Source organism: Natrinema sp. DC36 (assembly GCF_020405225.1).
Taxonomy (GTDB): Archaea; Halobacteriota; Halobacteria; order Halobacteriales; family Natrialbaceae; genus Natrinema.
This window is the reverse complement of the sequence record NZ_CP084472.1, coordinates 2,634,819-2,691,949: the sequence shown is the minus strand read 5'-3', so window position 1 is coordinate 2,691,949 and position 57,131 is coordinate 2,634,819. Positions and strand designations below refer to the sequence as shown.

Below are 57,131 nucleotides of genomic sequence, written 5' to 3'. Positions count from 1 at the left end.
GACTGGAGAAAAGGTGCCCCGCTGCGGGAGTCAGAGCCAGGGCGGCGTGATGTACTCCGAGGTCGCGTGCTTCTCCGGGTAGATGATCTCCTGTACACCCTCGCCCTCGTCGTTTTCCTGCCACTGGAAGTAGACGGTCTCGTCTCGCATGTACTTGAGGTCGTGAGCGAACTCGTGATCCTTGTCGTAGAACTCGACCGTGCCAGTGGTTCCGGTAAACGACGCGGCCTCCAGCTCCGGGATCAGCGTGTCCGAATCGAGCGAGCCGGTGTTCTCGACGGCGTTGGCGAACAGAGCGATCGCGTCGTGCGTGTGGTAGCCCGTGTAGACGGGTTTGTTCCCGTTGAACTGGTTCTGATACGCTTGCACGAACGGCTGCGTCTTGTCGGTGAGCGTGCTGGTTGCCGTCGCGCTGGACTGCCCCACGCCGAAGCGGCAGGCACCGCCGACCATGTCGTAGTAGCCCGGCAACTGCATCGGGACGTGGATCCCGCCGAACGCGAACGGACGTGGTTGGGGCGTCACCCAGTCGAGCAGCGCGGCAGTCCCGGTGTGGGCCGTCGTAATAAAAGCCACGTCCGCCCCTGCCGCCTGGACCTCGTCGTAAATTCCCGAGAAGTCGTCGGTCGCCGGCGGATACCGCTCTTGCATCACGACATCGGCGCCCGTGTCCGCGAGTTGGTTCTGGTAGACCGTCCACGGCTCGGAGGTCCACTGGTAGTCCTCGACGAGCACGGCGAGGGAGTTCCAGCCGATGTCGGATCCCATCGCGTCGATAAAGTCGACCTGCGTCCTGCCGAGGTCGTAGTTGTTCGTCGGCCCCGCGCGGAAGTGATACTTGTACTTGTCGTACTGCTCGCTGACCAGCCGACTCGCCTCCGCCGTCGCCGCGCCGGACGTGAGATGAATCGTCTGCTGCTCCGCGATGTCGTCCATGAGAGCCATCAGCGATTCACTGGCGAAGACGCCGACCGTAACGTCCGCATCTTCTTCGAGGATGAGCCGCTGATACTGGCGACGCGCCTCGAGCGGGCTCGAGTTCGTGTCGCCGACGACCATCTCGACGTCTCGACCACCGATTCCGTCCGCCTCCTGCAGTTCGTTGACGGCAACCTGTGCACCGCGCACTATCGATCGGCCGATGAAGTCGCTGTCCGGATTCGGTGCGAGAACACCGATCGTGATCGGGTCCTCGCTTCCGGATCCCCCGGTGATCGACCCGAGCGTCCCTACACACCCAGCGGTCGAAAGGCTGACCGCACTGCCGGCCGTCGCGAGGACGTGTCGCCGCTGGAGACCGCTTCGTCGAGTACGTTGATCGGTCGCGAGGCTTGGTTCGTTATCAGCCCCACCACATTCATGCATCTCGACCAGTCATTTTGACCTCAGTCTCTTAACAATTGTGGCAACTTATCAAAGAGTGGGTGGTAGCAATCGGCACACCAGAGATACCTGCCCACCAGTTGGAAACCGATCGGAAACGGTGACGCCGCCGCTCAAGCGACCGTGCGTAACGAAAGTCAACGCAGTTCTCGGCGAGAGCCATCGCGGAACCGACGGTCCCCACGAGTGCTCCGGGGACGCCGATTCCCCTAGAACCAGGTCGGATCGACGTACTCGGCGGACGCATGCTCATCGGGCCAGATGACTTCCTGGACGCCCTCACCGTCGTCGGTTTCCTGCCACTGGAAGTAGATGGGTTGGACGTTCTCCTCCCCGTAGATAACGTCGTGGGCGAACTGGTGGTCCGGCCCGTGGAACTCGAGCGTGCCGGTCGTCCCGGTGAAGCTGGTATCCTCGAGCGTGCCGACCAGCGTCTCGGAGTCGACCGTCCCGGCCCGTCCGGCGGCGTCCGCGAATAGCTTGACCGCGTCGTAGGAGATGAAGCCCGTATAGACGGGACTCTGCCCACCGTACCTGTTCTGGTACATCTTGACGAACGGCTGCGTCTTGTCGGTGAGTTCGCTCGTCGCCGTGGCGCTGGCGTAGCCCACGGCAAACCGGCACGCGCCGTCGGTCAGCCGGTAGTACGACGGGAGCTGCATCGGAACGTGAATGCCGCCGAAGGCGAACTCCCGCTGCGCCGGTCCCCAGTCGCGTATGGCCTTGGTACCGGTGTGAGCCGTCGAGATGAACGCCGCATCAGCATCCGACGCCTCGACATCGTCGTAAATCGACGAGAAATCGTCGGTTGCCGGCGGATACCGGTTCCACATCGTCACATCGATGTCGAGATCACTGAAGCGGCTCTGATAGAACGACCACAGCCCCTCGGTCCAGTCGTAGTCTTCGGCGAGCACGGCGATGGAGTTCCAGCCGATATCGCCCCCCTTCTCGGTCAGAAACTCGATCTGGGCCTGCGCGAGGTTCGAACCGTTGACCGGGCCGACGCGAAAGTGGTGCTTGTACTTCTCGTACTCCTCGTTGACCTTCTGGCTGGCCGTTGTCGTCGCCGAACCGGCCGTGAGGTGGAGCGTCTCCTGCTCGGCGATGTCGTCCATCAGCGGGACGAGCGCCTCGCTCGTGGAGATGCCAACCGTGACGTCGGCACCCTCCTCGAGGACGAGCCGCTGGTACTGACGACGAGCCTCCTGCGGGCTCGAGTTCGTGTCGCCGACGGCCATCTCCACGTCGCGGCCGTTGATCCCGCCGGCTTTCTTCAGTTCGTCGACGGCGGTCCGTGCGCCCTGAACGATCGAGCGCCCGGTGGAGTCGCTGTCCGGATTCGGTGCGAGAACCCCGATCGTCACCGGTTCAACGTCGTCGCTCCCGAGGATCGATCCGGCGGTCTCGAGACACCCTGCAAGGGAGAGTCCGGCAGCGCTACCCGCGGTCGTTTTGAGGACGTGCCGGCGATCGAAGCCGCGCCGTCGGCTCGAGCCGACGGTGTTGTCTGCGGCCTCACGATGGGCGTGAGAGTCGGTCATATTGGCCAGTCGTTTCGACCTATCTTTCTTAACGTTTGCGAAGAATATCATCGGAGAGTTACGAATGTGTGTGAAGTACCATCAGTAGCTGATTTTTCATCTTTTAGCGGGAGAGATCCATTCCAGCGTTAAATTATGTATATTACCCTCGTAACGTGGGTGGGTGGCGGAATAGAGTGGTCGTTTAGACACTACGAACTCTCCTCTCCCGATTATCAGCACCGATAACTTCGGAACATCATTTATGTAGTGACAACATCACGCGTGTTCTATCGATGGATATCGTTAGACGATTGGTACCGACAGCTATCCGACGCAGGTACGCGGTCAAGTTCGGGATCGCGCTGCTTATTCTCGGGCTGTCGGTCGGCCTGATCGGATACGGGGCAACTGCAGGGATCACTAACCAAGTCGAGGATCGCGTACAGACCGATCACGCGTCTTCGGCCAGTCAGGAAGCACAGAGTCTGCAGATGTGGAACGAGCAGAACGAACATACGGTCGGGACGATCGTCAGATCGGACGTCGTCGCCAGTGACGATCCGCAGGCGATCCAACAGCGATTCCTCGACTGGCAGGAGCACCTCGATACCGACACGTTCGATATCTCCTATGTCGACCTCACCAACGAGACGGTGACGGCAAGCACCAACGGAGCCTACCGTGGTGTACCCACCAGCGAACTGAACAACGTCCCGAGCGAGGCCTACTCGGAGGCGACGACGAATGTCCCCTGGGTCTCCGACGCTTACACCGCGCAGGGCGAGTTCGGACAGAACACCACCGTCATCACCTACGTCCAGCTCTCCGCCGAAAGCGAGAATCGCGCGGTCGTCTACACGGCCAACATCGAGGCGTACGCGAACCAGTTGCAACAGGACGAGGGCGTCACGACGATGGTCGTCGACGGTGACGACGAGGTCATGCTCGACAATCAGGGGTACGGCGAGAACCACGAAACGTTCGGGCTCGCGTACGGCGGCGACAGCGCCGTTCTGAGCGACGCGCGAACCGAAGGCGCGTCCACGCGACAGGTTTCGGGCGCCGACTTCGACTTCGGCTCGCTCGAGACTACCGCCTACGACTTCGACGAGAGCAAGTACGTCACCAGTTCAGCGCGCGTGTTCGGGACGGACTGGGTCGTCGTGACCCATGAACCGGCCAGTCAGGCGCTCGGGTACGTCACCTCGATTAACCAGTACGGTGTCTACGCGACGATCCTCGGCGTCCTCATGATCGGCATGGTCGGTGCCGTCCTCGGTCGGAACACCGCCGTCTCGATCGACCGGCTCACCGACAAGGCCGGTCAGATGGAGGAGGGCAATCTCGACGTCGACCTCGAGACCAAGCGGATCGACAACATCGGCCGGCTCTACGACGGCTTCGACTCGATGCGCGTCGCCTTGCGCGAGCAGATCGAGGAAGCCGAAGCCGCCCGGGAGGAGGCCGAACGCGAACGCGAGCGCGTCCAAGAGATCAACGGCCACCTCGAGGAGAAGGCCGCCGAATACAGCGACGTGATGGAAGCGGCCGCAGACGGCGACCTGACCGCGCGGATGGAAGCCGACGGCGAGAACGAGGCGATGGCCGAGATCGCCGCGGACTTCAACGAGATGCTCGAGGAGATCGAGCGAACGGTCGCCGAACTCAATCGGTTCGCGACCGACGTCGCGACCGCCTCCGAGCAGGTGACCGCCTCGAGCGAGGAAGTTCGCTCCGCGTCCCAGCAGGTTACCGGGTCGATTCAGGAGATTTCGGACGGCGCGGACCGTCAGAACGAGTCGCTCCAGTCGGTCAATCAGGAGATGAGCGGGCTCTCGACGACGACCGAGGAGATCGCCGCCTCCTCGAACGAAGTGGCCGATATCGCCGAACGGACCGTTGACACCGGGCGAGACGGACAGGAAGCCGCGCAGGCGGCGATCACCGCGATGGACGAGATCGAGGGCGAAGCCGGCAGCGCCGTCAGCGAGATCCGCCGACTCGAGGAGGAAGTCCAGCAGATCGACGAACTCATCAATACGATTTCGGAGATCGCCCGCCAGACCAACATGCTGGCGCTGAACGCCAACATCGAGGCCTCCCGATCCGCGGGCGGCAGCGACGACGAAGGGTTCTCCGTCGTCGCGAAGGAGGTCAAGGCGCTCTCCGAGGACGTCGCCGAGGCGGCCGACGAGGCAGAAGACCGGCTCGAGGCGATTCGAGAACGCACCGAGCAGTCCGCCGTCGAGGTCGAGGGCACGAGCGACGACATCGAGGACGCCAGTGAGCAGGTCGAGGAGGCCGTTCACGCACTCGAGCAGATCGCCGACCTCGCCCAGCAGACCAACGTGGGGGTCCAGGAAATCTCCGCGGCGACCGAAGAGCAGGCCGCCTCGACCCAGGAGGTCGTCGCGATGGTCGACGACGCCGCGACGATCTCGGAGGAGACCACCTCCGAAGCCGAAAACGTCGCCGCCGCAGCCGAAGAGCAGACCACGGCACTGACCGAGGTCACGCAGTCCGCCTCGAACCTCTCCCAGCAGGCCGCACAGCTCTCCGAAGCGCTCGACCGGTTCGATACCGAGGTCGACCGCGACGACGTGGAACTCGAGTCGATGATCGACACCGACGCGGAGCCGGCGGCGGCCGAGTCGACGTTCGAGGTCGACACAGAGGCGACCGACGAACCGGACGACGAGAATCGAGGGATCACGTTCGATACGGCCGACGATCCGAGCGACCCCGGCCCCGACTCGGACGACCTCCTCACGTTCGACGACGGAGCGGATGACACGCTCGAGGCCGAGCCGACCGATTCGGCCGCCGAGACAACCGATGGTGACCAGTTGGCCGCGGATGTACTCGAGAGCGATCCGGGCGACGAGCCCGTCGAGCCAGCGGGTAACGAGCCTGAGCAGGCGGCCGCCGACGAGTCAGCCGCGGACGGGCAACGCGACGGCGGTGCCGGCGAGATCGGCGCGGAAGAGATCCTCGGGATCGAAGAGCGTGACGACGGTGCGACTGACATCGGCGCGTCGGACACGACCGATGGATCGCCCGGCTCGACCGATCCGCTCGCGGAGGAGACGATGGATCCACTTGCAGATGCCACGGAAACGGCCGATCCGCTCGCGGAGGAGACGGAGGCCGCAGAGCCACTTGCGGACGATAGTGACGCGAGTGCGCCGCTCGAGGACGAGCGCGACACGACGGCAGCGTCCGGAGATGACGATGTCGACACGAGCGCCGGATTCGAACCGGCGGGCGACTCGGCTCCCGACCTCGAGCAGGGATCGACTGCCGGAGACGACGGTGACACCGAACCAGACGAATCGACGACCGCCGACGGATCGCCGGCCGACGACGACGCGGCCGAGAGCGCGGATGACGATGACGAGCCGACCGAAAGCGACGACGTGTTCACGTTCGGCACGGCGAGTGACGAAGACGACGAGTAATCGGCGTCGGTCTCGTTCGCTACCTTTTTGACTGCCGTCTCGGAAGGAATCGGCATGCTCACCGTGCGGGCACCGGCGACGAGTGCGAACCTCGGGAGTGGCTTCGACGTCTTCGGCCTCGCTCTCGGAACGCCCGCCGACATCGTTCGGGTCGAGCGCGCCCCGGAGACGACGATTACGGTTACCGGAGCCGGTAGCGAGTACATCCCCGAAGACCCGGCCAAGAACACCGTCGGTGCGGTCGCCGAGGCCCTGAACGCTCCGGCCCGCATTCGAATCGACAAGGGCGTCCGCCCCTCCTCGGGGTTGGGCTCGTCGGCCGCGAGCGCGGCCGCCGCCGCCGTCGCGCTCAACGCCCTCTACGACCGCGGCCGCACCCGCGAGGACCTCGTCAGCGTCGCCGCCAAGGGCGAGGAGGTCGTCTCCGGCGAGGCCCACGCGGACAACGTCGCTCCCTCCCTGCTCGGCGGCTTCACCGTCGTCACCGACGACGGCGTCACGCAGGTCGACGCGTCCGTCCCGGTCGTCGCCTGTCTCCCCGAGATATCCGTCTCGACGCGAGACGCACGCGGCGTCGTCCCCGAGTCGGCTACCATGGACGAGGTCGTCACCACGGTCGGCAACGCGGCGACGCTGACCGTCGGCATGACTCGAGACGACCCCGAGCTCGTCGGCCGAGGGATGAACGACGATATCGTTACGCCCGAACGGACCAAGCTCATCACGGGCTACGAGGACGTTCGCGAGGCCGCCCTCGAGGCGGGCGCGACCGGCGTGACGGTCAGCGGTGCCGGCCCCGGGATTCTGGCGGTCTGTCACCGCGGGGATCGACGCGCGATCGCGTCGGCCATGGTCGACGCCTTCGACGCGGCCGGCGTCGAGAGTCGGGCCTATCAGACCGCGATCAGCGAGGGGGCGACGCTGTACCGGGACGACTCGTAGTCACGGATGGGGACGAGAACCGACGGCGCGCTCGCGCTGGTCGCACTCGCCGCGTTCGCGGGCCTCGTCGTCCTCGTCGACGCATCGCTCTCAATAGGCTTCCTGCTCGTCGGCGGTACCGCGACGATTTGTTTCGAACTGCTCGCCGCTCGGGACCCCGCGCCCGTCCGCGACTACTGGGAACGCCGCCCCGTCCAGTTCGCGTCGCTCGCGGTGGCGATCGGCGGGGCCGCCATCGGTGCCCGAATCGCACCGGAAATAGCGCTGTCGCTGTGCTGTGGCGCGACGGTGACCTATCTCGTCTTTCTCGCGCTCCTCTGGATGGGGGTTCTCCCGCCGTTGGAGACGTGGTGGGGGTCGGACTCGTGACGGTGGCCTCACCTCGGGCGAGCGGCCGTCTTCCAGCGGCGACCGTAGATACGGGGCAAGGCATCGACGGGTGCCTGTCGGACGTTCGTCGGCACGGTCGAGACTCTCGTGGAAACGCTCGCCGGGAGCGGGCCGTACGGCACCGACGAGACCGCAGTCGGGTTGTTCGAGATCGGTTTCCGGCCGGCGTAGCCGGGACCGCGCTGCGTCGACTCGTATAGTTTCTCGAATTTCGAATGGCCGTCGATGACGCCGTTGCGAGCCGCCTTCGCGGCCTTTTTCGCTTCTTGCTGCAGGGCCGCGTTCGTCGCGTCGGGTTTCACGTCGTCGACGAACTCTCTGACTTTGGCCGCCGCCTCGGAGTCGCCCGAGGACTCGAACGCGTCGGAGCCGACCACGTCCTCGAGTTCGCTCCGCAATTGTTGCAGCTCCGTCCGGAAATCAACGAGATCGACGGTATTCCAGAGTTCGCGCAGTTCGATGGCGTCCCGAATCGAGCTGAGATCCAGTATCTGGTCCAGATCCGTCTCGCGGATTGCGTTCGGGAGCTGATCCGGCTCGACGAGATCCGGCAGCGCCGACATGTCGACGGTGTCCGGCAAATTCTCGAAATCGATCGTCTCGAGGAGGTCGTCGACTTCCGCGACGACGTCCCAGAGTTCGGCCGCCGTCGCCGCCAGCGCGTCGTCCGAACCGTCGGTTGCGGTTTCCCGGAGCAATCGCTCGGTTCCCGCCGTGATCCGGTCGGCGAGTTGCTCGACGCCGGTCGGGGACGTTGTCTGGCTCATGCGGTCGGGACGCGGGAGACGGATAAAACGAGCGTGCTTGCTGATCGATTCCAGTTCCGATTCCGGAGCGTCAGTACGCGAACACGGATCAGTCGTCAGTCAGCTAAACGCCGCGGCCCTGCAGCTTCTCTTCCTCGGGGAGGTCGACGTTCGCGTCGCCTTTCATCCCCTTGCCGAGGTGCTTCGAGATCTCGGCGAGCGTCTCGGGTTCGTCCCAGTTGTTCGTCGCCTGAACGATCGCGTCGGCCATTTCGGGCGGGTTCTCCGCGCCGAAGATTCCGCTGCCCACGAAGATGCCGTCGCACTCGTGATGCATCATGAGCGCGGCGTCGGCGGGCGTCGCGATCCCGCCCGCCGCGAAGTTGACGACCGGCAGCCGCCCCATCTCGGCGGTCTCGTGGACCAGTTCCGCCGGCGCTTCGATATCGCGGGCGAAGGCCTCCCGTTCCTCGTGGCTCATGCCCTCGAGTTTCCGGATGGCACCCTTGATCGTCCGCTGGTGGTGGACGGCCTGATTGACGTCGCCGGTGCCGGCCTCGCCCTTGGTCCGGATCATCGCTGCGCCCTCGTCGATCCGGCGCAGCGCCTCGCCGAGGTCGCGCGCGCCGCAGACGAACGGCGCGGTAAAGTCGCGCTTGTCGATGTGGTAGGCGTCGTCCGCCGGCGTGAGCACTTCGCTCTCGTCGATCATGTCCACGCCGACGGCCTCGAGGATCTGGGCCTCCTTCGTGTGGCCGATGCGGGCCTTCCCCATGACGGGGATCGAGACCGAGTTGACGATCTCCTCGACGTCACCGGGATCCGCCATCCGCGCGACGCCGCCGCGCTTGCGGATGTCCGCGGGGACGGCTTCCAGCGCCATCACCGCGACGGCGCCGGCCTCCTCGGCGATGCGGGCCTGTTCGGGGTCGACGACGTCCATGATGACGCCGCCCTTCTGCATCCGGGCGAAGCCGCGCTTGACGAGATCGGTGCCGCGCCTGAGGTCCTCGAGATCGGTTTCCTCGGTCATACTACCCGGTTTGGAGCCGCTGCACTTACGCGTGTTCTTTGTGATCGATTCGGCCGACACCCCCTGTATCCGTCACTCGAGGACCCGTTCGCCCTCGAACAGACGCGCTCGAACGTCCGACCCGTACAGCCGGGTGAGCGGCCGTCGCCACAGTCCGAGCTCCCGTGCCAGCTCCCCCGTGACCTCGAGACGCGTCCCGACCGACGGTCCGATCCCGATCGCCACCTCACCCCGAATCTGGGCGTTCGTCCGCAGGAGAGCGCCGTCTTTGCGCGTGAAACTGGCCATCGTCCAGTCGCGCGCCTGCGGACTGAGTCGGGGCCGGGAGACCTCGAGTCGGACGGTCTCGCGCCCGCCGTAGCGGCCGCCGTCGACGACGGCTCGAACCCCGTTCGGGCCGTCGGTCACCGTGATGTCGGCCCGTTCCTTGGGATAGCCCCAGCACTCGCGGCCGAGCGCGACCGAGGGATCGGTCGTGACCGGGAGCCAGTGCACGTAGCCGCCGATCTCGCCGTCCGCGAGCTGTGCGAGGGGGAGGGTCGTTCGACTCCCGCGGACCGCCGGGATGATGACGGCGAACTCGTCGTAGGGCTCGAGGCCCGTCTCGCCTCGATCCCCGCCACCGACCTGGTGGTACTGAATCCCGATGAGTGCGACGCAGCCGACGCCGGGGGCGATCGCGAGCGACGAAAGCCCCTCCGGGAGGACTGCCTCGAGCCGACTGCGACGCGCGGGGACCGTCACGCCACCCATCGCGAACGATAGCTCGAGCGGGAGGTCAACCACGTGGCCGGTCGAAAGCCGTCGTCGCGTCCGTTCGTCGCCGGTAGTCATGGCCGACGGTACGACGGGACCGGTCGTAGTAGTACGGATCTCGGCCGTCGGCGACGAGGACCGCTACTGTTTTGCGGACTCCGTCCGTCGCGCCGGACAATGACTGCGTCGACCTCGAGCGGCCGGTTGTCGGATCGCGAGCGCGACGACGATACGTCCCTTCCGGCGTATCTCGCGCCCGTTCCGCGCACGCTCGAGGACCTCGGATTGCGATTCGCGTGGCTCGTCGTGGCGATCAACCTCGCGGGGACGGCATTCGGCTTCTGGTATTACTCGGGACAGTTCACCGAGACCGCGGCCGTGCTCTGGCCCTGGGTTCCGGACAGCCCGCTCGCGACGCTGTTCATCGCGCTGGCGATCGCCTGCTGGAAGCTGGGTCGCGAGCAGCCGTGGCTCACCGCGCTGGCCTTCTTCGGTAATATCGTCCTCGGACTGTGGACGCCCTACACGCTGCTCGCGTTCGCCGACTCCTACGCGTACCTCTCCCCGGTGATGTACCAGTTCCTATTCTGGAGTCACCTCGCGATGGTCGTGCAGGCCTTCGTCCTCTACCGGATCAGCGACTTTCCGGTGTGGGCCGTCGCCGTCGCCGCCCTCTGGTACTGGAGCAACCTGGTCGTCGACTACTTCGTCCCCATCGTCGGCGAGCCCCACCACACGATCATCCCCGTCGAGCGCGACGCGGCCGTGTTTCTCGAGGCCGACGCGCTGGGCGTGATCGCCGCCGGCGAAGTCACGTTCGTCCTCCTGGCGCTGTTTCTCGCGCTCGCCATCCGGGTCAAAAAGTGCGAAGCCGCCCGGAATCAGCCGTAGCCGACGGCGAGACGGTCGCGAACGGACGACGGCGAATTCCTACTCGAGGATGAGAACCGCCGACTCGGTCTCGATCATCTCGCCCTCGCCCGAGTAGGTCCGCTCGAGTTCGACCTCGAAGAGGTCGTCTTCGAGTTCTTCGCCGGCGACCCGAAGCACGCCCTCGTCGTCGTCGATCTCGTACTCGCCGCTCTCGATTCCGGCGTCGATCTCGCCGACCTTCGACCCGAACTTCGGGCCGACCGACGAGTAGTCGAGATCGATCGACGCGACTTCGGTCGTGATCTCCGGCGGTTCCTCGAGCACCGCGAGATCCTGTACGTGCATCACGTGCTGGATCGCGTCTTCGAAGCCGTCGATCGGGCCGTAGACGGAAACGGACTCGAGGTCTTCGTTCAGCGGCAACTGGTGCTCGCTCTTGTAGCGTCGCAGCGCGGAGATGACCTCCATGGCGGTCTCGCCGGCCGCGAGGTCCGCCTCGTACCCCTGCGGACTGGGCCACTCGCGGGTGTGGATGCTGCTCCTGTCGAGATTCTCGCCACCGTCGCTGTAGACGGCCTGCCAGATCTCCTCCGTCGCGTGGGGCAAGAACGGGGCCCACAGCTCGAGGAACGTCCGATGCGCGGTCCGCAGCGCGTACTGCGTCGACGGATTGTCTTCGCGCGTCTTGGCGATCTCGAGGTAGTCGTCGCAGAAGGTGTTCCAGAAGAACGTCCGCAGGCGGTCGCGGGCCTTCGCGAACTCGTACTCTTCGAGGTGTGCGGTCAGATCCGCGACGGCGTCGTCGAGTTCCGCGAGGAGCCAGCGATCGATCGCCTCGAGCTCGGCGGGCTCGTCGGGATCGGCGGGTGCGAGCGTGTCGACGAGCTTCGAGGCGTTCCAGAGCTTTCGCAGAAGCTTCTCGCCCGCGGTGAGGTCCTTCTCCTGGTACGGGAAGTCGTCGCCGACGGCGGCGCTGGCGGCCCAGAACCGGACGGCGTCGACTGGGTACTCCGAGAGCACTTCGTCGGGTTCGACGACGTTCCCCCGCGATTTGGACATCTTCTCGCGGTTCTCGTCGAGGACGTGGCCGTTGATCATCGTCGCGTCGAAGGGCACCTCGCCGGTGTGCTCGTAGCACTTGACGACGGTGTGGAACAGCCAGAAGGAGATGATGTCGTGGCCCTGCGGGCGCAGATCGAACGGGTAGAGCTCGGGGTTGTCCATCGTGAACTCCTCGCTGTCGGCGTTCCAGTCCCAGCCGGCGTTGATCAGCGGCGTCAGCGAGGAGGTCGCCCACGTGTCGAAGACGTCCTCCTCGGCCTCGAACTCGTCGCCCCCGCACTCGGGACAGGCCGAGACCGGTGGTTCGTCGCTCAGCGGGTCGACTGGCAGGTCCGCCCGCTCGGCCATGATCTCGTGATCGCAGTCCGCGCAGTACCAGACCGGGAACGGAATGCCCGAGTCGCGCTGGCGCGAGATGAGCCAGTCCCACTCGAGGCCCTCGATCCAGTGCTCGTAGCGGGTGAACATCTTCTCGGGGTACCAGTCCATCTCCCGACCGGCCTCGAGGTACTCCTCCTTGTGGTCCAGGATCTCGACGTACCACTGCTTGGAGACGCGGTACTCGACGGCGGTGTCACAGCGTTCGTGGACCTGGACCGCGTGGGAAATCTCCCAGCGATCGCGAAGGGAGCCCTCGTCCTCGAGGTCTTCGACGATGGCCTCGCGGGCTTCCTCGGTGGACATGCCCTCGTAGGGACCGGCGAGGTCGGTCATCGTCGCGGACTCGTCGATGGCCACCCGGAGCGGGAGGTCGTGGGCCTGGTACCACTCGATATCGTTCTGGTCGCCGAAGGTACAGCACATCACGACGCCGCTGCCTTTCTCCATGTCGACGCGCTCGTCCTCGATGATCGGCACTTCGTGGTCGAACAGGGGAATCCGGGCGGTCTCTCCGATGAGGTCTCGATTCTCCTCGTCGTCGGGGTGGACGAAGACGGAGACGCAGGCCGGGATGAGCTCCGGACGCGTCGTCGAGATGACGAACTCCTCTCGCGGTGCGTCGTCGCCAACTAGTTCGAACGCGATGTCGTTGAAGTGCGAGGCGCGCTCCTCGTCTTCCATCTCGACCTGCGAGATGGCCGTTTCGCACTCCGGACACCAGATCGCGGGCGCCTTCTTGCGGTACTCGCGCCCCTTCTCGTAGAGGTCGAGGAAGGACAGCTGCGAGATGCGTTGAACGCGCGGTTCGATCGTCTTGTAGGTGTTGTTCCAGTCGATCGAGGTCCCGAGATCCTGCATCTTCTCCGTAAACTCGGCCTCGTACTCCGCACAGACCTCGCGGCAAAGTTCCTGAAACTCGCGGCGCTCGTAGTCCTGATGGCGGATGTCCAGTTCCGATTCGGTCAGGCGCTCGCTCGCGATCCCGTTATCGTCGTAGCCGAAGGGAAAGAGCACGTCGCCGTCGTGCATCCGCTGGAAGCGCGCCGCGAAATCCTGCAGGGTCGAGCCGTAGAGGTGGCCCATGTGCAGGCTGCCCGAAACCGTCGGCGGCGGCGTGTCGATCGCGTAGACCGTGTTCGGGTCCCGCTCCTCGTCGGCCTCGTAGGCGTAGACGTCCTCGTCGATCCAGCGCCGTTGCCAGCGGGATTCGACTGCGTCGGGATCGTAGCCGCCCTCGAGGGTGGGTTCATCGTCCTGTTCCGGCGCGTCCATGCTCATGCTCTCACCGCCCGTTGCGGGCGTCGTCGGTGCGTCGTCCGGCTGTGAAGTTGGCTATCGTCCATAAAGCGGCCGTTGTGCTGTGAATGCTGGTCGGCGACAATACATCCGTCGAAACGGGGTGGAAATGTGGGGCTACGGAGCCCCTACGAAACCGACACTGCGCGGGCCGTCGAACGGATCGGATGCAACTGCGGCGGGCGCAGCCATACGTGCGAGTTCGAGCGGCGATCGTGTTAGCTGTTTCGCGTCTCGGAAATCGTGATCGGGCTGCAGACGGATTCTCATACGCGGAACGAGCGCGATCAGAGCAGTTCGACCAGCGGGACGATACCGAACCAGACGATATAGGACAGCGAGGCGGCCATCGCTCCGTCGATCCGGTCCGGCATCGCCGACGCCTCGAGCCGATCCCGTACCAGCCAGCCGATCACGAGCGCGTGAGGAACGCTGAGGGCGACGAGCGGACCGTACGCGCGGGGGAACGCCTCGAGCACGAGCAGTACCACTCCCGCCGTCGCAGCGAACAGTGCCGTCGCGGCCGCGACCGTCGTCGCCCCGTCGATACCGAGTCGGACGGCGAGCGTCTCCTTGCCGGCGGCGCGGTCGGCCTCGTAATCCGGCACTCCCGCGAGGGTGATCGACGGCAGAATCGATAGGAAAAACGGCAAGCCGAGCAGCCACGGGAGCGGATCGCGCCAGGAGCCGCCGAACGCGACGAACCCCAGGAGCAGGACGCCGACGCTGTGGGTCGCGGCGACGTCGAGTTCGCCGAGCGTGCGATACGACAGCTGTAACGGCGGCACCGTGTAGCCGAGCGCTAGCACTGCCAGGATCCCCATTACGGCGGCCATCGTGAGGGACGAGCCGACGCCGAACGCGAGGGCGGCGAGTGCGGCAATCGCGGTGAGGACGATGGCGTTCCGAATCCCGGCCCGAAGCGACGATCGATCGAGTTCACCGTCGACCAGGACTCGAGAGCCGCCCGTAAACGGTCCCGCGAACGTATTCTGCCGATCCGTCTCGTAGTCGAAGTACTCGTTGCTCAGCACGGTCGATGCCTCGAGGAAGAAGAGGAAACAAAATCCCGCCCAGTAGATCGCCGACGTGAAGATTCCGTCCGAACCGGTCGCGGCCAGCGCACCGACGGTGTAGGCGATCCACGCCATCGGGTAGAACTGGAGTCGCAGCGCTTTGAGCCACGTCGTGACGCGACGTTTCGTTCGCGTCGTCGGTGACTCCGGGCCGTCGGCCGACTGTCGGCCCAGCCGCGTCGCCTGCTCGAGCCACTCGTCGCGCTCCGCCGGACTCGAGTCCTCGACGGGGCCGATGTTCGTGACGCGCGTGGTTCGAACGCCGGCGTATCCCAGCGTGGCGCGCTTGACGGCGTTGGTGCCCGGTTGTCGGAGGATCCAGCGGTACACCCACTTCGGCGTGTCCATCGTCACGAGCAGTTCCGCGGTTTTGTCGTTCAGCAACTTCCGGTGGCCCGCACCCTCACCCTCGTCGTAGTGCGAGAACGCGAAGCCCGGCGTGAAGACGCGGTCGAAAAACCCCTTCAACAGCGCTGGCATCGTCCCCCACCAGTTCGGATAGACGAACGCGAGGTGGTCCGCCCACTCGATCTGGCGCTGGGCCATCTCGAGGTCGTCCTCGAGTGGTTGGTCCTCGGGACTTTCGGTTCGGACGTCGGGATCGAACTCGAGTGCGGCGAGGTCGAGCCGACGGACGTCGACGCCGGCCTCGCGTGCGCCGTCGACGTAGGAGTCGGCTAACGCGGCACAGAAGCTATCGGTCCGGGGATGGCCGAGAACGACCAGCACATTCATCGCTCGCGTGTCGGTACACGGCGGTCGGTTGTAAGGATGAGACCGGCAGTGTCCGCGACCGGCCGCTCGGGCAGCGTCTCGAGTCGTCGGCGTCGGGCGCTCACTCCTCGGTGCCGTCGGAGTGAGCCCGCACCCACAGTTCGCCGATCCGCGACAGTCGGGTCCGGTACGATTTGCCGTGTTCCTCGCGCTCGATGTAGCCCTTCCCGCCGGGGCCCAGCCGATCGACGTTGTAGATGACCTTCGATCGGAAGCTGTCGGTGTACTCCTCGTTCAACTCGCGGGCCAGCGATTCGGCGAGTTCGGAAACGGAGTCGAACTCGCCGTCCTCGCCGAGTTTGTAGAGAATGAGTTCCTCGAAGGGTTTGACGTTCGAGAAGGAGGCGACCGGTAACTCGACGATGTGCTTGCCGTCGATCTCCTTCGCGCCGATGGTCGTCCCGCGTTCGTCGAACTCGGCTAGCAGGTTGCGAGCGCTCTCGAGGCGCTCCGCGAGGCGGTCGTCGTCGGTCCGGTCGTCCTCGTCGCGGAGATCCTCGAGCAGCGAGATCTGTTCGCGAAGCTCCTCGGCGAGTTCGGTCTCGAGATACTTCTCGGGGGCGGTGTAGTAGGTGTGGATCCCCTCGCGGTCCTCCTGGCGTTCGACCATGAGGGAGTGGGCCGCGTTGGCGAACGCGAAGCTCACGGTCCGGGGCATCGCGGCGACGTTGACCCAGACCTCGTTGCCCGAATCGAGCTCCGCCGTGATGAGCTCGTAAGCCTGCTCGAAGGCGTCGTCGTAGTTGTAGACGTCCTCGAGGACGAACCGCTCCGTTCGGGCACCCAGCAGGTTCTCGAAGTCCGTCTCGAGTTTCTTCGAGAGGTGTCGGGAGTACTCGACGTTAGCCTCGCTGCCGACGGCTCCCTCGAGGAGGATGACGCTGTCGACGTCGATCTGATCGCGCACCAGCGGCGCGATCAGCCGGTCGTAGTCGAAGCCGACCGGGACGATGTGGGTTTGCATAATCGACAGTTAGGCGGAGCCGTTACAAAAGCTCCGAGTCGACGTCCGCGTTACTAATTTCGATGGCGGGACGATCAGTCGTCTCCCGCGTCCTCGAGTTCGAGCCCCCGAAACAGATCTACGATCGCCTCCCGATCTCGAGCCGGGTCCACGTCGAGGGCGGCCCCGAGCAGGTCCGCGCCGTCGGGGGCCTCGAGCGGGAGGATCCCGCCGGCCATCACGTACGCGTCGGCGGCGGGCCAGACGGCGACGTGGGCCTCGGCGTTGAGCGATGTCGTTTCGGGGTTTCCTTCTCCGCCGTCAGTCGCCGCGCCCGAATCAGTCGGATACGCGACCTCGAGCACGGTGAGATGGCCGACGGCCCCGTCGGGCCGGTCGATGTACTCGCTCGCGCGTTCCGCGCCGACCGCGATGCCGTCGTCTTCGATCGTATCGACGAACTGATCGCGGGCTTTCGGAGCCGCCATCTCGAGGGCGGCAGCCGGCTCGAGGCCGATAGCCGACAGCGAGGGGCTGATCTGCAGATCGACGGTGAACAGCGATCGAGCCGGGATGTCGCCGCCGGAACGGAGCCGCTCGAGGGCGTCGGCGGTCGGCCGGTGTTCGAAAACGGTCGTCTCGGCGGTGACCGTCGCGAGCGAGAGGCTGCGTTCGTCGGTTCGGTCGCCGAGGCGACGCCAGTCGTCGGCGACGGCGGACGGCAGGTCGATAGCCATTGACGGCGCGTACGTCGGTCGGGCCTTTCGGCGTGGCGGTTCCGCGCTCGATCGGTTCCGCGTGACGGCCTCCTATCCGATCAGTCCGCGCTCAACCCGTCGAAGTAAATCGCGCGCCGTTCGTCGGCCGCCGGCGACGTGAGCAGCGAGACGACGACGGTGACGACCAGCCCGAGCCCCATCCCGACGATGCCGGCCGTCCAGCCCGCGTAGGTACCCGGCACGAACGCGAGGAAGAGACTCGAGATGTAGAAGAGCTGACTGACGACGACGCCGGCGGTGATGCCGGCTCGCGTGATCTTCCGCCAGTAGAGCGCGAGCAGGACCGGGAGTGCGAGCTGGGCGAAGCCGCTGAAGGCCGCCTCACCGAGTTCGAACAGCCCCGCCGGCTCGAGTAGACTACCGACGAACGCCGCGGTCGCGAAGATCACGACGCCGCCGCGGGCCAGCAGGTCCTCCCGGCGGTCGGAGAGATCACGCTCGACGAACGGGCGATAGAGGTCCCGCGTGAAGTACGACGACCCCGAGAGCAGCATCGAGTCCGAGGAGGACATCATCGCGGCCATCGCGCCGGCGATGACCAGCGCGGCGAACCACGTCGGCGTGTACTCCGCGAGGACCAGCGGCAGGACGTTCGCGCCCTCCGGGACCGCGACCTCGAGGCCGGCGGCCCACGCGCCGAGCATGAACGAGGGGACGAAGAGGAGGACGCAGAGAATCGGCCAGAGGGCGAAGGTGCGTTTGAGAACCGTTTTCGAGCCCGCGGCGAAGAAACGCTGGTTGACCTGCGGGAACATCGCGACGCCGAAGCCGATCGTGATCGCCGTCGAGAGGATCCACGGAACCGTGTAATAATCGCCGCCCAGCGAGAGGAATCCGCCGGTGTCCGGGTTCGACGCGAGGGCCTCGGTCGCAGCGCCGGGGCCGCCGACGGCCGCGAGGACCCACAGCAACGCGACCCAGGTCGTGATCAGCATGAACGCACCCTGCAGCGTGTCGGTCCAGGCGATCCCGCGCATCCCGGCGGCGACGACGTAGAGGATCATGAACGCGGTGATCAGCCCGGCACCCGCGGCGTAGGAGACCGCGCCATCGGTCAGCGCCTCGAGCGCGGTGCCGGCCCCGACCTGCTGGAGCATGACGTAGGGGAAGAGCCACAGGAGACTGACGCCGGCGACGAGGCCGCGGAGTCGCCGCGAGCCGAAGCGGTCGCCCAGCATCTCCCCGAGGGTGACGTAGCCGTAGCGCCGGCCGAGCAGCCACTGCTTGTAGCCGATCACGTACCAGAGGACGGCGAAGATGATGCCGTCCATCAGCCCCATGACCAGGATCCACTCGGGCCCCTGCGCGTAGGCGATGTTCGGCCCGGCGAAGAAGGTAAAGGCCGACAGTAGCGTCGCGAACGTCGTAAACAGCAGAACGACCGTCCCGAGCGTTCTGCTCGCGAGATAGAAGTCCTCGGCGGTGCGGTCGGTCAGCCGGTAGGCGACCAATCCGACCGCGAGCGCGATCAGGAGGTAGCCCACGATGATCGTCAGTTGGATTGTGATCGCCCTCACGGCGGATCGCCCCCGGCGTTCGTTCGCCGTCCGGGATCGGCCCGTTCCGGTTGGGACTCGCTCGAGTCCCCCGCCGTTTCGATGCCGATCCCCCACGCCCGTTGGGCGAATATCCAGAAGACGACCGACGTGAGCCCCATCCAGCCGACGTGCCACCAGAGCCACACCGGCAGGCCGGCGACGACGGTCGCCGATCCCCACAGGAACCACGGTACCGCCAGTCCGGCGAGGACGACCGCGACCGCGATCCAGCTCCCCAGTTCGGTTCGGCGCATACGCGAGGGTTCGTCCCGACGTGGGTAGTTCTTACTGTTCGATCGACGATATCGAAGAGAATTGTTCATCAGTTCCGGATCGCGGTCACGTCCATCGGTTTCCACTAGCTAAAATCGATCTTTCACCGAGGAAAAAGGGTATATGAGTTTGACAGAGAGTAGAGATCGAACTCGATATGGCCCGGTTGTTCCCCTTTCGCTCCGAGACGGCCGCCGAAGAGGGCCAGCCTCGCGTCGTCGACCTCGAGGGCGAGGACGCCGACGCGGTCTTCAGCGCCCTTTCCTCCACGACGGCCCGGCGGATCTACGCGCGTCTCGACGAGGAACCCGGGACGCCCAGCGACGTCGCCGACGCGGTCGACTCGTCGATCCAGAACGTTCGCTACCACCTCGAAAACCTCGAGGGCGCGGGTCTCGTCGAGGTGGTCGACACCTGGTACTCCTCGCGCGGCAACGAGATGAGCGTCTACGCGACGACGGACGGACCGCTGATCGTGACGAGCGACGAGTCGACGGCGACGAAGCTCAAGGAGGCGCTCTCGCGGCTAATCGGCGGCGTTGCCGTGCTCGCGGGCGGGAGTCTGCTGGTGCAGCACGCTCTCACGCGCTGGCTCGGGCCGACCGGAACGGGCAACAGCGGATCGCAACCGGCGAGTAACGGCGGATCGCAGCCGACGGGGAACGGGGAGACGACTACCGGGGCGGAAAACGGCTCGAGCGGTGGGGACATCGGAACCTCCTCCGTTAACGGAACTGAGGGGTCCGATAGCGGCGATGCGGGCACGTCCGGTTCGGCGGTCGACAGCGGCAACGAGACGGCCCAGAACGCATCCGACGGCGGTGTGGAGGCGGCGGAGGCGGTGTTCCAAACCGTGCCGCCCGGATTGCTCTTCTTCCTCGGCGGGCTCGTCGTCCTGCTCGCGGTGGTACTCTACTGGTACTGGTACCGCCCGACGTACTGAGTCTCCAGTAGTTCGATCTGTACGTCTGCCCAGAGCAGGGGAGCGACGTATCGCTCCAGACCGACTATCCGGCATGCTGTGGCGCGCGCTGGGCCGCGGCGAATCGCGAGGCCTGAACGAAGTGAAGGCCTCGATGGTGTGAGCGGTGACCGGAGGGAGCCGCGAACCACCGGTGAGCCGCGGCTCGAAGCCGTGCGAGGTCTTCGTGAGAAGCGAACGAATGGCTCGGAAGGCGCGTCGCGCCTTCCGGTGGATGAGTGAGCGCCGCGAGGCGCGAACGTTAGCGCGGGACCTGCGGTCCCGCGGACCATCCGAACGGGTGCATTGCACCCGTGAGGAGAAATCGGTTGGGGAGGGCGTGGCGATTCCCCGTTGCCACGAGAGCAGCGTCCTCGAGTTATCAAGAAACGCCCTCGGGCCACCAAGAAACGCCCTCGAGATACCGATAATCGCTGCAAAAACGAGGGTGGGACAGCCGCTCGTGAGAGAACGAGCGGAACCTCGGTCGAACTACAATCCATCCCGCTCGAGGAACTCGAGCACGGCCGCCGTAAACCGCTCGTCGGGGACGGTCGTCAGGTGGTCGGCGTCGTCGACGACGACCGCCTCGCCGTTGGGAAATCCCTCCGCGAGCGGTTCGGGGTCGCCCGTAATATCGTCGTGCTCGCCAGCCACGATCACCACCGGGTGCTCGACCTGCGCGATCTCGTCCCAGTCCGCGGGTGCCGTTCGCGTCCGGGCGCAGGCCGCCAGCGCCTCGAGATCGTTGTCGGTCGTCTCGGCGAAGACCCGAAACCGCTTGCCGAGCGGGTCCGTGATGTCGTCCGGGTCGTCGGCCAGCAACCCATTGGCGATCCGGTCACCGGCGTCGCTCGGCTCGATCGTCGCCGCCCCGATGCCGGCCAAGACGCCGGCGTTGAACCGCTCCGGATGGCGGTACAGCGCTTCGGTGCCTATCCGACCGCCCATCGAATAGCCGAGGAAATCAGCCCGGTCGATCTCGAGGTGATCGAGCAGCCGGACCAGGTCCGCCGCCATGATGTCCGTCTCGTAGGCCGCCGGGTCGTGGGGTTTCTCGCTTTCGCCGTGACCCCGACAGTCCAGTGCGATCACGCGACGCCCCGCCTCGAGCAACGTGTCGTACCACTCGCGGTCGCGCCAGTTCTCGTGCCGGCTCGAGGCGAAGCCGTGGACGAGAACGATCGGTTCGGCGGCCCCGCGGTCTCCCTCGGGGATCAGGTCGTCGTATGCGAGACGAACGCCGTCAGAATCGAACGTCGCTCCAGTTGGCATGGGATGCCAATACACGCATCGGATACGTAACAGTTTGGACCGGTTCGCGGGAACGCCGATCGCGTCGATCGAGCGGCGGCGGCCCGCTCGGCGACGGTGACGCGTTCACTCGTCCGCGGTCGATAGCTGCCGTTCGTAGACGTGCTCCTCGAGCCCCGCCGCCAGATCGGACGGGCGGGTCGCGACACGGTCGAAGCCGCGGGATTCGTAGAAGGAGATGCCGACCTCGTTGGCGGTGAGGACGGCCAACCGAATCCGATCGAACGCCGGCGAGAGAGCGGCCTCGAGGCGCTCGATCAACGCGGTTCCGATCCCTTCGTTCCAGTGTTCGGGTCGGACGTACAGGCGCGCGAGAAACGCCACAGCTGTATCTTCCGGCCACGGGACGGCGTGGGCGAAGCCGCGAGGCTCGGATCGGCGCTCGGTTCCGGCAGGGGACGACTGCCCCGGCGCTCGTTCGGCGACGAGAAACGCGGCGTCCTCGCGGCCGCTGATGTCCGTAATCGCGGACTCGAGATCGCCGATCGCGTACCAGTCGTCGACGACCTCGTCGACCGTCTCGGGGCCGAGAACGTCGTCGTAGGCGGCGTGCCAGCTCTCCCGCGCGATCTCGTGAACGGCCCAGACGTCGTCGATCGTCGCCCGTCGAACGACTCGAGTCACGGAAACGGCTATCACGGCAGCCGGTAAAAAGCGGTACCCGACCGCCATCGATCCGTTACCGTCGCCGGACGCGACGAATCCGAGGGGACGACCCGAACGAGTTGCCGCTTCCCCTCGAGGGAGTACGACGAGCTTAGGGAATCATATTCGCCGAATCGGTCTCGGCGACGCAATCCTCGCGATCCGCCAATTCGGCACACGCCGCTCGGAAGAGGCCGTCGAGGATTTCGGGCGTCGTCGGGTGGTAGGCCCGCTTGGGTACCTCGCGGACGTCCAGTCCCATCTCGACGACGACCTGCATCGTCTTGGCCATCACGTCCGCGTGACGGTGCAGCCCCTGATACCCCAACACGGTGCCGTCGTCGGCGCTGACGATCAGCGTCGCCCGGCCCTCGGGATGGCCTTTCGTCGCGAAGACGCCGTCCGACGAGGCCTCGCGGGTGACGACGATTTCGTCCATGTGCGTCGCCGCGGCGGTCGCCGGCGTGTGCCCGATGCGGGCGAACGGATAGACGCCCAGCCCCGAGAAAATCACGTGATGCGGGACGTTCGCGTAGGGCTCGCACGCCTCACCTCGCCGGTGGTGGACGATATTTTCGCCGGCCGCGAACCCCTGTTCCTTGGCGACGTGCAGGATCGGCTCGCGGCCGTTGGCGTCACCGACGACGAACACGCGCTCGTCGTCGCGGGCCTGCATCGTCGACGTGACCCAGCCGTCGCCGGGTTCAAGTTGGGTGTTCTCCAGTCCCAGCCCGTCGAGATTCGGCCGACGGCCGGTAAAGCAGTAGAGTTCGTCGGCTTCGACGGTTATCTCCTCGACATCGCCCGCACGCTCGCCATCGCCTTCGCCGTCGCCGCCGCCCTCCCGTTCGACACTGTCCGTCTGTTCGGCGATCAGCCGGACGCCGCCGTCGGCGGTCGATTCGAGTCGTTTTTCGTCCGTGTTCGTCAGGACCTCGATACCGAACTGATCGCGGTAGATGTCGAGAACCGTCTCGCCGTACGCGTCTTCCATCTCCTCGAGCGGGCGCTCGTCGTGCTCGATCACGGTGAGGTCGACGTCGCCGATCTCGCTGAGGTACGGGCCGAGTTCGAGGCTGATGTAGCCGTTGCCCAGCACGATCCCCGAGTCCGGAAACGCGGTCGCGTCGAGGACGTCCGTACTGGTCCGAGTGGGGACCTCGTCGATCCCCGGCAGATCGGGAATGTTTGGCACGGAGCCGGTCGCGACGACGACGTAATCGGGCTCGAGCCGCCGTCCCCCCACGTCGAGCACGCGGTCGTCGACGAAGCGGGCGGTATCGCGGAGGAGTTCGACGCCGTCTCGATCGGCGAGGTCGTGGACGTGGCTCCGGCGGTGTTCGGCGAAGTTCGAGACGTGCTCGTCCTTGCGGGCGACGATTCGCTCGGGATCGGCCTCGGGGACGCCCTCGAGCCGGTCGTCGTGACGCGCCAGATACCGATGCTCGCCGGCCGAGAGGACGTCCTTCGACGGCATGCAGCCGCGGAGAATGCAGAGTCCGCCGCCGGGATCGCCGTCGTCGATCAGCGTCAGCTCGAGATCGTCGGTGAATTCGTCGCGTCGCTCGCGGAGTTCGTCGGCGACGGCGACGCCAGCACTGCCGTATGTACCGACGATCGCAACGTGTACCATAGCGGTCGTTCGGGGCCGACGCAAAAAGACGTTTGTTCGGATTGTCCGTTCTGGCGGATCGAAAACGCGGAAGACCGGAGCGGCTCGTTACCGTCGAATCCGGGCGGCGGTCCCGGTCAGCAGGGCGATCAGCGCGGCTCCGGCACCGAATCCGGGGACGCTGTCGTCGCCGTCGTCGCTGCCGCCGTCGTCACCGTCCGAATCGTTACCGTCGGAACCGTCACCGTCCGAATTGTCACCGTCGGCGCTCTGGATCGCGACGTCTCGCTCCGAGAAGTGGTTGACCGCCACGAGCACGTCGGCCGTCGCCGAGGCGTCGCTGGACTGGGTCACCGTGTAGCGGGACTCGTCGCTCCCGATGCCGCCCGCGAGTTCGCTGTACGACGACGCCTCTGCGGCGGCCTCGCCGTCGACGGTCACCGCGAGGTCGTCGGCGCTCTCGGCCCCCGCGACGGCGGCCTCGGAGACGCTCGTGATGACGACCGTCCCGTCGCTCTGCGCGCGTTCGACGGTCATCTCGAGGCGGTCCTGGCTCTCGGCGGCGGTCTCGACGGTGATGTCCTGGCCGTAGGTCGCGACGTCCGCAACGCGCTCGCCGTCGCGTTCCTCGGCGTAGACCTCGGCCGTCGCCGTGCCGTCGGCGATCAGCGATTCCTGTTCCTTCGCGGCCTCGTCGCGCTCGCCCTCGGCGTACGAGCGGAAGACGAGCGTCGAGTCGCTCTCGAGGTCGGCGACGACGTCGCCGTCCTCGTTGACGGTCACGTCGCCGTCGCCGACGACGACGAACGCGCCGGTGCGTTCGCCGCTATCGACGACGACGCGGTCGTCGCTCTCGGTCTCGGCCGTCGCGTCGGCCGCGAGGTCCGCTTTGACGTACTGGGCCTCGTCGCCGGCATCGACGGTCAGGATCCCGCGATTGCTGTCGTGGGCCGACAGTGACGCGGAGCCGTCGGTCGCGATATCGGCGCGCGTCTCGGACTGGGCGGCGATCTCGAGGCCGATCCCGGAGAGGTTCACCACGGCGTCGAGCTCGGCGTTCGAGCCGAACCCGGTTCGACTCTGGTGGTCGCTCTGGGACGCGACGCTCACGTTCTCGAACACCCGCTCGCCGTCGACGCGGTAGTCGAGGATGGCGTTGCTCGAGGTGTCGAACGCGACGTGCGTGCCGGCGTAGGCGCTCGCGTCGGTCGCGTCGTTCTGTTGGGAGGACGATGCTGCGCTCGCACCCACGCCAGCGACGGCAAGCGGGAGGGCCGCCGTCGTGACGAGAATGGCGAGTACGACAGCTGTGATTCGATTCATGCACTCGACGGATCGGAGCGGTGTATAAAGGCGCTTCTGGCAGAACCGTCCAACTATCCGTGATCATCGCTCGGCTCGAGCCCCGAACCGCGTTCGGTTCCTCGAGCGATTCGAACCGGACGATCGGACCCGAACTCGCGAGCGTCGAACGGCAAAAAGCGACGGAAGATCGCCCGTCACTGCCGCTGTTGCGCTACCGCGAGATATCTTCGCCCCGCTGGTTGACGACGGCCTCGACTTCCTCGGCCGTGACGAGCGCGACGTCGCCGGGGATCGTCCGCTTGAGCGCCGCCGTCGCCGCGGCGTACTCGAGGGCGTCCGAAACGTCGTCACCCTCGAGCCGGCGGGCGATGAACGCCCCCGTGAAGGCGTCGCCGGTGCCGATCGGGTCGACGGTGTCGGTCTCGTAGGCGTCGTGGTCGTGGACGACGCTGTCGTGCCAGCCGACCGCGCCCTCAGCGCCGCGAGTGACGACGACGGTCGTAAACTCGTACTGCGAGCCGAGCTTGTGCGCGAGCTGGCGCGGATCGCCCTCGAACCCGAGGACGGTCCGCGCGTCGCGGGCGGCGATCACGAGGACGTCGATCCCCGGAAACAGCCGCGTCAGCGTCTCCCTGGCCTCGTCGGGCGACCAGAGCTTGCGCCGGTAGTTGAAGTCGAAGGCGGTCGTCGTCCCGCCTTTGCGGGCCGCTTTGAGCAGCTTCAACGTCGTGTCCCGGAGCGTCGAGGAGAGTGCGGGGGTGATCCCGGTGGTGAAGAAGACCCGGGCGTCCTGAATCCGGTCGATGTCGAGTTCGCGAGCCTCAGCGGTCGCAACCGCGGTGTTCTCCCGGTCGTAGACCACGTTCGTCCCGCGCGGTTTGCCCGCCTGCTCGAGGTAGTAGGTCCCCTGGCGACCGCGGTGGCTCCAGACGACGTTCGTTTGGATCCCGTGGCCCCGGAGTTCGTTGACGACGCGCCGGCCGAGCGCCGTCTCGGGGACCTTGGAGAGCCAGGTCGCGTCGGCTCCCAGCCGGTTGGCCGCGATGGCCACGTTGCTCTCGGCGCCGGCGGCGCGAACCTCGAACTCGTCGGCGTTCTCGAGGCGTTCGTTCCCCGGCGGCGACAGCCGAAGCATCGTCTCTCCGAAGGTGACGATGTCGCTCACCGATCGGCCCCCCAGATCGTTCGGGTGCGAACTGCGGTGTGTCCCTCGGTCATACCCCAGTCAAGGGACGGCGTTGCTATAAGTTATGGCGGTCTGCTAACGCAAAATTGCGCTCGAGTGGGCACGTTCGGTTCACATCGGCCAGCCGGTAGCGGTGGCGTGCGCTGGGCGACGGTTCGCCGACGGCGAACCGTCTGCTTGACTACGCGCGAGGGATGAGTGAGCGCCGCGAGGCGCGAACGAATCGGTTGGGGAGGGCGTGGCGATTCCCCGTTGCCACGGTAGCAAGACGTGTGCTACTGTGACCTCGAGTAAGGGGAAGAGACAATCGAGGCCGCCGTTTCCGAGCCGACCGGCTGACTGCCGGGGCTCGAGCCCGAACCCCAACCTACTCAGATCGCAGATCCGCGAACAGGTCCGGCGGCACGGAACAGCCGCAGGGACCGACCGAGCCGGTATGCGGGCCGAGCGCGACCGAGATCAACACCGGCTTCCCACAGCGCGGGCAGTCGGGAAACGACGACTCCTCGCCGTCCCGCTCCCGATCGCCGCTTTTCGCATCGTCATTCGCCTCGCGATCGTGACTCATCCCCCGCGACCTCCGATCCGTCTCGAGGCTGAAGTCAAACTCGAGGCTACTCGTGTCGGGCGATTCCGCGGTCGTGCGGGACGTTTATATCCCGGTAGAATCAACGCAAACATGGCTTGTAACCCTCCATGGGTTGGAAGCCACGTCTCGGGTGCTGGTCTCACCCGGGGCATTTCGATACAGCCCCCTCCGCTCGCGCGTTTGGAGAGTCGGCTTCCGATTGGATTGTTGACTCGTTGTTATTTATATCTACTGCAAGGTTTGCGTTATTTAGGTTCGCTCGAGCCGGCGGCTCGCGCAGACGGGTGCCGAGCCGACCGAACAGCTATATCGTCGCTGTACTAACACGTTCCCAGATGGTGTCATCGGACGGACTCAAAACGTGGTTCGACTACCAACTCCTCTTCGGGGGGATCGTTATCGCGTTCGTCGTCGTCATCGGCGCGTGGAGCCGCCTCGTGACGTATCTGGGGTCGCTTCCGCTCGCGGACCTGGGCGTCGACCCCGCAGATCCGACGTTCGCGCTCGCGGTCACGGGAGGCGGTCTCCTCGTGCTTTTGCTGCTGGTCGTGCTGGCGGGACTGTTGAACCGAGAACGGCAATAATCCCAGAAGCGACGACCTACTGACCCACGTCCAGCGACGACGCGACCGACACCACCGCCGTCTCAGCCGCCCGCTCGAGCCCCACGTCGACTCCGAACGCCTCGAGCAGTTCACACCCCGCCTCGAGGTGATCGGTCACGGCCGGCACCCGAACTCGCCCGCCGGTAACCGCGAGCAAGACGAGCAACTGATCGGCCATGTGTCGATCGACCGGTGCGGAGCCCTCGAAAAACCGGTTCGCGGCGTCGGCGGCGTCTTCGCCGACCCGTTCGGCTGGCTTGCCGCGCTCGCCGAGCGCTGTAAAACCGGCGACGCCGGTCCCGTGATCGACCCGGAGAACCAGTGCAGAGCCGGGCGAGGGACTCGCTGCGGTGGTCTCACAGCGCTCGAGCACCTCGAGGCCGGCCCCCAGATCCAGTCGATCGAGTGCTCCTTCGGCCTGCCGAAACGCCACGTCGCGATCCGCCAGCGACGCCGACTCGGTCGAGTAAAGACGGAGTCCCCGAAGCGACCCCCGCTCGAGGAGTGCGATCCGCTCGAGGCTCGACGGTGCGAGCCGGAGCGTTACCGCGCCGCCGCCGTCGGGATAGAACCCCCGGCGGTCGACTTCGAAGGCGGACTCGAGGCCGAATTGGCGATACAGCGGCAGTTTCACGTATCGAAGGTAGTCCAGCGGCGGCGACCACGCCACGTCCGTCCCGCCGGTGACCGTCACCGACAGCGGCGACTCGAGGTCCGTCGCCAGCGGCAACAGGGCGTCGAACAGCAGCGTCACGCTGCCGGCGGTCCCGATGTCGACGGCGTAGCTGCCGCCCTCGAGTCCCGTCCCGGCCGCCGTATTCGCGTCGCCGCCCTCGATCCCCGGCTCGAACTCGATCGTCTCCGATCCCAGTTCCGCACCCGAGACGTCGGCGTCGCACAGTTCGGCCATCGTCTCGAGCACCGCCAGATGCTGGTGGCCCAATCCGGGCGTGGGTCGATCGCCGCGAACGCCCTCGAGGCGGACCGGCTCGTTTTCGAGGACCGACAGCGCGAGCGCCGTTCGGAGAAACTGGCCGCCGGCGCTCGAGCCGTCGAGTGTTAGAGGCGCGCTCATGATCGGCGGGACGACCTCGAGTTACCTACCAGTGCCGACACGGGTTCGTCCCGCTCAACTCGATTTCGGCCGAGATGTGACGAGCGTCCCGTTCGATAGACGAGTGAATGGAACAGTGGGTTCCGATGGGATCGTGGGAGACGAAGCGTCCTGCTACCGTGGCAACGGGGAATCGCCACGCCCTCCCCAACCGATTCGTTCGTTCCCGTTGGTCACTCACTCATCCACCGGAAGGCGCGACGCGCCTTCCGAGCCATTCGTTCGCTTCTCACGAAGACCTCGCACGACTTTGGATCACGGTTCCCTCCACGGTCACCGTGATCCAGCGCGCGCCACTGCACGTCGTTCGATCGATCGGCAGGAAAATAGGCCGACTAACGGCCGCTATAGCGTCTTTTCCGCTTCCTCTTCATCCACGATCTCGATCCCGCGGTTGTTGACCGCCGTCGGATCGAGGCCGACCTCCTGGAGGAAGGTCTTGTACTCGCGCTCGCACTGCTCGGCGTCTTTTTGCTTGTCGCTGGCGCGGTCGCAGAGTTCCACGAGGTTCACCGGGACGTCGTTCTGGTAGACGATCCAGTGGTTGATCAGGTCGCTGAGTCGCCGAATGGGGCTCGTGAAGTGGCCGTAGATCTCGAAGTTCAGCGCGTGGTGGCCGCCGAAGGGGTCGTTCATGTACCGCGCTCGAGGCATCACCTTCATCACCGCCCACTGGATCTTGTCCAGCTGGCGGTCGGGGGCGTCCTCGAGCGTCGCGTTAACGGCCTTTCGCGGGTCGTCCCAGGTGCTTCCGGGGATCGAAACGCCGTCGAGATCCTGAATCTCCCGGAGGGCCTCGGACCACTCGTCGGGGCTGGGCTGTGGATGAACTCGGTACATGGCCGACACGCCGCGATCCCACATGAGCACGTGCGTGACGGCCTTGTTGGCCTTCAGCATGCACTCCTCGATGATGGTGTGGGCGCGGTCGCGGCTCGGGTTCAAGACGAGCGAGCCGTCCTCCTTGCGCTGTTCGTGCATCTGCTCGGCGAGGTCGTAGACTAGCGCGTTTTCGTCGTGCAGCGGCGCGTCGGGGTCCTCGAGCCGACTCTCGGCCTCCGCGTAGGTGAGCCGCTCGTCTGACTCGATGACCGACTTGTAGATCTCGATGTTCTCGTAGGTCAGATTCTCCTTGTCGAGGTGCATCTCGACGGTGTGGGCCAGCCGATCCTCGTTCGGAACCAGCGAGCAGACCGTCTCGGCCAGCACTGGCGGCAGCATGTGGACCGTGTAGCCGGGAAGATAGACCGTGTTGCTGCGTTCGACGGCCTCGTCCCACATGGCGGTCTCGGGGTTGACGTAGTGGGTCACGTCGGCGATATGCACCCAGAGGACGTACTCGTCGTCTCGTTCTTCGACCGAAATGGCGTCGTCGAAGTCCTGAGCGTCGATCGGGTCCGTCGTCCAGGTCGTCAGATCGCGCAGATCCTGCCGCTCGTCGATCTCGTCCTGGATCTCCGCCGTCACGCCCTCCGTTCGAGCCTCGGCCTCCTCGAGGACCTCGGACGGGAACTCGTCGCGGAGTTCGAACTTCTCGAACAACTCCTCGCGCTTGTTCTCGAGATGGCGCGCGAGCTCCTCCGAAACTTCGACAGGGCCCTGGCCTTCCACCGTTCCGGCCGCGGCCTGTGCGTCGTCACTCATGACGTGGACTACGGACGTGAGGGTGAAAGTCGTGTCGGGATCGGAACGGTGACAGTGGACGTTCGTTCGATCGCAGGGAACTCTCGACGACGGTCCGGAGTGCGATCCCGAAACCCGTCGGTCGCGACCTGTAGTAGCCACCGAAACGAGTTACATACTGATCGCAACGCAATCATGCGATCAGGTATGCAGTGACGTTCAGCGGCTACTATAACCGCAGCGGGGCCGCTGTGCGAGCCAGCCAGAACCGGTATAATGGTCGAGTGAAATAGACAGATAGTTCGACGCTATGGCCTGGCAGTACACCTCGCAACTCCTTCCGTTCATTGGAATTCTCTTTTCGGCGATGATTATTTCGGCCGCACTAGCCCTCTATACCGTGGTCGAACGGACGGATGTGCTGGACGAGCCAAGCGTCCGTGCGTTCGTCGGCCTGAACGTCGGGTGTTCACTCTGGTCTGGCGCGTACGCGTTGCAGTTGCTGAGCCTCGACGTCCCGACGAAACGCGTCTGGTTGGGCATCGCATTCGTCGGCGCCGTGCTGGTCTCGCTCTCCTGTTTTTTCTTTGCCGTCGCGTACTCGGGCAACGAGAAGTGGCTCTCTCGGCGGACGCTTCTCGTTCTCGTGATCGAGCCCGCCGTCGCGTTCGTCCTGTACGCGACGCAGTACCGCCACCTGTACGAGCAACCCCTCGATACCGCCGTTGCCGGCGACCTCGTCGTTCTGGAACGAACGTTCGGACCGATGGCGATCGTTCACGTCCTGTTCATGTACGGTCTCCTCGTCGTCGGCGCCGGATTCTTGCTCAAGACGGTGTACGAATCACAGCACGTCTACCGGGAGCAGGCCCTCGCGGTACTGTTCGCCATTCTCGTTCCGCTGGTCGCCAATATCGTGTGGTTCCTCGGTCTGGGACCGATCGGTGACCTCGATCTGACGCCCATCGCGTTTACCGTCTCCGGGCTCGCGTTCGCCGTCGCGATCTATCGCCATCACCTGCTGGATATCGCTCCCGTCGCCCGCACCGCAGTCGTCGAGGATATGCGCGACGGCTTCCTCGTGATCGACGAAACCAACCGCATCCGAGACGGCAACGCGGCCGCTCGGCGCTGCCTCTCGTGCGACGGGGCCACCTCCCTCGTCGGTCGGGATGTGATCGACGTCTTCCCCGAGATCGCTCACATCGTCGGTACCGAGGCGTCGACGGGACGGACCGAGATCGTCATCGACGCCGACGACGGCCGCCGGTTCTTCGACGTGCAGGTACAACGGCTCTCGAACGCCGACGGGATTCGGTTACTCCTTCTTCGAGACGTTACCCAGCAACACGCCGTCGAACAGCGCTACCAGTCCTTCATCGAAAACGCGTCCGATCTCATCACGATGGTCGACGACCGCGGGATAATTCGCTACCAGAGTCCCTCGAGTCGAAGCGTTCTGGGATTCGAGCCGTCGGAAATGATGGGCCGGTCGGCGTTCGAGTTCGTCCATCCCGACGATCGAGAATCACTCGTCGAGCAGTTTCAGACCGGAATCGATGCTTCGCTCACCGTCGATCGGGCGGAGTATCGGCTTCGGACCGCCGACGGCGAGTGGCGAGACGTCGAGACGGTCGGCAGTAACCTGCTCGACGACCCGTTCGTCGACGGCATCGTCCTGAACACTCGCGACATTACCGAACGCAAGAAACGCGAACGCGAGATCCGCCGAGCGAACGAGCAACTGGAGCAGTTTGCGAGCGTCGTCAGTCACGACCTCCGAAATCCGCTGAACGTCGCGCAGGGGTATCTCGAGGTCGCCAGAGAGTCCGTCGACTGCGCGTCTCACGACGAGATCGCGACCGCCCACGAACGCATGGAGACGATCATCGAAGAGGTGTTGGTGCTGGCCCGTGCGGGGCAATCGATCGGTGACACCGAGCGACTCCACCTCGAGCGTCTCGTCGACCGTGCATGGGTGAACGTCGATACCGCGGCGGCGACGCTTACCGTCACTGGCGATCGCGTGATCGTCGCCGACGGCGACCGGGTGCTCCACCTGTTCGAAAACCTGTTCCGGAATGCCGTAGAACACGGTTCTACGAACCCTGCTTCGCCCACTCAGCAGGATGCCGTGGAACACGGCGGCAGCGGCGTCAACGTTCGGGTCGGCACGACCCCGACGGATTTTTCGTCGAAGACGACGGGCCGGGGATCCCCATCGACGAGCGAGAGTCCGTCCTCGAGTACGGCCACACCACGTCCCCGTCGGGATCCGGCTTCGGTCTCGCGATCGTTTCGCAGATCGCCGACGGCCACGGCTGGGCGATTCGGATTACCGAGAGCGCCGACGGCGGTGCTCGGTTCGAGTTCGATCTCGACGGCGCGTCTTGGTCGGCCACGACGGACCGAGACGTGGTCGACGAGGAACTCGAGGGCCGGTGAGGAACGCCGACAGTGAGGCGCGTGATCGGTCGCGAGCGCAGCGCGGACCGAATCGATATCGGCGGCACACCGATCGCGGCCTTACGACTCTTCCTCGAGCGCGCCGTATCGCTCCTCGACGGTCTGCAGATACCGCGAGAGGAAGCGCTCCCGGTCGGTTGCTCCGGCCTCGAGATCGACTAACAGCCCCTCGAGTTCGTCGCGCGGGTGGTGACAGAGGTCGCGGTGACAGGACTTACAGAGGTGTTCGAACGTCTTGTCGTCGCGGTCCCAGCGGTCGCCGTGTTTGTCGTACTCGCGGGCCTCGTCGCGCGGGCGCTCGGTGCCACAGGCGAGACAGGTTACCGTCTCCGTGCGGGTCCGAGAGGGCCACATGGTCGGCCTGACGGCGCGGGATCACTTAGCGATTGGCACACTGGTCTCCCCGTCCTGACGGTCAGGGCAACCGATCTACCGGGATCGCTCGCGCTCCTCGTCAACGCGATCGCCCTCGTCCGCACGTTTGACACCTTCGCCGACGGATGTGGACCGCGACCCGGCATCGGAGCTGACGTCGAGATCGAGGTCGGGTTCGGAATCCGACTCCACCTCGGGGAGCTCGAGCCGTCCGTCGGGATCGATCACCGTTCGCGCCGGGATCGGCACCGGCCGCGGCGGACGGCGCGCGACCAGCCGCTGAATGCGGGTGAGATCGACCGACTGCGCCGTCTCGATCTCCTCGTACTCGACGACGACGCGGTCCCCCTCGGCGAAGATGCGGACGTAATTCAATCGGAACGAGGGGTAGTACACCCCCGGCAACCGCGAGAACCGGGTCTCGACGTGCTGGAGCTTCTTCAGCCAGGTTCCCGTGTTGACGACGACCCGATCGCCCCACTCGGTGACCGACGCGCGGTGAGTGTGTCCGTAGACGAAGACGGCGACGTCGGGGTTCGATTCGAAGACCTCCCTGGCCGCGTTCAGGAAGGGCTCGTCGCCCTGCCCGACGTGAACGCCCGACAGGACGACGCCGAAGCGCTCGAGGGTGTGCCTGAGATCGCGTCTGAACAGCCACAGGGGGACCGCGACCAGCGCCAGCACGGCGATGATCACGAGGTTGACGGCGACGATGAGTTCCAGGACGATCGCGGCGACGCCGAGCGCCTGGACGACGGGATTGTCAGTGAAAAACTGCGCCGGAAGAAGGCCGACCGTCTCGAGGACGGTGCCGAACAGGTAGAGCAGCGTGAGGTTGAAAAATATCAGTAGCGGGACGACGATCGCTCGCAGGAACGGACTCATTTCCCTGTAGAAGTAGTTCGAGAGGAGCCAGCGCGGGATCTCTTCCATCGGGGCGACCGACTGAATATCGCGCAGCCAGTCACCTCTCGCCCATCCGGAGTAGCGGCCGGCGGCGGCGACGATTCGCTGGACGACGAAGTAGCCGACCGGGAGCGCGTCGGGATTCCCCCAGTCCGGCATCCGGTTGTTCGGGTCGCGTTGCTGGCCGTGTTCGATCCAGATTCGCCCGTCGCCGACCTCGCGAGTGATCGAAATCTCCTGCTCGAGGGTGACGTTGAACTCCGCGAGGCGATCGACGTGGGAGTCGTGGCAGGCGAGATCGTAATCGTGGTTGCCCGGGATGAGCGTGATATCGATCTCTGCACCGGTCGCGCGGAGCTGCTCGAACACGCGCGGGTGATCGTCGATGACCCGCTCGAGTTTCGCCGGTCCCGTCACCTCGGCGTACTCCCACAGGCCGAACGCGTCGCCGTTGATGATGAGTTCGACGTCGCCGCCGCGCTCCTCGAGGTCCGCGAGAAACGAGAGGAGCTCCGCCTCGAAGTCGAGCGCCGTTAGCTGTTCGTCACCGCCCATGTGGAGGTCGCTGATGAAGACGTACTCGCTGGCCATCGGACGAGTCCGGCGTACTACCAGACGGATCGGGATAGTGGTTTCCCCGTTCCCGACGCCCGGCCCGCTCGAGCGCCGGTCCGGCGTCCACGGCCCTCTCTCACCTCGTCGACCGATCCGCGACTTCGAATCTTATCTATTAAATGCGTACGGGCGGTAGCACGGGTATGCAGGTCAAGTCTCGACACCACCTCCGCAGCGACGCGGTGTCCGATCTCGAGGAGACGCTCGAGGACCAACTCGGCGTCTCGTCCGAGGGCGACGCATACGAGCGCGTCGAGTTCGAGGAAACCGACTGGGAGGTCGTCCTCATCGACGGCGAGCCGCGGGTCGCGTACTTCGACGAGGAACCGTTCCTGACGGTCAGGGGGGCCAACGCCTACGAGCCCGAAAAGCGACTGGTGACCGTCGACGCGGGTGCCGTCTCGTTCGTCAGCGACGGCGCGGACGTGATGCGACCCGGGATCACGGACGCGACCGACGACATCTCGCCGGACGATCTGGTCGTCATCGCCGAGGAGTCCCACGGGAAGGTGCTCGCGGTCGGCCGCGCCCGCGTCGACGGCGCGGACATGGTCGGCGACGACGGAAAAGTGGTGGACTCGCTTCACCACGTCGGCGACGAACTCTACGAGTTCACCGGGTAGTCCGCTCAACGACGGCAGGTCACTCGATTCTGAACCGACCGCGCACGCTCAGTTCTCCGTACTGGGAAGGAGCGAACTGAGCGAATCGCTCGACCCCATCACTCCGCGGCCTCCTCCAGCGAATCCGCTTCGAACGCCCCCTCGTACTGCGCGAGGGTGTCCCGGTAGCCCCGTTCTGCGAGTTCGTACGTCTCGCGGAGATCGGCGATCGGCGTCTCGGTCGCGTCGATCCGCAGGTCGTTGTACGGCGGCTCGAGGTCGTGGTCTTCGGTCGTCTCGACGACGACCGCCGCGCTCTGGATCGGCAGTTCCTCGCGCTTGTCCCCGCCTTCGCGGTCGCCGGCCGCCAGCACGTCGATCAACCGCTTCGCGAGGGGATCGGCGTCGACGTCTTCGGTGACGGCCGTCGGGCCGGTCGACGGGTCAACGGTGTCGTGGACCGCGGTCGCCTCGTAGGCGTCGGCGGCCGCCTCGAGGACGTCTTCTCCGGTCAGCATGTTCCCAGCGACGGTGTAGTGGTCGCCCTCGCGGTGGCCGTACCACTCGACGCACTCCTCGCCCGAAAAGGCGAACGTCGTCTCGCTGTCGACGCCGTGTACCTGCCGTTGGGGTGCGCCATCATCGGCGTTGAGCAGGGCCTCGAGCGCGTCGTCGACGGCGAGGCCGTCGTCGGCGTAGTCGATCCCGCGTTCGCCGAGCTCGACGTTGACCAGGCTCTGGGTCGCGACGGCGGCGCGTTCGCTCACGAACGGACAGAGCGTTCCCACGCCCGGGAGTCGCGTCGTGACCGCGACGCCGAACCGGCGGTGGCGTTCCCCGTCGTCGGTTTCGTAGGCTTCGGAGACGCAGATGCTGAACGTCATCGATTACACGCGCTTCGCCAAGAAATAAAAAAGCAACTGTGAGCGAGACGACATCGCAGCGCGGTTCCGGCGAGCGAACGCTCACGTCTGACGTAAGAACTATACAGACGGCGACGGACTCTCTCCGGTATGGGATTGATGAGCAAAATTCTCGGCGGGAACCAGTCCCGAACCGTCGAGGACTACGCCGAATTGGACCTCGAGGACGCCTCCATGGGGTCGGCCGAGGCGACGATGCAGGTACACATCGCGGAGGTCGGCACGAAGGCCGACGCGATCGATATCAAAGACGCCGTCTACGACGGCGATATCGTCATCGCGGATATCACGCGCCTGCGGACCGAGGACAGCACCGTCGAACACATCGTGGACGAACTGCGCCAGGTCGCCCAGGAGGTCGACGGCGACATCGTCCGGAAGGGAGAGGATCAGATGATCATCACGCCGACGGGCGTCCACATCAGCCGCGAAAAACTGGGCCAGAAGCTCTAGAGTCGCTCACTGGACAACGAGTCTCGTCCTGTCTTCGACACTGCGACTACTCTCGAGTCGAAGCCGTTCGTTCGCGTTCTCCGCGGTTACCGTCGCTCAGTTGCCTCGTTGGTCGTCTCTCGTGAGCAGTTGTGAGGACGGCGATCGCACTACTGGTTTGGCTCGTCGATAAAAATGTTCGTTCAGCGTCGCTCGAGGCGACGTCGTTTACTTGCGCGTGACGTTCGTCGCGCGCGGGCCCTTGGGGGCCTGTTCGATATCGAATTCGATCTCCGTGCCTTCTTCGAGATCCGGACCGCCAACATCTTCCATGTGGAAGAAAACGTCGTCGTCCTCGTCGTCCGTCTCAATGAAACCGTAGCCGCCTGTGTCGTTGAAGAAATCAACCTTACCTTCTGCCATTACAAACAAACGTAAGGCCGGCCCGGGGATAACACTTCCGAGGGTCGTGGTACCACGACCGTTGAAGCGGCCGAACGGACCGTTTCCGTTCGACTATAATCGCCCGCGAGGGGCTCGAGAGAGACCTGGGCGGCGCTCGAGGAATTGCCACCCGATGGGAATTCCCGGTCCCGGTTATCACGCGTGCGGACGTACCACGGAGTATGACGGGTTTTCGAGCGACGGTCGTCGTCCACGATCCGGCGGACTGTCCGGTCGCCGACGTCTCTGGGGGTACCGACGAGCCGGTCGATTCCGTCTCCCGGTCGTCGCAGCCGACGGCCGAGGGAACGATCGTCGAAGAGTTCGGCGTCTCGCCGGAGGCCTCGGTCGACGGGGATTCCGACGTCGAGGTGACGCCGATCCAGTCCAACGATCGAGAGGCGATCTACCGGTTCGAACGCGACGAGTCCGCCGACTGCGCCTGCGAAATCGTCGAGACGACGGGAACGCCGGTCTCGTCGGTCCGCGCCCAGGACGGCGCACTGCTGCTCTCGTTTCGCACGTTCGAACTCACCGAGGTCGCCGAGATCGTCGACGAGTTGCGGGCGTATTTCGACGGCGTCGTCGTCGAGGAACTCTCACAGGACCACGAGGAGGGTTCCGCCGATCCGGTCGTCGTCAACCGAGACGAACTCACGGCTCGCCAGCGGGAGATTCTGGATACGGCCCACGAGATGGGCTACTTCGACTATCCGAAGGGCGCCAACGCGACCGACGTGGCCGAGGAACTCGGCGTCGCCCGATCGACCTTCACCGAGCACCTTGCGGCCGCTCAGACGAAGTTGATGGACGCGATCCTCGAGGCGGACCGCGACCGGCAGTGAGCGTCGGCCGACCCAGTCGACGGTCTCCGCTCTCGTCGCCTCGGTCCCAGTATCTCTTTGATCATCGGCCGTGTGCTCCCGGGTATGGACGTCATTCACACCGCGCTGTGGGTATCGGACATCGAGCGGACGCGCGAGTTCTACATCGACGGGCTCGGACTCGAGGAGAACTGGTCGTTCACCGGCGGTGACGGCGTCGAAAACGTCTACATCGGCGGCGAGAACGGGGAGTTCCAGTTCAAGTACGATCTCGCGGGCGGGCCGGAGATCGACTCGGGGACGATGGCCCACGTCGCGGTCGGCGTCGATAGCACCGACGAGACGTTCGAGCGAGTGCTCGAGCGGGCGGATCCGCCGGTCCAGACGGAGCCGACGACGATGGACGAGATCGGCGTCCGCGTCGCGTTTATCGAGGATCCCGACGGCTACGTCGTCGAACTCGTCGAAGAACTCGACTAGGCTGGCGTGCCGCACTGGTCGCGTTCCACCCGAGCGACTACTTCTCGGCGACGTCGGCTGCGGCGGGATCCGTGACCGATGGCTGAGTGCGGACGACCTGTACGAGGAGGCCTGCCGCGACGGTGACGAGAGCGGCCAGAAAGAGCCACGATGCCCGGTAGCCGACCGTATCGGCGAGATAGCCGAAGGCAGGCGGTGCGACGAGCGCACCGCTGGTGAGCGCGAGCTGGCCGCCCGCGGTCGCGCCGCCCATCTCGTCCGCGCTGACCAGCGTCGCCATGACGGAGTAGTAGACGCCGGTGTAGCCGAGCACGAAAAACCCGAGGAGGCCGAACGCGATCGCCGCGCCGCGCTCGGTGGTCGTCGACGCGACGACGACGAACATAACGGCGCTGCCCAGCGACTGGGCGACGAGCAGGGATCCGATTCTGACGCGGGGCTCTCCCGGCAAGACATCGCTCAGCCAGCCGGTCAGCACGCGGCCGACGCTCCCGAACAGCTGGACGAGCGCGAGGACGACGCCGCCGAACGCGACGGACGCGCCGATGGACTCCTCGACGTAGAGGACCGTGTAGCCGGTGGTCGTGAAGAGGGCCGCCCCGAGAAAGAGGCCGGCGGTCGTCAACACGACGTACGGCCGGTTCGAGAGCAACGCGCCGAAGTCGGGATAGTCGGCCACGCCGCTACCGCCGCCGCTCGAGTAGCCGACGTAAAACACGACGGCGACGACCGCGCCGACTCCCGCGGCGACGAGAAAACCGGCTCGGGGAAAGAGCGCTCCCGCGAGACCGGTGACCAGGAGCGCGCTGATACCGCTCCCCCCGGTGACGCCGACCTGCTTGATCCCCATCGCGAGGTTCTGGCGGCCCGGCTCGATCCGGTCGAAGACCGCCTTGTTCGTCCCGGGGATCGCGGTCCCGTACAGCGATCCGAGGATGAACACCGCCGTGAGCAACAGGGCGTACGTCGGTGCGCCCGCGACCAGGAGACTGCCCGTCGCGAGACCGACGAGGCCGAGCGTCAGCGTCAGCCGTTCGCCGAACCGGTCGGTCAGCGCACCCAGTGGCAACAGGAAGACGGCGTAGCCGAGAGTGAGCGTCGTCACCACGAGTCCGACCGCGAACCGGGACAGTCCGAACTCGTCCCGGAACAACGGCGTCGCGGCGAAGACCGTGTAGTAGCAGATGCTCGCCGAAACCTGCCACAGCGTCACGAGCGACACGGTTCGCCAGTACGACCGATCCATTACCGGTCGTTCTTCGAAAAGCGCTTCAAAAAGGGTGACGACGCGGGACTCCGGTTTCGATCGGCTCGAGTCCCGGTGATCGGCTCGAGTCACACCCTCACGACGACATCGCCCTCGAGCTCCTCTCCATTGTTTCTAAAACGGACTAGTTTTCAGGGTGAGAATACGGACGACCTTCGATGAATACTCGCTGTCGTAACCGATTTGGACTCGTGACCGCCCTATCACGAAAGACAATTATAGTAATTCGCCCGGGTATCGACTGACTGTCCGTTCGTTTGATCACGAAACAAGCCTTCGTCTGTAGTCGTAAAACCGGCAAAATATGAACATTCGACGTGCCGACCGCCGTCACCCGATAAACGATAATACTTTTCCATTGGGGTCCGAAATCCCTGAGTATGTCTGACGACCTCAAGAAAGGGCTCGAGGGTGTGCTGGTCGCCGAATCGGGACTCAGTTCGATCGACGGCGATGCCGGTCGACTGATCTACCGCGGCTACACGATCGAAGACCTCGCTCGCGGCGCGAGCTACGAGGAGGTGCTCTACCTGCTCTGGAACGGTCACCTGCCGTCCGAGGACGAGCTCGAGCCGTTTACGGCCGCGCTCATGGACGAACGCGAGGTCGACGACGACGTCCTCGCGACGATGGAGAAGCTCGCCGCGGCCGACGAGCAGCCCATGGCTGCACTGCGGACTGCGGTTTCGATGTTCTCGGCCTACGAACCCGAAGACGACGCCGACCCCGAAGACCTCGAGGCGACGCTTCGGAAGGGGCGTCGGATCACCGCCAAGATCCCGACCGCGCTCGCAGCGTTCGAGCGCTACCGCCTCGGCGAGGACCCCGTCGATCCCAGCCCGGATCTGGGTCTCGCGGCGAACTTCCTCTACATGCTGACCGGCGAGGAGCCGGACGACATCGCGGCCGAAACCTTCGATCAGGCGCTCATCCTCCACGCGGACCACGGCCTGAACGCCTCGACGTTCACCTCGATGGTTATCGGCTCGACGATGGCCGACATCTACAGCGCCGTCACCGGCGGTATTAGCGCTCTCTCCGGGCCGCTCCACGGCGGCGCGAACCAGGACGTCATGGAAGTCCTCATCGAGATCGACGAGAGCGACCTCGACCACCGCGAGTGGGTCGAACAGGCGACCGAGCAGGGCCGGCGCATCCCCGGGTTCGGCCACCGCGTCTACAACGTCAAGGATCCCCGCGCGAAGATCCTCCAAGAACGAAGCAAGGAACTCGCCGAAAACGGCGAGGACAAGTGGTACAACTACACCACCACCATCGAGCAGTACCTCACCGACGAGAAGGGGCTCGGCGAGAAGGGGATCGCCCCGAACGTCGACTTCTACTCCGGCTCCGTCTACTACCAGCTCGGCATCCCGATCGACATGTACACCCCCATCTTCGCCATGAGCCGCGCCGGCGGCTGGATCGCCCACGTCCTCGAGTACCAGGAGAACAACCGACTCATCCGCCCGCGCGCCCGCTACACCGGGCCGCAGGATCAGGAGTTCGTCCCGCTCGAAGAGCGATAACTGCACTCGAGCCCGTCGGTTTTCGTTCCGCACCCGTCACGCCGTTCGATAGCAAGGGGTCCGAACGTCGTCGCTTCGCGCCGCGTGAGTCTCGACCGCTCGAGACCGAGCCGGCCGGTCGGGTACCGGGTCCGGTCGCAGTCTGCTGTCGGGACTGCTCTCATCGTTCACGAAGCGATCCACCACCGATCGAATTTCCGTCGGACGGTCGAACGCGTGTCGCCGTTTACTCGCTCCCGTAATGCAACTCGCGAGCCAGCAACGACACGCCGATCAGCGACAGCAGCAGCACGGCGAGATTGAACGCGGCGCGGATCAGTGGCTGGTATTTCGGGTCGACCCAGAGCTCGATCGTTTCGGTAACGCTGCCGTAGAACTGGATCAGAGCGAAGACGGCCAGCAGTGAACAGATACCGAGCGCGCCCCAGGCGAGATAGCGTATGATCCTGTCGGAGCCGGGATCGAGCCCGGTGGTGGTAGCCGCTCCAGCCGTCGGAGACGCGTCCGTCTGCCGGTCCTGCTGGTCGATCGTTCCATCTGCCTCGATCGACGTCTCGGTCTGTGTCGGTGTCGGTGTGTCAGTCATTGGAACCTCCGTGCGAACGCGATCGCCGCGAGCAGAGCAGCGGCGGTGACGGCGACTCCGAAGCCGGGTGTCCCGTCCGCACTCGAGTCCTCGCTCGCGTTGCCGTCGGACTCGGCGCCTCCGTCGTCTGCGGCGCTGTCCGAGTTACCGGTGAAATCGCTCACTTCGAGACCGCCTTCACTGCCCGTTTTGTCGACGGACAGCGAGCCCGGCCCGAGGTTGGCGACTGAGCGGTAAGTACCGACGATGGTACCGTCCCGCCAGAGGACCGCATCGAGGTAGTAGTCGTACTCCTGGGGAACCTCGAGATCGACGGTCGGCGACGCGGTCGTTCCTGGTTCGATCGTCGTTAGCTCGGCAGTCGCGGAGTCGGCGACGACGCTCGAATCCGACTGGCGAGCGCTCACCTCGAGTTCGAGGTCCGCTTCGGCGTCGTCGCCCGTATTGGTGAGGTAACTGTCGACGGCCAGCGTCGCCGCGTCGGCAGTCGTCGACTCGATGGAGTAGCCGACCGCGGGGACGTCCGCGAGACTCCCGCCGGAGTCGCCGCCGAAGCGGTGGAACTCGACGTCGGTGTCGGCGTAGGCGGGCGTCAGCGCGTCGACACCCTCGACGGTGTGGCTGGCGGACTCGGTTCGCGTTCCGTCCCGGTAGACGAACGTTTCGATCTCGTAGCTACTCTCTCGAGGGACGTCGACCGTCCCCGAGACGACGACTTCGGATTCGTCGGTCAGCGTCTCGACGTCACGTTCGGTCGTGTCCTCGACGAGACCGGTCTTCGTATCGGTCGCCCGATGGACGACGGTGACGTTCCTGACGGGATTGCCGCGGTGTTCGAGGTAGGTGTCGACGGCGAGCGTGGCCGTCCCGCCGGTGACTTCGTCGGCACTGATCGTGATTTCCGTCAGCGAGACGCGACCGCCGTCCTCGACGTTGCCGGCCGTCTCGGACGCGCCGGGATCGGACACCGCGCCGGCGAGCGCGAGGGTCGTGAACGCCCCGATCACGACCACGAGCGTCGCAACGGCCAGGAGGGACTCGCGGTTCATGTCAGACCCCATCAACCAGTTGTATAAGTGTCTTGTGTGGTCTTTGAAAATGAATTTCAAGAATTATGATCGGAACGGCTAAGCAAGGTCCCGAAACCGAAACGGTCCAGATGCTCGTCGTCCACGGAACGCTGACCGAGCCGAAGCGGGTCACGACCGTCCTCGAGGACCGGCTTCGATTATACCCGCGGAGGCGATTCCGTCGAAATCGCTTGCGGTCGTCGTGAGGCGCGACGACCCCGCGGGAGCGAAGCACCGGTCAGTGGTGCGTTGCGGAAGTCGTCCCGATCCGCTCGATTCCGAGGGTGGTTACTCGACGCGCAGCTGTGTCTCGATCGCGACAAACGACTCGGTAGTTTTCTCCGTCAGCTATCGCTACCCGTGGGAACGCTATCTCGAAACAGTATTCGTTTCGATCGATTGGGATGATAGTCAGACGCTAAACACTGTCTAACTGGATGTAATTCGAGCAAATCCGTGGGTAGCGTGTAAACGGTGACTGTCCTTATTCAGCTTGTACACGGTCTGACGAGCCGTATGAGAGGACGAACTGAGACTGTGAGGTCGTCTCTCCCCCGGATCACGTCCGACGGAGCAGCGTACTCGCTATATTCGGGCACGCAGACGCGAAACTGCGGCAAACCGGATTACGATCCTACTGAACGCTTCGTGGGTCAGCGGACCGTTCACCCGAATCGAGAAATCACGAACGAAACGGATTCGAGCCCGAATAATGTCTGAGCGCATCTCCAGTATCGACGCGATGCGAATCGTTGCGATGGTCGGCGTCGTCGTCATACACACGAATCCGTTCGAGGGGCTCGGGCTGTCCGGCAATCTCGCTAACTTCCTGATCGAATCTACCGCGCGGTTCGCAGTCCCGTTCTTCTTCATGGCGTCCGGGTATTTTTTCGCCCTCACAATCGCTCGCAGCGATCCGACTCCCCAGTTTCTCGATCGAGTATCCAGTATCTCTTCGCTCTATCTGTTCGGGCTACTGCTCACGTTTCCGATTTTCCTCGCGGGAACGGCCGTCCAGGCCAGCGTCGAAAATCGCGATATCGTAACCAGCGTCATCCACAAGCTGGCTGCGTTCGTGTCCCCGATCGAACTGATTTACTACGGGACGTCCGTCTCCGAGATACTGTGGTTCTTCCCGGCGCTACTCTTTTCGTACCTGTTCATCTATCTCTGTACGAATCTCGGTCTGAGTGCGTATCTGTTGCCGATTTCGCTCGGATTCCATCTCGTCGGACTGCTCGGCTCGAGCTATACGATGTTCGTGGATATCCCGTTCGCGATCAGAGACGGACTGTTCTTCGGGTTCTTCTACACGAGCCTCGGCTACGCCATCTACTCGCGCGAATGGCAGCCGGATACCGATCGAAGCACGCTCTACCTCGGAGTGACCGTCCTCTTCGGCGGGCTCCATATCGGTGAACGATACGTCCTGGGCTACGTCATCACGGAAAGTACCGTTTCGCAGGGCGTCTATTGGGCGAGTTATACGGTCGGAACTGCGCTGGTTGCCGTCTCGCTGTTCGTCTTCCTCCTCTCTCGACCGGATCTCGGAGCGTCCACCGCGGTCCCGTCGTGGGGACGGAATTATGCCGTCGGTATTTACGTTGCACATCCGCCCGTGTTATACGTTCTCGAGAAAGGAGCCGAGGCGCTCAGTGCGAGCGGGTACGAGATACGACATACGATCCTCTGGCATCTCGTGTTGACGCCTGCAACCTTCTTTGGGGCCTTGCTACTCTATATCACCGTTTCGAAACTGAGGCGCATTCGCGTCGGTGGGTTTTCCCTGCCGAGGGGAAACTGGATGCAGAATAGATAGCGCTCGATCTTCTGTCCGACAGTCGTGTCGGGATCGATCGAACGTCGGTACGTGCAAGTCGCTCGAGCTACGACAACCGATATGGCCGTTTTCGTTTACGGAACGCTGACCGAACGGGAGCGAGTCGCGACCGTCCTCGGGGACGACGCCCACTACGAGTTTGCCGGCCGCGCGACGCTCGAGGGGCTCCACCGGGTCGACGGTCGGTATCCGACGCTCGTGCCCGGCGGCAGCGTCGACGGGCGGCTACTTGCGGTCGACGATACGGGCCTCGAGCGACTCGACCGGTACGAGGGCGTCGAGACCGGGCTGTACGTCCGCGTCGCGGTGCCGGTGACCGGCGCGGCCGGCACCGACGGCGAGCGGTGCTGGGTGTACGTCGGCGATCCGGAGCGGCTCGGTGTCGGCGCGACGTGGCCGGGGGACGGGCCGCTCCGCGAGCGCGTTCGAACGCTCGTTTCACGGAGCGATGTTGTGGTACGAGATCACGAATGACGCCCGTCTGTCCTCCGTCTGACGACCCGTCTATCCCGCTCTCGTCTGGCGGTTTCACTTTCGCCGCGGGTGCATGAGATTTATATACTCCGGGTCCCCTTTTCCAGTCGCACGTCACACGCCGTGCATTCCCTGTATTCCCTGTCGTGCTGCCATGTTGCAGCACATCGCTGTTGGGGGGACGGTGGCGGGCCCGACACGGCTCCCCCGATCCCCGACAGTAATCCTTACACCTCGTCCCGAGTAGACGAGCGTATGCTCGAACACTCGGATATTCTCGAGGCGCGCGAGCGAGTACGAGAGACATCTCGACACACGCCCCTCGAGCACTCGCACACCTATTCGTCGATGACCGGGGCCGATATCCGCCTGAAACTGGAGAACTTCCAGCGGACGGGCGCGTTCAAGATCCGCGGCGCGACGAACCGAATCGCGACGCTCTCGGCGGCCCAGAAGGAGGCGGGCGTCGTGACGGCCAGCGCGGGCAACCACGCGCAGGGAGTCGCGCTCGCGGCCACGCGATCGGGCGTCGACTCGAAGATCGTCATGCCCGAACACGCGCCGATCTCGAAGGTCAAGGCGACCAAGAGCTACGGCGCGGAGGTGGTCCTCTCCGGGCGGGACTACAACGAGGCCGCCGAGCGCGCCCACGAACTCGAGCGCGAGGAGGACCGGACCTACGTCCACGCCTTCGACGACGAGTACATCATGGCCGGCCAGGGGACGATCGGCCTCGAAATCCTCGAGGACTGCCCGGAGGTCGAAACGGTCGTCGTCCCGATCGGCGGCGGCGGGCTCATCAGCGGCATCGCGGTCGCGATCAAGGAGCAAAAACCCGACACGCGAGTGATCGGGGTGCAGGCCGACGGTGCCTCGAGCGCCGCCGCGTCCCTCGCGAAGGGCGAGCGCGTCTCGATCGACGAGGTCGATACGATCGCGGACGGGATCGCGACCCGCAGTATCGGCGAGCGGACGTTCCCCTACATTCGGGAGTACGTCGACGAGGTCGTCACCGTCTCCGATCCCGAGATCGCCGTCGCGCTGGTCTACCTGCTCGAGCGCTCGAAGACTCTCGTCGAGGGCGCTGGCGCAGTGCCCCTCGCCGCCGTCCTGTTCGAGAAGTTCGACTACGTCGAGGACGAGGTCATCGTCCCCGCGCTCTGCGGCGGGAACATCGATCTCAACACGCTCGCCAACGTCATCGTCCGCGGACTGGTCGAGACCGGCCGCTATCTGAAGATCAGGACCGTCCTGAAGGACCGTCCCGGCGCGCTCGACGACCTCCTGGACATCTTCACCGCCCACCGCGCGAACATCTACGCCATCCACCACGATCACACCTCCCGCGACGTCGAGATGAGCGACACCGAAGTCGAACTCGAACTCGAGATGCGCGGTCCCGACCACGTCGACGAGTTCCTGACGGCGCTCCGGGATGCGGGCTACGAGGTCGACGTGCTCGCCTAACGGGGAGATCTCGGCTGGATCGCCTTGTTTCTACAACCGCCTACTGAACACTTTCCCGTGTCGCGTATCGTCGTCTCGGAGACAGCAACGGGGACGGGGACTTCGCCCGCTTTTAAGCCAGTTCGGTGCGAGACTGTGAGCATGAAACGCATTATCGAAACCGACGACGCGCCGGCCGCGGTCGGTGCCTACAGCCAGGCGACCAGCGACGGCTCGCTGGTGTTCACCGCCGGTCAGATTCCCATGACGGCAGATGGTAACCTGCTCGACGACGAGTCCATCGAGAACCAGACCGATCAGGCCCTCTACAACCTCGACGCCGTCCTCGACGAAGCGGGGGCGGCTTCCGAGGACATCCTCAAAGTAACCGTCTTCCTCGAGGATATCGACGACTTCGAGGCGATGAACGAGGCCTACGCCGACTACTTCGACGACGAGCCGCCGGCCCGCAGCGCCGTCGAGGTTGCCGCGCTTCCGAAAGGCGTCGGCGTCGAAATCGAAGCCATCGCATCCGTCGAGGAAGCCGAGTGAATCCGGCGTGAGTGGCTATCCGTCCGGTGCGATGGGAATCGACCCGCGGGCGAAATCCGCGTTCCTGTGGGGGCTCGTCGGATTCCTCTCGTTCCTGGTGCTCGTTCAGGGCTACGCACTGCTCGCCGAACCGATCGTCACGATCGCGCAGGCGCTTGTGCTCGGACTGCTGGTCGGTCTCGGATCGGGGGTCGGTGCGTCCCTGCTCGAGCCGCGGCTCGCCGCGCGGGCGGCGAATCGCGCGAAGGAGTGAGCACATCTCGTAACAGTTAAACAACGGACGCGGTTAGGATGACCTGAGCCAGGATGGCCGAATGGTAAGGCGCACGCCTGGAAAGCGTGTTCCCTTTGGGATTCAGGGTTCAAATCCCTGTCCTGGCGTTTCTGTCGAAATCGACCGACGAGCGATGCGTAGCTGAGCGAGTCGCGATTTCGACGAAACGCAAACGTCGGGATTTGAACACGCGAGTCGCACGCGGCCGAACGAGGTGAGGCCGATCGTCTCGCATCTGTTCAAATCCCTGTCCTGGTATTTTCACGATTCTCACACCAGGTAGCGGTGGCTATCAACGTCGCTACCGATCGACTGAGTGCGGTCGGAAGGGGAGGGGTACGAGGAGAGCGCGTTACTGCTCGATTTCGATCGGCGAATCGGTCGCGATCCAGCAGTCGGGGTCATCCGGATCTCTCAGTTCCAGATTGCCGCTCTGACACACCACCATTTCGTACTGGTCGTTCATGATGACCCCGTTAGTGACTCCACCGGGATCGGATATCGTAACGGGGCCCGTACCGGCCGCCCGAATCGGGGTAAGCGCTTCATACTACTGTGAACGGGCCTGTACCGGACTGATATTTCGCGGCGTCACGCAGCAGCGAACCGCGAGTCCGATCGCTACTGAAATGTCTCGGAGACAGCGACTGGACAACTCTTTGGCCTGGCGACTCGATGATCGAGTATGTGCGGTCGCTACACGCTCATCGTCGAGCAGGAGGACCTCGAGACGCGCTTCGACGCCGAGTTCCAGCCCTCGAGTTTTGCCCCCCGATACAACATGGCTCCGGGTCAGGAGCTGCCGGTGATCACGAACGAGGAGCCGGAGACGTTCCAGCGCCTCGAGTGGGGGCTGATGCCGTCGTGGGCCGACGACGACAGCGGCGGGCTGATCAACGCGCGGGCGGAGTCCGTCGACGAGAAACCGAGTTTCCAGGCGGCGTACGAGCAACGGAGATGTCTGGTTCCTGCAGACGGCTTCTACGAGTGGGTCGAGACGGACGACGGGAAGCAGCCGCATCGAGTTACGTTCGCGGACGACCGGGTGTTCGCGATGGCCGGCCTCTGGGAGCGCTGGGAACCGGAAACGACCCAGACGGGCCTCGGCGCGTTCGGCGGCGGCGTCGACGAGGAACCCGATTCCGGCCCGCTCGAGACGTTCGCGATTATCACGACCGAGCCGAACGACCTCGTCGCGGATCTCCACCACCGGATGGCGGTGATCCTCGAGCCGGACGCCGAGCGGCGGTGGCTCTCCGGTGACGCCGGTCGCGAGGTACTCGAGCCTCACCCGTCCGACGGGATGGACGCGCATCCGGTCTCGACGGCGGTGAACGACCCGACGACGGACGAGCCGTCGCTGGTCGAGCCGCTCTGAGGAGTCGGTATAGTAACAACTGCAACTATTTACACACTGATCGCACAGCTATCGTGCGATCAGGTGTGCATTGACTTGCAGTGGCTACTATAGTCGCCGTCGAATCCTCGAGAACGGGTCAGAATGGGCGATCTCAGAGCCCTTCGCGCCCGCCCTGCGAGAGGAGCACGAGCAGCGAGAGTCCGGAGACGACGAGCAACAACAGCGAGGGGATCACGGCGTACTGGAAGAACGCCTCGCCCTGTGCTTTCCAGATGATCGTGACGAGGGTTTCGAAGCCGGTCGGTCGCAAGAGCAGGGTCGCCGGGAGCTCTTTCATCGTCGTCAGGAAGACGAGGGCCGCGCCGGCAGTCACGCCCGGTGCGATAAGGGGGAGGGTCACCTTTCGGAACGTGCGAAGCGGCGTCTCGCCGAGCGTCCGTGCGGCCTCGACCAGTTTCGTATCGACCTGCAGTGTCGTGGTTCGGATCGAGCCGACTGCCTGGGGCATGAATCGGATAACGTAGGCGAACACCAGCAGCGGAATCGTCTGGTAGAGCGCCGGCAGTGCAGTGAGTCCGTCCATCTGACGGATCGTCTCCTCGTAGCTCGTCGCAAAGGAGACGAGCGCGAGCCCGAGGACGATCCCCGGGACGGCGAAGCCCACGTAGGTAGATCGCTCGAAGATCGTCGACAGCGGCGAGTCGTATCTGGCCGCGACGTACGCGATCGGCAGGGCGACGAGCACGGCCACGAGCGCAGCCGCGCCGGCCACCATCACGGAGTTGACCGCGTACTCGAGCTCGAAGGCCAGCGACGGCCGCGCGTCGGGATCGGCGGTCACGAGCCAGAGCCCGAGGATCCACAGCGGGACCAGCAACGCGAGGGCAGTGACGCCCGCTGGCAACAGCGTCGCCGGCCAGCGCCACCGGCCGAGTTCGACGACGGGACCGCTCGAGCCCTCGGAGCCGTCGCCCTGGACCGTCCGATCGGGCCGGGCCCACCACTCGAGGACGATAACGGCCAAGACGATGACGAGCAACTGGAGCGAGAGGAAGGCCGCGTAATCCCGGCCGAACGATCGGTACTCGAGGAAAATTTGTTGCGTGAAGACGGGGAGTTGCATGATCGCCGGCGTCCCGAAGTCGGAGACGGCGTACAGCGCCGCGAGCAGGCCGCCGGCGACGACGGCGGGACGGACCTGCGGGAGTGTCACGCGGCGAAAGGCGGCCCACGTATCGTGGTTCAGCGTCCGGGCGGCGTCGAGAAGCGTCGTGTCGAACGAGAGGAGCGCGGCTCGAGCCGTCAGGTAGACGTACGGATACGTATAGAGCGTGATGACGAGCGTCGCACCCGGGAGCCCGTAGATTTCCGGTAACTGTTGGATGCCGAGGGGCTCGAGAATCGACTGAAACTCGCCTTGCGGACCGAATGCCGAGACGAAGGCGAACGCGCCGATATAGCTCGGGACGACCAGTGGGAGGGCGACGATGACGGACCAGAACCGGCGGAAGGGAAGATCGGTCTGGACGGTGAGCCACGCCAGTGGGACGCCGATCAGCGCCGAAAGCACGGTGACGCCGGTCATGAGCAGGAGGCTGTTCGTGATGATCGTCGCGGTTTGCGGACGGGCGAGCATCTCCCAGAGCCGGCCCGTATCGACGGTTATCGCTTCGAATACGAGATACGTGAGCGGGAACAGTACGCCCACGGCGATGACACCGGACAGGAGCAACAGTCCGAGCGGCGGTCCGTCGGTCGTCTCGCGTCGTCGTGAGAGGAGTGATCTCATAGATGGGGCGTCTGGAGTGTGACTGGAAGGGTGTGCGTGCGTACGAAGACGGTCAGTCGGACACGGCGGAATAGGTGGCGGTTTCCGCCCGCCCATCGTTTCTCGTGACCGGCGATCGACCGCGTTCGCCTGCTCCGGTCGACAGCAATCGTGGCTGCGCGACCGGTCAGTCGATACTCGAGCGTCTCGTTCCAACGAGTATAAGGTTTAGGTTTGCCTAATCGATGCGCATGGAGCTGACCAGGCGAGACGCGGTCGCCGCGCTGGCCGCGCTGGGCGTCGGCGGCGGGACGCTATCGGGCTGTGCGGCCCCGACCGGACCGGCCTCCGACGGGAGTGACGGCGATCCGTCGGCCGATATCGACATCGAGCGGATTCGCGAGACGCTGGTCGCGGTCGCCGAGGTCGTCTATCCCAGCGCGGTCACCGGTACGACGACGTTCGTCGAGGCCTTCCTCGAGGGACGGCTCGAAGACCGGACGCACGCGACGAACGTGGATGCCGCGGTCGCGGAACTGAACGAGCGCGCCGAACAGTGGTTCGGCGATCGCTTTCCGGCACTGTCCCACGACGACCGGGACCGGTGTCTGCGGGAGGTGGGTGCGGATACCGCCGACGAAGATCCCGCGGGACGGCCCGCCGAACGGATGCGCTACTACGTCGTCAACGAGCTACTGTTGGCGCTGTACACCTCGCCGACGGGCGGCGAGTTAGCCGGTATCGAAAACCCGATCGGCCACCCGGGCGGGCTCGAGAGCTACCAGCGGGGATCCGGTACGTGAGCGGCAGTCGACCGCCCGCCGAGTCGGCGGAGCCGATCACCGACGACGATGCCGATCGCACGCCCGTCGAAGACGCTGACGTCTGCGTAATCGGTGCGGGTCCCGCCGGCGGGATCGTCGCGGATCGACTCGCCGAGGCCGGCCGCGAGGTCGTGATCCTCGAGGCCGGGCCGCGGTTCGATCCGGCCGACAGGCTCGCCAGACAGGAGCGGGCGATCAGACCGGCGTACGGTCGCCCGACCGTCTGGGACGGCGACCCGGAGCGCGACGCGTACTCGGCCTCCGGTGAGCGACACTATCCGCTGAACCGCGCCCGGGTCAAGGGCGTCGGCGGGTCGACGCTGCACTGGCAGGGGATGGTGATGCGGCTCCACGAAGACGATTTTAACTCCCGGAGCGCCCGCGGAGTCGGGACGGACTGGCCGATCGACTACGAGGACCTCCGTCCGTACTACGCCGCCGCCGAGCGGGAACTAGGGATCGCCGGTGCCGCCGACAACCCCTTCGCACCGCCCCGCGAGGAGCCTCATCCGATGCCCGCGTTTCCGCCCTCCTACAGCGACTCGCTGTTCGCCGAGGTCTGCGACGAACTCGAGATCGCGATGCACTCCGTGCCCAACGCGCGCAATTCGGAGAGCTACGACGACCGGGGCGCCTGCGTCGGCTACGGCACCTGTCGACCGGTCTGTCCCTCCGGCGCGAAGTACGACGCGACGGTCCACGTCGAGCGCGCCGAGCGCAAGGGCGCGACCGTCATCGACCGCGCGCCGGTCCAGCGCCTCGAGCACGGTGCCGATTCGATTTCGGCGGCAGTTTACGCCACGCCCGACGACGAGCGGCATCGGCAGGAGGCCGACGACTTCGTCGTCGCCTGCGGCGGCGTCGAAACGCCTCGGCTCCTGCTCCTCTCAGAGTCGAGTCACTACCCCGACGGGCTGGCCAACTCGAGCGGGCTCGTCGGCCGATACTTCATGGAACACTCGTTTGCGGGCACGTTCGGCGTCCTCGACGAGCCGACCCGGCAGAACCACGTCGGCTTCCTGACCAGCGAGTCCCACCAGTTCTACGACGAGGCCGACGCGGAGTACGCGCCCTTCAAACTCGAATTCTTCAACTTCGCCGGCCCCTCGCCGGTCGGCATGGCGCTGACCGGCGACGACTGGGGCGACGACTTACTCGAGCGGATCCGAGGCGACTACGGCACCCACATCGCCATGGGCGCGCTGATCGAGCAACTCCCCCGCGAGGACAGTTACATCGGACTCGACCCCGACCGAACCGACGACCGCGGAAATCCGGTTCCGGACGTCCACTGGACCGTCGGCGATCGAGCGGAGCGGACGATCGAGCGAGCGAACGAGATTCAGGAGACCGTCTTCGACGAACTGGGTGCCGAGATCACCTGGCAGGAGGGGCCCGGAAACACCGTCCCGACCAACCACCACATGGGAACGACACGGATGGGCACCGACCCCGACGAGAGCGTCGTCGATCCGACCCTCCGAACGCACGACATCGAGAACTGCTGGATCGCCTCGAGCAGCGTCTTCCCGACCGCCGGGGCGATGAACCCGACGCTGACGATCGCGGCGCTCGCGCTGAAGACTGCAGATCAAATAGCTGACAGAACCTAAATTCATTTGATGAAGAACTAAATAAAATCAAGAGTAGAAATAATAATGCCTAATCAGTGTTTCTTAGATCAAAAAGATTGATGTCACTTGAAAATGCACACTCATATATGCTCCCTAATTCGGTTGAAAAAAACCCAGTGACACGATTCATACTAGGATTGGTAGTTATTATCTGTATGTCTCTTGGTGCTCAAGTAGCCATGATGGTATTATCCTGGGTAGGAATCCCGTATCCAAATTGGACAGGTGTAATAGTTGGTTCGCTTGCGGCTTTCGTCACGTTTGCCGCAATATATACGCACTACTATCCGTCTCATTCTTCCGATTGAGGCTCAAACAAAGCATCTGACACTGTTTGTTTGAATCGAATTTAAAGGTTATAACAGTTGCTTTCCATCTACAAGTAAATACCCTTTAGAATATCGCTGGTATATACGGATTTCTTTAGGCGAACCTAAAATCATAAATACAGCGAGCAGAGAGTACCACCAATGAGTAGCGGAGCGGACTCCGAACGAACGGACGGCAGCAACGAGGACGAGTACACCTTCGACGATCTCAGCGTCGTCATGGGAACGTACAACGAGGAGGAAGCGATCGGGACAGTGCTCTCGGATATCGAGGACGTTACCAACGGGAAGGCGGAGGTCGTCTGCGTTGACGGCTCCGCGGACCGCACCCCCGAGATCGCCCGTGAACACGGCGCGACGGTCATCGAACAGGAGCCACAGGGGTACGGCGTCGCCGTGCGCGCGGCGATCTTGGAGCCAGATCGGCCGATCGTCGTCACGACGGACTGCGACGACACGTATCCGATGGAGCAGCTACCGGAGTTCCTCGCGCTGATCAACGACGGCTACGATGTCGTCAGCGGCGATCGGCTCTACCACGGGGCCGACGCGATGCCGGCGTTCAACCGTCTCGGGAATCACGCGTTCGCGGCGATCGCGAGCCTCCTGATGGGTACCCGCGTCCACGACACGACGACCGGCATGCGGGCCTACCGCCGCGACGTCGTCGAATCGATCGAGTGGACCGAGAACACCGGTCTCTCGGCCGAACTCTTGATTCGCCCGCTGCTTCGGGGCTACGACGTTCGCGAACACCCGATCGCGTACCGCGAGCGCGCCGGCCAGACGAAACTCGATCCGCTGAAAGGCGGTCTCGAAATCGCACGCTCGATCGTCAAGGTTTCGCTCGAGGAGCGACTTCGAGAGCTGCCACATCGGCCGACGCAGTAGCGATTTCCGTGCGACGACGGCGTACCGTGCCCCGATTCGATGCCCGAGCGACGGCCTCGAGGGCCGATTCGGATCGGGTCGCCGTAGCCCTAGTAGTGGACGCTTCGCGTGAGGACGAACACCAGCAGCGCCATCAGGAGCGATCCGAGCAGGGTTTCGACACCAGCGATGGCGCGGGCCCAGCCCCCGACGGGCTGGATGTCGCCGTAGCCGAGCGTCGCGAAGGTGATGACGCTGAAGTAGAGGCTCTTGAGGAACGCCTGAACGAGGAGCCACCTCGGTGCATCGGTGGGGTCGTCGATCTGATACGTGACCGCACTGTCGGTCCCGACCTCTTGAATGCCGCCGGTCAGCGGATAGAGTCCCGCGCAGACGAGGATCAAGAGCAGCGACGTCGTTACGACTCGCCACGGGCTCGTCCCGTACAGCATGACCCAGCGCGAGCCGGCGAGCTTGAACGCCTGTAGGTAGTTTCCGACCCGCCAGGCCTGCCGCCGCCGGAGGTCCATCTCGCGCAGGTAGTAGGTGTGAACCCGTTCGGGGAACGCGTTCTCGTCGTAGAGTCGCTGTAGTTCGCGGTAGACCCACTGTGCGGAGTCGGCCCGCTCCGCGCCCTCGGTCGACACTCGATCGATCTCGTCCTCGTACACCGTCCGCTCGCCGAACGCCGTCTCGAGATTGATCCGAAGGTCAGTCAGGCCGGCACGGTAGAGCCTCGCATTCCGGAAGTCCGCGCCGCGCAGGTCGGCGAAGACGAACACCGCGTCGTGAAGGTTCGCCTCCCGGAACGACGTTCCGTGCGCATCGACGTCTCGAAACGTCGCTCGGCGGAGGTCCGCCTCCGAGAGATCGGCGCCGTCGAGGACGGCGTCCGTGAAGTCCGCGCCGACGAGGGACCGGCCGGCGAGAAACGACGCTCCGCTCAATGATGCTCCCCGAAAGTCCGCTCCGTCGAGCCGCTCGCTCGGCTCCGGCCGCTCCCGTTCGTACGCCGCCGTCGGAACGACGGTCTCGGTGTGCCAGATGCACCGATCGGCGTCCTCCCACGTGGGTCGCCAGCAACAGACCGCGCCGGCGTCGTTCACTCCGCTACTGCTCGTGACGTAACCGCAACGCCTCTCGGTCATACGGGTTCTGGCGGGAAGTCGGTCCCTAACGTTGGTGCCTGATTGACCCGGCAGACGCTCGCCGACTCACGGACAGCCGGAACGCGTCTACGACGCCGACTCCCGCTTTTCGAGTCGCGTTTCGAACGTCTCCCACCGACTGTGGGTCTCCGGCCGGTCGGGGAGGTAGGTTCCCTCGGTGCCGCAATCGGTGACGAGCCGACAGCCCCGCCGCTCGGGCGGCCAGATCGCTTCGACGCCGTCGTCGGTCGTCCGGACGGTCACCTCCTGCCGATAGGTGTACGTCGCGCCTTCCGGCTGGACCTGCGTGACCGTCAGCACGATCTCGTCGGCTCCGTCGAACGGGACGGGATCGTCCCCGGATCCGTTCAGCCGAACCAGTCCGCGGTCTTCGGGAGCGCTCTGCGTCGCGTCGCTGGCGTTCCCGCCGGCGCGCTCGAGGGACCACGCCACGGAGTGCTCGCCGTCGGGGCCAGTGACGGCGTACTCGGCGACCTCGCCGTCGTTCTCGAGGCGAACCACCACTCGATCGACCCGATCTGCGATCCCGACGGTGGTTTCACCCTCGAGTCGCTCGCCCGATCGGACCGAGAGCGGTTCGAGCTGGGCGACGATCTCGTCGTCGGGCGTCGCCGTCCACTCGCCCTGATAGCTGTAGCGGTAGTAGTCCCGATCGGGATAGGCGTCGAGGACGGCGAAATCCCGTTCCGGGGATCCCTCGAGCGCGTAGACAACCTCCCCGTCGAGGCCGCCGTCGTTCCGGAGGGCCTGGAAGGGGTGATTCTGCCACTGGCCGTAGGGTGTCGGCAGGAAGACTAGCGCGTTCTCGAGGTCGCGCTCTTCGACGGGCTCGTAGGCGGACTCGAAGCGCTCGGTGTGGACGGCGTTGCGCTCGACCGGGTCCGAGAGGAGGGCCGCGTTCGCCCCGCCGGCGACGAGGGCGCTCGCGAGGAAGGCGGCGACGACGACGGCTCGAGCCGCCCGCGGCGACGCGATCGTCGCGATCCGGTTTCGGACCGCGAGATCGCGACACCGCCGCCAGCCCGTAACGACGGCGAACGCGGCGAAGATCGAGAGCGGCACGAGCAGGTCGAAGTGATAGAACGGCCCGAACTTCGAGAGGAGGCCGGTGGTCGGATCGCCGATTCCGGCGTGGACGTTGTAGTTGCCCCAGAACGCGAAATTGCCGAGAACGACGGCGGGGAAGAGCCCGGCTAGCAGCAGGCCCGCGGTCCGGTCGCTCCGCCATCCGCGCTCGCCGTCGGTGCCGGGGAGGGGAAGCCAGTGCCACAGCGCCACGGCGAGTCCCGCCAACGCGGTGATCGTTCCGAGCAGTCCCGCAGTGAACCAGCGCGTGGCGAAGTACCAGAGGGCGGCGGCGTTCGCCTCGAAGGCGACGGCCGGCGTGTACTGCAGCGAGTGATCGAGGAGTTCGCGGTGGCCGAACCCGGGACCGTCGAGCGGCGCGAACGCCGCGTACGGGAACGTGAGCGCAGAGCCCGTCACGCGGGCGTTGTACGCGAGCGCCAGCCCGACGAAGGCGAGCCCGAACGCGGCGGTGAGCCCGTTTCGTCGGACGGGGTCGGGCGGCGGTCGGAGTCCCCGTTCCCACCAGCGTCCGCGAGCCGATCGGAGCACCGACCAGCCCGCGTGACAGATGAAGGGGAGCGCGAACAGGACGGCGGTGTACGGCCGCGCGAAGAAGGCGAGTCCGGTCGCCGCGCCGGCCAGGACCGCGTTGCGGAGTCGGCCGCCCCGGACGCCGCGGAGGTACCACGCAGCGAAGAGGAGATTCAGCAGCGTCGTCGGTGCGTACGGGAGGAACACCGACGACGTCAGGAGCGTCATGGGAGCGGCGGCGAAGACGGCCGCGGCGACGACGCCGACCCATCGGTCGAACACCATCGATC

General features: G+C 65.1%; 50 protein-coding genes, 1 tRNA gene and 1 pseudogene (1 of these 52 only partly in view). 23 read left to right on the top strand and 29 right to left on the bottom strand.

The annotated features are described in order from the left end of the window. Positions 1-30 precede the first annotated feature (30 nt). On the bottom strand, positions 31-1,365 hold the full coding sequence (locus LDH74_RS13980; RefSeq protein ID WP_226039323.1) for an ABC transporter substrate-binding protein: 1,335 nt from the start codon (positions 1,363-1,365) through the stop codon (positions 31-33). A 227-nt stretch (positions 1,366-1,592) separates the two neighbouring features. Next, entirely contained in the window at positions 1,593-2,927 is a 1,335-nt protein-coding gene (locus tag LDH74_RS13975; RefSeq protein ID WP_226039322.1) for an ABC transporter substrate-binding protein, read from the bottom strand. 275 nt (positions 2,928-3,202) lie between these two features. Here LDH74_RS13975 and LDH74_RS13970 point away from each other — a divergent pair, with 275 nt between their 5' ends. From LDH74_RS13970 to LDH74_RS13960, 3 genes are read left to right on the top strand one after another with little or no spacing between them, the layout of a single operon-like run. After that, a complete protein-coding gene (locus LDH74_RS13970; RefSeq protein ID WP_226039321.1) occupies positions 3,203-6,367 on the top strand; it encodes a methyl-accepting chemotaxis protein in 3,165 nt (1,054 codons plus the stop codon). 54 nt (positions 6,368-6,421) lie between these two features. After that, positions 6,422-7,309: a homoserine kinase gene (locus tag LDH74_RS13965; RefSeq protein ID WP_226039320.1), complete on the top strand. Its 888-nt coding sequence runs from the start codon at positions 6,422-6,424 to the stop codon at positions 7,307-7,309. Between the two features lie 6 nt (positions 7,310-7,315). Beyond that, entirely contained in the window at positions 7,316-7,678 is a 363-nt protein-coding gene (locus LDH74_RS13960) for a hypothetical protein (RefSeq protein WP_226039319.1), read from the top strand. Between the two features lie 8 nt (positions 7,679-7,686). Here LDH74_RS13960 and LDH74_RS13955 read toward each other — a convergent pair whose 3' ends face one another. The 3 genes from LDH74_RS13955 to LDH74_RS13945 form a co-directional block, all read right to left on the bottom strand. Further along, the gene (locus LDH74_RS13955; protein WP_226039318.1) at positions 7,687-8,466 is read right to left on the bottom strand and encodes a hypothetical protein; all 780 of its coding nucleotides are present in this window, start codon (positions 8,464-8,466) and stop codon (positions 7,687-7,689) included. A 103-nt stretch (positions 8,467-8,569) separates the two neighbouring features. Then, positions 8,570-9,478, bottom strand: a complete 909-nt coding sequence (gene pdxS / locus LDH74_RS13950) for a pyridoxal 5'-phosphate synthase lyase subunit PdxS (protein ID WP_226039317.1) — start codon at positions 9,476-9,478, stop codon at positions 8,570-8,572. Positions 9,479-9,550: 72 nt separating this feature from the next. Then, the gene (locus tag LDH74_RS13945) at positions 9,551-10,312 is read right to left on the bottom strand and encodes an acetoacetate decarboxylase family protein (RefSeq protein WP_226039316.1); all 762 of its coding nucleotides are present in this window, start codon (positions 10,310-10,312) and stop codon (positions 9,551-9,553) included. A 99-nt stretch (positions 10,313-10,411) separates the two neighbouring features. On the opposite strand from LDH74_RS13945, the gene LDH74_RS13940 reads away from it, so the two are divergent. Beyond that, positions 10,412-11,125, top strand: a complete 714-nt coding sequence (locus LDH74_RS13940; protein WP_226039315.1) for a DUF1405 domain-containing protein — start codon at positions 10,412-10,414, stop codon at positions 11,123-11,125. Between the two features lie 39 nt (positions 11,126-11,164). Here the strand turns inward: LDH74_RS13940 and LDH74_RS13935 are convergent, their stop codons facing one another. The 6 genes from LDH74_RS13935 to LDH74_RS13910 form a co-directional block, all read right to left on the bottom strand. Then, on the bottom strand, positions 11,165-13,822 hold the full coding sequence (locus LDH74_RS13935; protein WP_226042530.1) for a valine--tRNA ligase: 2,658 nt from the start codon (positions 13,820-13,822) through the stop codon (positions 11,165-11,167). 311 nt (positions 13,823-14,133) lie between these two features. After that, positions 14,134-15,657 carry an NAD(P)H-dependent oxidoreductase gene (locus LDH74_RS13930; RefSeq protein ID WP_226039314.1) on the bottom strand — a complete coding sequence of 508 codons (1,524 nt, stop codon included), beginning with the start codon at positions 15,655-15,657 and terminating at the stop codon, positions 14,134-14,136. Positions 15,658-15,757: 100 nt separating this feature from the next. Further along, on the bottom strand, positions 15,758-16,660 hold the full coding sequence (locus LDH74_RS13925; protein ID WP_226039313.1) for a DUF6293 family protein: 903 nt from the start codon (positions 16,658-16,660) through the stop codon (positions 15,758-15,760). Positions 16,661-16,734: 74 nt separating this feature from the next. After that, entirely contained in the window at positions 16,735-17,376 is a 642-nt protein-coding gene (locus LDH74_RS13920; RefSeq protein ID WP_226039312.1) for a hypothetical protein, read from the bottom strand. Positions 17,377-17,456: 80 nt separating this feature from the next. Continuing rightward, positions 17,457-18,935 (bottom strand): sodium:solute symporter family protein, encoded by a 1,479-nt coding sequence (locus tag LDH74_RS13915; protein WP_226039311.1) that lies wholly within the window; start codon positions 18,933-18,935, stop codon positions 17,457-17,459. Further along, positions 18,932-19,210 (bottom strand): DUF3311 domain-containing protein, encoded by a 279-nt coding sequence (locus LDH74_RS13910; RefSeq protein ID WP_226039310.1) that lies wholly within the window; start codon positions 19,208-19,210, stop codon positions 18,932-18,934. The genes LDH74_RS13915 and LDH74_RS13910 overlap by 4 nt, the downstream gene beginning before the upstream one ends. Positions 19,211-19,386: 176 nt before the next feature. Here LDH74_RS13910 and LDH74_RS13905 point away from each other — a divergent pair, with 176 nt between their 5' ends. Further along, entirely contained in the window at positions 19,387-20,172 is a 786-nt protein-coding gene (locus LDH74_RS13905; protein WP_226039309.1) for a helix-turn-helix domain-containing protein, read from the top strand. 510 nt (positions 20,173-20,682) lie between these two features. On the opposite strand, the gene LDH74_RS13900 is transcribed toward LDH74_RS13905, so the two are convergent. From LDH74_RS13900 to LDH74_RS13875, 6 genes are all read right to left on the bottom strand, one after another. Beyond that, positions 20,683-21,465 carry an alpha/beta hydrolase gene (locus LDH74_RS13900; protein ID WP_226039308.1) on the bottom strand — a complete coding sequence of 261 codons (783 nt, stop codon included), beginning with the start codon at positions 21,463-21,465 and terminating at the stop codon, positions 20,683-20,685. 105 nt (positions 21,466-21,570) lie between these two features. Then, complete coding sequence (locus tag LDH74_RS13895) at positions 21,571-22,128, bottom strand: GNAT family N-acetyltransferase (RefSeq protein WP_226039307.1); 558 nt, start codon at positions 22,126-22,128, stop codon at positions 21,571-21,573. 133 nt (positions 22,129-22,261) lie between these two features. Then, entirely contained in the window at positions 22,262-23,782 is a 1,521-nt protein-coding gene (locus LDH74_RS13890) for an NAD(P)/FAD-dependent oxidoreductase (RefSeq protein ID WP_226039306.1), read from the bottom strand. 87 nt (positions 23,783-23,869) lie between these two features. Next, positions 23,870-25,084: a PGF-CTERM sorting domain-containing protein gene (locus LDH74_RS13885; protein WP_226039305.1), complete on the bottom strand. Its 1,215-nt coding sequence runs from the start codon at positions 25,082-25,084 to the stop codon at positions 23,870-23,872. Between the two features lie 193 nt (positions 25,085-25,277). Then, complete coding sequence (gene kdgK1 / locus LDH74_RS13880; RefSeq protein ID WP_226039304.1) at positions 25,278-26,231, bottom strand: bifunctional 2-dehydro-3-deoxygluconokinase/2-dehydro-3-deoxygalactonokinase; 954 nt, start codon at positions 26,229-26,231, stop codon at positions 25,278-25,280. A gap of 388 nt (positions 26,232-26,619) precedes the next feature. Then, positions 26,620-26,820: a hypothetical protein gene (locus LDH74_RS13875; protein WP_226039303.1), complete on the bottom strand. Its 201-nt coding sequence runs from the start codon at positions 26,818-26,820 to the stop codon at positions 26,620-26,622. A 356-nt stretch (positions 26,821-27,176) separates the two neighbouring features. Here LDH74_RS13875 and LDH74_RS13870 point away from each other — a divergent pair, with 356 nt between their 5' ends. Further along, positions 27,177-27,425, top strand: a complete 249-nt coding sequence (locus tag LDH74_RS13870) for a hypothetical protein (RefSeq protein WP_226039302.1) — start codon at positions 27,177-27,179, stop codon at positions 27,423-27,425. Between the two features lie 16 nt (positions 27,426-27,441). Here LDH74_RS13870 and rtcA read toward each other — a convergent pair whose 3' ends face one another. Further along, a complete protein-coding gene (gene rtcA, locus LDH74_RS13865) occupies positions 27,442-28,521 on the bottom strand; it encodes an RNA 3'-terminal phosphate cyclase (RefSeq protein WP_226039301.1) in 1,080 nt (359 codons plus the stop codon). 384 nt (positions 28,522-28,905) lie between these two features. Beyond that, the gene (locus LDH74_RS13860; protein ID WP_226039300.1) at positions 28,906-30,204 is read right to left on the bottom strand and encodes a ribonuclease R family protein; all 1,299 of its coding nucleotides are present in this window, start codon (positions 30,202-30,204) and stop codon (positions 28,906-28,908) included. Positions 30,205-30,493: 289 nt separating this feature from the next. On the opposite strand from LDH74_RS13860, the pseudogene LDH74_RS13855 reads away from it, so the two are divergent. Beyond that, positions 30,494-32,044, top strand: a pseudogene (locus LDH74_RS13855) (histidine kinase N-terminal 7TM domain-containing protein); the annotation flags it as partial. Between the two features lie 113 nt (positions 32,045-32,157). Further along, positions 32,158-32,628 carry a sensor histidine kinase gene (locus LDH74_RS13850; RefSeq protein WP_226042529.1) on the top strand — a complete coding sequence of 157 codons (471 nt, stop codon included), beginning with the start codon at positions 32,158-32,160 and terminating at the stop codon, positions 32,626-32,628. An 81-nt stretch (positions 32,629-32,709) separates the two neighbouring features. Here LDH74_RS13850 and LDH74_RS13845 read toward each other — a convergent pair whose 3' ends face one another. Then, positions 32,710-33,003: a hypothetical protein gene (locus LDH74_RS13845; protein WP_226039299.1), complete on the bottom strand. Its 294-nt coding sequence runs from the start codon at positions 33,001-33,003 to the stop codon at positions 32,710-32,712. Positions 33,004-33,078: 75 nt separating this feature from the next. Continuing rightward, complete coding sequence (locus LDH74_RS13840) at positions 33,079-34,521, bottom strand: metallophosphoesterase (RefSeq protein ID WP_226039298.1); 1,443 nt, start codon at positions 34,519-34,521, stop codon at positions 33,079-33,081. A gap of 167 nt (positions 34,522-34,688) precedes the next feature. Here LDH74_RS13840 and LDH74_RS13835 point away from each other — a divergent pair, with 167 nt between their 5' ends. Next, entirely contained in the window at positions 34,689-35,168 is a 480-nt protein-coding gene (locus LDH74_RS13835) for an RNA-binding protein (RefSeq protein ID WP_226039297.1), read from the top strand. A gap of 98 nt (positions 35,169-35,266) precedes the next feature. Here LDH74_RS13835 and LDH74_RS13830 read toward each other — a convergent pair whose 3' ends face one another. Next, positions 35,267-36,031, bottom strand: a complete 765-nt coding sequence (locus LDH74_RS13830) for a DUF1028 domain-containing protein (RefSeq protein WP_226039296.1) — start codon at positions 36,029-36,031, stop codon at positions 35,267-35,269. Between the two features lie 129 nt (positions 36,032-36,160). Here LDH74_RS13830 and sepF point away from each other — a divergent pair, with 129 nt between their 5' ends. Then, complete coding sequence (gene sepF, locus LDH74_RS13825; RefSeq protein ID WP_226039295.1) at positions 36,161-36,523, top strand: cell division protein SepF; 363 nt, start codon at positions 36,161-36,163, stop codon at positions 36,521-36,523. Positions 36,524-36,730: 207 nt separating this feature from the next. Here the strand turns inward: sepF and LDH74_RS13820 are convergent, their stop codons facing one another. After that, on the bottom strand, positions 36,731-36,925 hold the full coding sequence (locus tag LDH74_RS13820; RefSeq protein ID WP_098725595.1) for a cold shock domain-containing protein: 195 nt from the start codon (positions 36,923-36,925) through the stop codon (positions 36,731-36,733). 203 nt (positions 36,926-37,128) lie between these two features. Between LDH74_RS13820 and LDH74_RS13815 the strand changes: the two genes are divergently transcribed. Both LDH74_RS13815 and LDH74_RS13810 read left to right on the top strand, forming a co-directional pair. Next, positions 37,129-37,791: a helix-turn-helix domain-containing protein gene (locus LDH74_RS13815; RefSeq protein WP_226039294.1), complete on the top strand. Its 663-nt coding sequence runs from the start codon at positions 37,129-37,131 to the stop codon at positions 37,789-37,791. A gap of 84 nt (positions 37,792-37,875) precedes the next feature. Beyond that, positions 37,876-38,250 carry a VOC family protein gene (locus LDH74_RS13810; protein WP_226039293.1) on the top strand — a complete coding sequence of 125 codons (375 nt, stop codon included), beginning with the start codon at positions 37,876-37,878 and terminating at the stop codon, positions 38,248-38,250. A gap of 37 nt (positions 38,251-38,287) precedes the next feature. Here the strand turns inward: LDH74_RS13810 and LDH74_RS13805 are convergent, their stop codons facing one another. Beyond that, positions 38,288-39,496, bottom strand: coding sequence for an MFS transporter (locus LDH74_RS13805; protein ID WP_226039292.1), 1,209 nt, complete (start codon positions 39,494-39,496; stop codon positions 38,288-38,290). A 401-nt stretch (positions 39,497-39,897) separates the two neighbouring features. Between LDH74_RS13805 and citZ the strand changes: the two genes are divergently transcribed. Further along, complete coding sequence (gene citZ, locus LDH74_RS13800; protein ID WP_226039291.1) at positions 39,898-41,046, top strand: citrate synthase; 1,149 nt, start codon at positions 39,898-39,900, stop codon at positions 41,044-41,046. 226 nt (positions 41,047-41,272) lie between these two features. Here the strand turns inward: citZ and LDH74_RS13795 are convergent, their stop codons facing one another. Continuing rightward, positions 41,273-41,632, bottom strand: a complete 360-nt coding sequence (locus LDH74_RS13795; RefSeq protein ID WP_226039290.1) for a hypothetical protein — start codon at positions 41,630-41,632, stop codon at positions 41,273-41,275. Beyond that, positions 41,629-42,681 carry a PGF-CTERM sorting domain-containing protein gene (locus LDH74_RS13790; protein ID WP_226039289.1) on the bottom strand — a complete coding sequence of 351 codons (1,053 nt, stop codon included), beginning with the start codon at positions 42,679-42,681 and terminating at the stop codon, positions 41,629-41,631. Before LDH74_RS13790 ends, LDH74_RS13795 begins: the two co-directional genes overlap by 4 nt. Before the next feature lie 733 nt (positions 42,682-43,414). Between LDH74_RS13790 and LDH74_RS13785 the strand changes: the two genes are divergently transcribed. From LDH74_RS13785 to LDH74_RS13755, 7 genes are all read left to right on the top strand, one after another. After that, positions 43,415-44,521, top strand: a complete 1,107-nt coding sequence (locus LDH74_RS13785) for an acyltransferase (protein WP_226039288.1) — start codon at positions 43,415-43,417, stop codon at positions 44,519-44,521. An 81-nt stretch (positions 44,522-44,602) separates the two neighbouring features. Next, positions 44,603-45,016 carry a gamma-glutamylcyclotransferase family protein gene (locus tag LDH74_RS13780; protein WP_226039287.1) on the top strand — a complete coding sequence of 138 codons (414 nt, stop codon included), beginning with the start codon at positions 44,603-44,605 and terminating at the stop codon, positions 45,014-45,016. 255 nt (positions 45,017-45,271) lie between these two features. Next, positions 45,272-46,483: a threonine ammonia-lyase gene (ilvA, locus tag LDH74_RS13775; protein ID WP_226039286.1), complete on the top strand. Its 1,212-nt coding sequence runs from the start codon at positions 45,272-45,274 to the stop codon at positions 46,481-46,483. Between the two features lie 141 nt (positions 46,484-46,624). Then, entirely contained in the window at positions 46,625-47,014 is a 390-nt protein-coding gene (locus tag LDH74_RS13770) for a Rid family detoxifying hydrolase (RefSeq protein WP_226039285.1), read from the top strand. A 7-nt stretch (positions 47,015-47,021) separates the two neighbouring features. Beyond that, positions 47,022-47,267 (top strand): hypothetical protein, encoded by a 246-nt coding sequence (locus LDH74_RS13765; RefSeq protein ID WP_226039284.1) that lies wholly within the window; start codon positions 47,022-47,024, stop codon positions 47,265-47,267. A 47-nt stretch (positions 47,268-47,314) separates the two neighbouring features. Next, positions 47,315-47,395: transfer RNA gene (locus tag LDH74_RS13760), tRNA-Ser, on the top strand. A 578-nt stretch (positions 47,396-47,973) separates the two neighbouring features. Then, on the top strand, positions 47,974-48,666 hold the full coding sequence (locus tag LDH74_RS13755) for an SOS response-associated peptidase (protein WP_226039283.1): 693 nt from the start codon (positions 47,974-47,976) through the stop codon (positions 48,664-48,666). A 133-nt stretch (positions 48,667-48,799) separates the two neighbouring features. Here the strand turns inward: LDH74_RS13755 and LDH74_RS13750 are convergent, their stop codons facing one another. Then, positions 48,800-50,437 (bottom strand): iron ABC transporter permease, encoded by a 1,638-nt coding sequence (locus LDH74_RS13750; RefSeq protein ID WP_226039282.1) that lies wholly within the window; start codon positions 50,435-50,437, stop codon positions 48,800-48,802. Between the two features lie 230 nt (positions 50,438-50,667). Between LDH74_RS13750 and LDH74_RS13745 the strand changes: the two genes are divergently transcribed. The 3 genes from LDH74_RS13745 to LDH74_RS13735 all read left to right on the top strand — a co-directional run bounded on the left by LDH74_RS13745 (position 50,668) and on the right by LDH74_RS13735 (position 54,094). Continuing rightward, on the top strand, positions 50,668-51,219 hold the full coding sequence (locus LDH74_RS13745) for a gluconate 2-dehydrogenase subunit 3 family protein (RefSeq protein WP_226039281.1): 552 nt from the start codon (positions 50,668-50,670) through the stop codon (positions 51,217-51,219). Continuing rightward, on the top strand, positions 51,216-52,853 hold the full coding sequence (locus tag LDH74_RS13740; RefSeq protein WP_226039280.1) for a GMC family oxidoreductase: 1,638 nt from the start codon (positions 51,216-51,218) through the stop codon (positions 52,851-52,853). Before LDH74_RS13745 ends, LDH74_RS13740 begins: the two co-directional genes overlap by 4 nt. Positions 52,854-53,344: 491 nt before the next feature. Continuing rightward, a complete protein-coding gene (locus LDH74_RS13735; protein WP_226039279.1) occupies positions 53,345-54,094 on the top strand; it encodes a dolichyl-phosphate hexose transferase in 750 nt (249 codons plus the stop codon). 89 nt (positions 54,095-54,183) lie between these two features. Here LDH74_RS13735 and LDH74_RS13730 read toward each other — a convergent pair whose 3' ends face one another. After that, positions 54,184-55,221, bottom strand: a complete 1,038-nt coding sequence (locus tag LDH74_RS13730; RefSeq protein WP_226039278.1) for a pentapeptide repeat-containing protein — start codon at positions 55,219-55,221, stop codon at positions 54,184-54,186. 87 nt (positions 55,222-55,308) lie between these two features. Next, on the bottom strand, positions 55,309-57,131 hold the 3' portion of the coding sequence (locus tag LDH74_RS13725) for a glycosyltransferase family 39 protein (RefSeq protein ID WP_226039277.1). It continues 328 nt past the right edge of the window; only the last 1,823 of its 2,151 coding nucleotides appear in the window; its start codon lies beyond the right edge, outside the window; it ends in the stop codon at positions 55,309-55,311.

Coding starts and splice junctions, on each gene's coding strand:
- LDH74_RS13980 (WP_226039323.1), bottom strand. CDS start 1,365: ATGCATGAATGTGGTGGGGCTGATAACGAACCAAGCCTCGCGACCGAT.
- LDH74_RS13975 (WP_226039322.1), bottom strand. CDS start 2,927: ATGACCGACTCTCACGCCCATCGTGAGGCCGCAGACAACACCGTCGGC.
- LDH74_RS13970 (WP_226039321.1), top strand. CDS start 3,203: ATGGATATCGTTAGACGATTGGTACCGACAGCTATCCGACGCAGGTAC.
- LDH74_RS13965 (WP_226039320.1), top strand. CDS start 6,422: ATGCTCACCGTGCGGGCACCGGCGACGAGTGCGAACCTCGGGAGTGGC.
- LDH74_RS13960 (WP_226039319.1), top strand. CDS start 7,316: ATGGGGACGAGAACCGACGGCGCGCTCGCGCTGGTCGCACTCGCCGCG.
- LDH74_RS13955 (WP_226039318.1), bottom strand. CDS start 8,466: ATGAGCCAGACAACGTCCCCGACCGGCGTCGAGCAACTCGCCGACCGG.
- pdxS (WP_226039317.1), bottom strand. CDS start 9,478: ATGACCGAGGAAACCGATCTCGAGGACCTCAGGCGCGGCACCGATCTC.
- LDH74_RS13945 (WP_226039316.1), bottom strand. CDS start 10,312: ATGACTACCGGCGACGAACGGACGCGACGACGGCTTTCGACCGGCCAC.
- LDH74_RS13940 (WP_226039315.1), top strand. CDS start 10,412: ATGACTGCGTCGACCTCGAGCGGCCGGTTGTCGGATCGCGAGCGCGAC.
- LDH74_RS13935 (WP_226042530.1), bottom strand. CDS start 13,822: ATGGACGCGCCGGAACAGGACGATGAACCCACCCTCGAGGGCGGCTAC.
- LDH74_RS13930 (WP_226039314.1), bottom strand. CDS start 15,657: ATGAATGTGCTGGTCGTTCTCGGCCATCCCCGGACCGATAGCTTCTGT.
- LDH74_RS13925 (WP_226039313.1), bottom strand. CDS start 16,660: ATGCAAACCCACATCGTCCCGGTCGGCTTCGACTACGACCGGCTGATC.
- LDH74_RS13920 (WP_226039312.1), bottom strand. CDS start 17,376: ATGGCTATCGACCTGCCGTCCGCCGTCGCCGACGACTGGCGTCGCCTC.
- LDH74_RS13910 (WP_226039310.1), bottom strand. CDS start 19,210: ATGCGCCGAACCGAACTGGGGAGCTGGATCGCGGTCGCGGTCGTCCTC.
- LDH74_RS13905 (WP_226039309.1), top strand. CDS start 19,387: ATGGCCCGGTTGTTCCCCTTTCGCTCCGAGACGGCCGCCGAAGAGGGC.
- LDH74_RS13900 (WP_226039308.1), bottom strand. CDS start 21,465: ATGCCAACTGGAGCGACGTTCGATTCTGACGGCGTTCGTCTCGCATAC.
- LDH74_RS13890 (WP_226039306.1), bottom strand. CDS start 23,782: ATGGTACACGTTGCGATCGTCGGTACATACGGCAGTGCTGGCGTCGCC.
- LDH74_RS13885 (WP_226039305.1), bottom strand. CDS start 25,084: ATGAATCGAATCACAGCTGTCGTACTCGCCATTCTCGTCACGACGGCG.
- LDH74_RS13875 (WP_226039303.1), bottom strand. CDS start 26,820: ATGAGTCACGATCGCGAGGCGAATGACGATGCGAAAAGCGGCGATCGG.
- LDH74_RS13870 (WP_226039302.1), top strand. CDS start 27,177: ATGGTGTCATCGGACGGACTCAAAACGTGGTTCGACTACCAACTCCTC.
- rtcA (WP_226039301.1), bottom strand. CDS start 28,521: ATGAGCGCGCCTCTAACACTCGACGGCTCGAGCGCCGGCGGCCAGTTT.
- LDH74_RS13860 (WP_226039300.1), bottom strand. CDS start 30,204: ATGAGTGACGACGCACAGGCCGCGGCCGGAACGGTGGAAGGCCAGGGC.
- LDH74_RS13850 (WP_226042529.1), top strand. CDS start 32,158: ATGGGTGAACGTCGATACCGCGGCGGCGACGCTTACCGTCACTGGCGA.
- LDH74_RS13845 (WP_226039299.1), bottom strand. CDS start 33,003: ATGTGGCCCTCTCGGACCCGCACGGAGACGGTAACCTGTCTCGCCTGT.
- LDH74_RS13840 (WP_226039298.1), bottom strand. CDS start 34,521: ATGGCCAGCGAGTACGTCTTCATCAGCGACCTCCACATGGGCGGTGAC.
- LDH74_RS13835 (WP_226039297.1), top strand. CDS start 34,689: ATGCAGGTCAAGTCTCGACACCACCTCCGCAGCGACGCGGTGTCCGAT.
- LDH74_RS13830 (WP_226039296.1), bottom strand. CDS start 36,031: ATGACGTTCAGCATCTGCGTCTCCGAAGCCTACGAAACCGACGACGGG.
- sepF (WP_226039295.1), top strand. CDS start 36,161: ATGGGATTGATGAGCAAAATTCTCGGCGGGAACCAGTCCCGAACCGTC.
- LDH74_RS13820 (WP_098725595.1), bottom strand. CDS start 36,925: ATGGCAGAAGGTAAGGTTGATTTCTTCAACGACACAGGCGGCTACGGT.
- LDH74_RS13815 (WP_226039294.1), top strand. CDS start 37,129: ATGACGGGTTTTCGAGCGACGGTCGTCGTCCACGATCCGGCGGACTGT.
- LDH74_RS13810 (WP_226039293.1), top strand. CDS start 37,876: ATGGACGTCATTCACACCGCGCTGTGGGTATCGGACATCGAGCGGACG.
- LDH74_RS13805 (WP_226039292.1), bottom strand. CDS start 39,496: ATGGATCGGTCGTACTGGCGAACCGTGTCGCTCGTGACGCTGTGGCAG.
- citZ (WP_226039291.1), top strand. CDS start 39,898: ATGTCTGACGACCTCAAGAAAGGGCTCGAGGGTGTGCTGGTCGCCGAA.
- LDH74_RS13795 (WP_226039290.1), bottom strand. CDS start 41,632: ATGACTGACACACCGACACCGACACAGACCGAGACGTCGATCGAGGCA.
- LDH74_RS13790 (WP_226039289.1), bottom strand. CDS start 42,681: ATGAACCGCGAGTCCCTCCTGGCCGTTGCGACGCTCGTGGTCGTGATC.
- LDH74_RS13785 (WP_226039288.1), top strand. CDS start 43,415: ATGTCTGAGCGCATCTCCAGTATCGACGCGATGCGAATCGTTGCGATG.
- LDH74_RS13780 (WP_226039287.1), top strand. CDS start 44,603: ATGGCCGTTTTCGTTTACGGAACGCTGACCGAACGGGAGCGAGTCGCG.
- ilvA (WP_226039286.1), top strand. CDS start 45,272: ATGCTCGAACACTCGGATATTCTCGAGGCGCGCGAGCGAGTACGAGAG.
- LDH74_RS13770 (WP_226039285.1), top strand. CDS start 46,625: ATGAAACGCATTATCGAAACCGACGACGCGCCGGCCGCGGTCGGTGCC.
- LDH74_RS13755 (WP_226039283.1), top strand. CDS start 47,974: ATGTGCGGTCGCTACACGCTCATCGTCGAGCAGGAGGACCTCGAGACG.
- LDH74_RS13750 (WP_226039282.1), bottom strand. CDS start 50,437: ATGAGATCACTCCTCTCACGACGACGCGAGACGACCGACGGACCGCCG.
- LDH74_RS13745 (WP_226039281.1), top strand. CDS start 50,668: ATGGAGCTGACCAGGCGAGACGCGGTCGCCGCGCTGGCCGCGCTGGGC.
- LDH74_RS13735 (WP_226039279.1), top strand. CDS start 53,345: ATGAGTAGCGGAGCGGACTCCGAACGAACGGACGGCAGCAACGAGGAC.
- LDH74_RS13730 (WP_226039278.1), bottom strand. CDS start 55,221: ATGACCGAGAGGCGTTGCGGTTACGTCACGAGCAGTAGCGGAGTGAAC.